49 protein-coding genes and 4 tRNA genes (1 of these 53 cut by a window edge) are annotated in these 57,009 nt (G+C 63.5%); 28 read left to right on the forward strand and 25 right to left on the reverse strand.

The genetic code is table 11. The features are described from left to right. Positions 1-81: 81 nt before the first annotated feature. Positions 82-1,650, forward strand: coding sequence for a glycoside hydrolase family 17 protein (locus JKP78_RS17040; protein WP_200627047.1), 1,569 nt, complete (start codon positions 82-84; stop codon positions 1,648-1,650). A 123-nt stretch (positions 1,651-1,773) separates the two neighbouring features. Here JKP78_RS17040 and JKP78_RS17045 read toward each other — a convergent pair whose 3' ends face one another. After that, entirely contained in the window at positions 1,774-2,151 is a 378-nt protein-coding gene (locus JKP78_RS17045) for a hypothetical protein (protein WP_186689541.1), read from the reverse strand. A gap of 190 nt (positions 2,152-2,341) precedes the next feature. Between JKP78_RS17045 and JKP78_RS17050 the strand changes: the two genes are divergently transcribed. Both JKP78_RS17050 and JKP78_RS17055 read left to right on the forward strand, forming a co-directional pair. Beyond that, positions 2,342-3,640 carry a serine/threonine protein kinase gene (locus JKP78_RS17050; protein WP_186689543.1) on the forward strand — a complete coding sequence of 433 codons (1,299 nt, stop codon included), beginning with the start codon at positions 2,342-2,344 and terminating at the stop codon, positions 3,638-3,640. A gap of 73 nt (positions 3,641-3,713) precedes the next feature. Further along, entirely contained in the window at positions 3,714-4,457 is a 744-nt protein-coding gene (locus JKP78_RS17055) for an MlaA family lipoprotein (protein ID WP_420831050.1), read from the forward strand. Between the two features lie 55 nt (positions 4,458-4,512). Here JKP78_RS17055 and JKP78_RS17060 read toward each other — a convergent pair whose 3' ends face one another. Further along, positions 4,513-5,661: a patatin-like phospholipase family protein gene (locus JKP78_RS17060; RefSeq protein ID WP_186689547.1), complete on the reverse strand. Its 1,149-nt coding sequence runs from the start codon at positions 5,659-5,661 to the stop codon at positions 4,513-4,515. A gap of 148 nt (positions 5,662-5,809) precedes the next feature. Next, complete coding sequence (locus tag JKP78_RS17065) at positions 5,810-6,745, reverse strand: lipid A biosynthesis lauroyl acyltransferase (RefSeq protein WP_186689549.1); 936 nt, start codon at positions 6,743-6,745, stop codon at positions 5,810-5,812. Positions 6,746-6,856: 111 nt separating this feature from the next. Here JKP78_RS17065 and minC point away from each other — a divergent pair, with 111 nt between their 5' ends. The 5 genes from minC to JKP78_RS17090 all read left to right on the forward strand — a co-directional run bounded on the left by minC (position 6,857) and on the right by JKP78_RS17090 (position 11,035). After that, positions 6,857-7,615 carry a septum site-determining protein MinC gene (gene minC, locus JKP78_RS17070; RefSeq protein WP_170028774.1) on the forward strand — a complete coding sequence of 253 codons (759 nt, stop codon included), beginning with the start codon at positions 6,857-6,859 and terminating at the stop codon, positions 7,613-7,615. A gap of 100 nt (positions 7,616-7,715) precedes the next feature. Then, the gene (gene minD, locus JKP78_RS17075; RefSeq protein ID WP_019097102.1) at positions 7,716-8,528 is read left to right on the forward strand and encodes a septum site-determining protein MinD; all 813 of its coding nucleotides are present in this window, start codon (positions 7,716-7,718) and stop codon (positions 8,526-8,528) included. A 3-nt stretch (positions 8,529-8,531) separates the two neighbouring features. Continuing rightward, entirely contained in the window at positions 8,532-8,786 is a 255-nt protein-coding gene (gene minE, locus JKP78_RS17080) for a cell division topological specificity factor MinE (RefSeq protein ID WP_003252572.1), read from the forward strand. A 154-nt stretch (positions 8,787-8,940) separates the two neighbouring features. Next, positions 8,941-9,576, forward strand: coding sequence for an RluA family pseudouridine synthase (locus tag JKP78_RS17085; protein WP_186689551.1), 636 nt, complete (start codon positions 8,941-8,943; stop codon positions 9,574-9,576). A gap of 169 nt (positions 9,577-9,745) precedes the next feature. Next, positions 9,746-11,035 (forward strand): M18 family aminopeptidase, encoded by a 1,290-nt coding sequence (locus JKP78_RS17090; RefSeq protein WP_170028772.1) that lies wholly within the window; start codon positions 9,746-9,748, stop codon positions 11,033-11,035. On the opposite strand, the gene JKP78_RS17095 is transcribed toward JKP78_RS17090, so the two are convergent. Beyond that, the gene (locus JKP78_RS17095) at positions 11,011-11,793 is read right to left on the reverse strand and encodes a hypothetical protein (RefSeq protein WP_200627048.1); all 783 of its coding nucleotides are present in this window, start codon (positions 11,791-11,793) and stop codon (positions 11,011-11,013) included. The two genes, JKP78_RS17090 and JKP78_RS17095, sit on opposite strands and share 25 nt — an antisense overlap. A 687-nt stretch (positions 11,794-12,480) precedes the next feature. On the opposite strand from JKP78_RS17095, the gene JKP78_RS17100 reads away from it, so the two are divergent. Both JKP78_RS17100 and JKP78_RS17105 read left to right on the forward strand, forming a co-directional pair. Further along, complete coding sequence (locus JKP78_RS17100; RefSeq protein ID WP_170028769.1) at positions 12,481-12,648, forward strand: hypothetical protein; 168 nt, start codon at positions 12,481-12,483, stop codon at positions 12,646-12,648. A gap of 44 nt (positions 12,649-12,692) precedes the next feature. Continuing rightward, positions 12,693-14,849 carry a mechanosensitive ion channel family protein gene (locus tag JKP78_RS17105; protein ID WP_170028768.1) on the forward strand — a complete coding sequence of 719 codons (2,157 nt, stop codon included), beginning with the start codon at positions 12,693-12,695 and terminating at the stop codon, positions 14,847-14,849. A 60-nt stretch (positions 14,850-14,909) separates the two neighbouring features. Here JKP78_RS17105 and JKP78_RS17110 read toward each other — a convergent pair whose 3' ends face one another. Further along, positions 14,910-15,623 (reverse strand): UTRA domain-containing protein, encoded by a 714-nt coding sequence (locus JKP78_RS17110; protein WP_170028767.1) that lies wholly within the window; start codon positions 15,621-15,623, stop codon positions 14,910-14,912. Between the two features lie 328 nt (positions 15,624-15,951). Here JKP78_RS17110 and JKP78_RS17115 point away from each other — a divergent pair, with 328 nt between their 5' ends. The 6 genes from JKP78_RS17115 to JKP78_RS17140 all read left to right on the forward strand — a co-directional run bounded on the left by JKP78_RS17115 (position 15,952) and on the right by JKP78_RS17140 (position 21,256). Continuing rightward, a complete protein-coding gene (locus tag JKP78_RS17115) occupies positions 15,952-17,016 on the forward strand; it encodes an ABC transporter substrate-binding protein (RefSeq protein WP_186689555.1) in 1,065 nt (354 codons plus the stop codon). 144 nt (positions 17,017-17,160) lie between these two features. Then, positions 17,161-17,967, forward strand: a complete 807-nt coding sequence (locus JKP78_RS17120) for an alkaline phosphatase family protein (RefSeq protein WP_186689557.1) — start codon at positions 17,161-17,163, stop codon at positions 17,965-17,967. Next, positions 17,964-18,815: an ABC transporter permease gene (locus JKP78_RS17125; RefSeq protein WP_170028764.1), complete on the forward strand. Its 852-nt coding sequence runs from the start codon at positions 17,964-17,966 to the stop codon at positions 18,813-18,815. Before JKP78_RS17120 ends, JKP78_RS17125 begins: the two co-directional genes overlap by 4 nt. Next, positions 18,805-19,599 (forward strand): ABC transporter permease, encoded by a 795-nt coding sequence (locus JKP78_RS17130; RefSeq protein WP_170028763.1) that lies wholly within the window; start codon positions 18,805-18,807, stop codon positions 19,597-19,599. Before JKP78_RS17125 ends, JKP78_RS17130 begins: the two co-directional genes overlap by 11 nt. A gap of 1 nt (position 19,600) precedes the next feature. Further along, a complete protein-coding gene (locus JKP78_RS17135; RefSeq protein WP_186689559.1) occupies positions 19,601-20,590 on the forward strand; it encodes an ABC transporter ATP-binding protein in 990 nt (329 codons plus the stop codon). A 12-nt stretch (positions 20,591-20,602) separates the two neighbouring features. Next, entirely contained in the window at positions 20,603-21,256 is a 654-nt protein-coding gene (locus JKP78_RS17140; RefSeq protein WP_200627049.1) for an HAD family hydrolase, read from the forward strand. A gap of 123 nt (positions 21,257-21,379) precedes the next feature. On the opposite strand, the gene JKP78_RS17145 is transcribed toward JKP78_RS17140, so the two are convergent. Then, positions 21,380-22,342: an NAD(P)H-quinone oxidoreductase gene (locus JKP78_RS17145; protein ID WP_200627050.1), complete on the reverse strand. Its 963-nt coding sequence runs from the start codon at positions 22,340-22,342 to the stop codon at positions 21,380-21,382. A gap of 143 nt (positions 22,343-22,485) precedes the next feature. On the opposite strand from JKP78_RS17145, the gene JKP78_RS17150 reads away from it, so the two are divergent. After that, entirely contained in the window at positions 22,486-24,567 is a 2,082-nt protein-coding gene (locus JKP78_RS17150) for a carboxy terminal-processing peptidase (RefSeq protein WP_200627051.1), read from the forward strand. A gap of 118 nt (positions 24,568-24,685) precedes the next feature. Then, complete coding sequence (locus tag JKP78_RS17155) at positions 24,686-25,669, forward strand: EAL domain-containing protein (RefSeq protein WP_200627052.1); 984 nt, start codon at positions 24,686-24,688, stop codon at positions 25,667-25,669. A gap of 48 nt (positions 25,670-25,717) precedes the next feature. On the opposite strand, the gene JKP78_RS17160 is transcribed toward JKP78_RS17155, so the two are convergent. The 8 genes from JKP78_RS17160 to JKP78_RS17195 form a co-directional block, all read right to left on the reverse strand. Next, positions 25,718-26,086, reverse strand: a complete 369-nt coding sequence (locus JKP78_RS17160) for a hypothetical protein (protein ID WP_013971408.1) — start codon at positions 26,084-26,086, stop codon at positions 25,718-25,720. Beyond that, entirely contained in the window at positions 26,083-26,421 is a 339-nt protein-coding gene (locus JKP78_RS17165; protein WP_200627053.1) for a helix-turn-helix domain-containing protein, read from the reverse strand. Before JKP78_RS17165 ends, JKP78_RS17160 begins: the two co-directional genes overlap by 4 nt. 120 nt (positions 26,422-26,541) lie before the next feature. After that, on the reverse strand, positions 26,542-26,982 hold the full coding sequence (locus tag JKP78_RS17170) for a YkvA family protein (protein WP_200627054.1): 441 nt from the start codon (positions 26,980-26,982) through the stop codon (positions 26,542-26,544). A gap of 296 nt (positions 26,983-27,278) precedes the next feature. Then, the gene (locus JKP78_RS17175; RefSeq protein WP_200627055.1) at positions 27,279-28,031 is read right to left on the reverse strand and encodes an FKBP-type peptidyl-prolyl cis-trans isomerase; all 753 of its coding nucleotides are present in this window, start codon (positions 28,029-28,031) and stop codon (positions 27,279-27,281) included. A gap of 360 nt (positions 28,032-28,391) precedes the next feature. Next, the gene (gene pcaQ / locus JKP78_RS17180; RefSeq protein ID WP_200627056.1) at positions 28,392-29,324 is read right to left on the reverse strand and encodes a pca operon transcription factor PcaQ; all 933 of its coding nucleotides are present in this window, start codon (positions 29,322-29,324) and stop codon (positions 28,392-28,394) included. A 102-nt stretch (positions 29,325-29,426) separates the two neighbouring features. Further along, positions 29,427-29,789 carry a nitrite reductase small subunit NirD gene (gene nirD / locus JKP78_RS17185; RefSeq protein WP_186689572.1) on the reverse strand — a complete coding sequence of 121 codons (363 nt, stop codon included), beginning with the start codon at positions 29,787-29,789 and terminating at the stop codon, positions 29,427-29,429. After that, positions 29,789-32,341 carry a nitrite reductase large subunit NirB gene (nirB, locus tag JKP78_RS17190; RefSeq protein WP_200627057.1) on the reverse strand — a complete coding sequence of 851 codons (2,553 nt, stop codon included), beginning with the start codon at positions 32,339-32,341 and terminating at the stop codon, positions 29,789-29,791. Before nirB ends, nirD begins: the two co-directional genes overlap by 1 nt. Before the next feature lie 303 nt (positions 32,342-32,644). Further along, a complete protein-coding gene (locus JKP78_RS17195) occupies positions 32,645-36,670 on the reverse strand; it encodes a bifunctional nitrate reductase/sulfite reductase flavoprotein subunit alpha (RefSeq protein WP_200627058.1) in 4,026 nt (1,341 codons plus the stop codon). A 310-nt stretch (positions 36,671-36,980) separates the two neighbouring features. Here JKP78_RS17195 and JKP78_RS17200 point away from each other — a divergent pair, with 310 nt between their 5' ends. Further along, complete coding sequence (locus tag JKP78_RS17200; protein WP_325166808.1) at positions 36,981-38,066, forward strand: AraC family transcriptional regulator; 1,086 nt, start codon at positions 36,981-36,983, stop codon at positions 38,064-38,066. Positions 38,067-38,148: 82 nt separating this feature from the next. Here the strand turns inward: JKP78_RS17200 and JKP78_RS17205 are convergent. From JKP78_RS17205 to JKP78_RS17220, 4 genes are all read right to left on the reverse strand, one after another. Next, positions 38,149-38,225: transfer RNA gene (locus JKP78_RS17205), tRNA-Asp, on the reverse strand. A gap of 13 nt (positions 38,226-38,238) precedes the next feature. Beyond that, a tRNA-Val gene (locus JKP78_RS17210) sits at positions 38,239-38,314 on the reverse strand. Positions 38,315-38,483: 169 nt separating this feature from the next. Beyond that, positions 38,484-38,560 (reverse strand) — tRNA-Asp (locus JKP78_RS17215). Between the two features lie 13 nt (positions 38,561-38,573). Beyond that, positions 38,574-38,649, reverse strand: a tRNA-Val gene (locus JKP78_RS17220). 216 nt (positions 38,650-38,865) lie between these two features. Here JKP78_RS17220 and rdgC point away from each other — a divergent pair. From rdgC to sugE, 3 genes are all read left to right on the forward strand, one after another. After that, positions 38,866-39,786 (forward strand): recombination-associated protein RdgC, encoded by a 921-nt coding sequence (gene rdgC, locus JKP78_RS17225; protein WP_200627059.1) that lies wholly within the window; start codon positions 38,866-38,868, stop codon positions 39,784-39,786. A 179-nt stretch (positions 39,787-39,965) separates the two neighbouring features. Further along, entirely contained in the window at positions 39,966-40,943 is a 978-nt protein-coding gene (locus JKP78_RS17230; protein WP_200627060.1) for a bile acid:sodium symporter family protein, read from the forward strand. A 170-nt stretch (positions 40,944-41,113) separates the two neighbouring features. Further along, the gene (gene sugE / locus JKP78_RS17235; RefSeq protein ID WP_170028748.1) at positions 41,114-41,431 is read left to right on the forward strand and encodes a quaternary ammonium compound efflux SMR transporter SugE; all 318 of its coding nucleotides are present in this window, start codon (positions 41,114-41,116) and stop codon (positions 41,429-41,431) included. Positions 41,432-41,440: 9 nt separating this feature from the next. Here the strand turns inward: sugE and JKP78_RS17240 are convergent, their stop codons facing one another. Further along, a complete protein-coding gene (locus tag JKP78_RS17240; protein WP_200627061.1) occupies positions 41,441-43,318 on the reverse strand; it encodes a 1-acyl-sn-glycerol-3-phosphate acyltransferase in 1,878 nt (625 codons plus the stop codon). A gap of 137 nt (positions 43,319-43,455) precedes the next feature. Between JKP78_RS17240 and JKP78_RS17245 the strand changes: the two genes are divergently transcribed. Beyond that, a complete protein-coding gene (locus JKP78_RS17245) occupies positions 43,456-44,634 on the forward strand; it encodes an MFS transporter (protein WP_200627062.1) in 1,179 nt (392 codons plus the stop codon). Positions 44,635-44,835: 201 nt separating this feature from the next. Further along, positions 44,836-48,312, forward strand: coding sequence for a hybrid sensor histidine kinase/response regulator (locus JKP78_RS17250; protein ID WP_200627063.1), 3,477 nt, complete (start codon positions 44,836-44,838; stop codon positions 48,310-48,312). On the opposite strand, the gene rmuC is transcribed toward JKP78_RS17250, so the two are convergent. After that, a complete protein-coding gene (gene rmuC, locus JKP78_RS17255) occupies positions 48,284-49,657 on the reverse strand; it encodes a DNA recombination protein RmuC (protein ID WP_186689625.1) in 1,374 nt (457 codons plus the stop codon). The two genes, JKP78_RS17250 and rmuC, sit on opposite strands and share 29 nt — an antisense overlap. A 1,103-nt stretch (positions 49,658-50,760) precedes the next feature. Between rmuC and JKP78_RS17260 the strand changes: the two genes are divergently transcribed. From JKP78_RS17260 to JKP78_RS17270, 3 genes are all read left to right on the forward strand, one after another. Then, entirely contained in the window at positions 50,761-50,985 is a 225-nt protein-coding gene (locus JKP78_RS17260; RefSeq protein ID WP_003257337.1) for a hypothetical protein, read from the forward strand. A gap of 249 nt (positions 50,986-51,234) precedes the next feature. Then, complete coding sequence (locus tag JKP78_RS17265) at positions 51,235-51,717, forward strand: hypothetical protein (RefSeq protein WP_186689593.1); 483 nt, start codon at positions 51,235-51,237, stop codon at positions 51,715-51,717. A gap of 147 nt (positions 51,718-51,864) precedes the next feature. After that, entirely contained in the window at positions 51,865-53,145 is a 1,281-nt protein-coding gene (locus JKP78_RS17270; protein WP_186689594.1) for an OmpP1/FadL family transporter, read from the forward strand. 42 nt (positions 53,146-53,187) lie between these two features. Here JKP78_RS17270 and JKP78_RS17275 read toward each other — a convergent pair whose 3' ends face one another. Continuing rightward, a complete protein-coding gene (locus JKP78_RS17275; protein WP_186689595.1) occupies positions 53,188-54,117 on the reverse strand; it encodes a LysR family transcriptional regulator in 930 nt (309 codons plus the stop codon). A gap of 115 nt (positions 54,118-54,232) precedes the next feature. Between JKP78_RS17275 and JKP78_RS17280 the strand changes: the two genes are divergently transcribed. Continuing rightward, on the forward strand, positions 54,233-54,493 hold the full coding sequence (locus JKP78_RS17280; protein WP_186689596.1) for a DUF2798 domain-containing protein: 261 nt from the start codon (positions 54,233-54,235) through the stop codon (positions 54,491-54,493). Positions 54,494-54,683: 190 nt separating this feature from the next. Here the strand turns inward: JKP78_RS17280 and JKP78_RS17285 are convergent, their stop codons facing one another. From JKP78_RS17285 to JKP78_RS17295, 4 genes are all read right to left on the reverse strand, one after another. Continuing rightward, a complete protein-coding gene (locus tag JKP78_RS17285) occupies positions 54,684-55,235 on the reverse strand; it encodes a glutathione peroxidase (protein ID WP_186689597.1) in 552 nt (183 codons plus the stop codon). 46 nt (positions 55,236-55,281) lie between these two features. Further along, complete coding sequence (locus tag JKP78_RS25235) at positions 55,282-55,404, reverse strand: hypothetical protein (RefSeq protein ID WP_264081902.1); 123 nt, start codon at positions 55,402-55,404, stop codon at positions 55,282-55,284. Next, entirely contained in the window at positions 55,401-56,603 is a 1,203-nt protein-coding gene (locus JKP78_RS17290; RefSeq protein ID WP_189665877.1) for an MFS transporter, read from the reverse strand. Before JKP78_RS17290 ends, JKP78_RS25235 begins: the two co-directional genes overlap by 4 nt. A gap of 63 nt (positions 56,604-56,666) precedes the next feature. Then, a protein-coding gene (locus JKP78_RS17295; protein WP_170028735.1) for a MarR family winged helix-turn-helix transcriptional regulator crosses the window boundary here: on the reverse strand, positions 56,667-57,009 show its 3' portion. Its footprint extends 62 nt past the window's final position; the window shows 343 of its 405 coding nt (coding positions 63-405); its start codon lies off the right edge, out of view; the stop codon is at positions 56,667-56,669.

The raw sequence follows: 57,009 nt of genomic DNA on the forward strand, positions 1-57,009 counted from the left end.
CATCCGCCAGTGCCGACCTGCGCGATCCTTGCATGCCAAAGCTTTGGCGTCAGGCTACTATCTAGCCTTTTGCACCTGACGATGGACCGCCCGATGCCCCGCTCTGCCCGCCTGCTGTTGCCGTTGTACCTGTTTGCCTGCGTGCTTGCCCTGCTGGGCCTGGGAGGGCTCTGGTACGGGCTCGGCAAGCCGGTGCAGCTGCCCGATGCCGCCAGCCCGACGCACAAGCTGCAATGCGCCTCGTACACACCGTTCGACAAGGACCAGTCGCCCTACGACCGGCCGTTCCGCCTGCGCCCGGCACGCATGGACGCCGACCTGGCATTGCTCGCCGAGCGTTTTCAGTGCATCCGCACCTATTCGATGAGCGGCCTTGAGGCAATTCCGGCGCTGGCCCGCAAACATGGGCTGAAGGTGATGCTCGGCGCCTGGGTCAACGCCCACGCGGCCGACACCGAGAAGGAAATCGAGCTGCTGATCGCCGCCGCCAACGCCAACCCCGACGTGGTCAGCGCGGTGATCGTCGGCAACGAGACGCTGCTGCGCAAGGAAGTCACCGGTACACAACTGGCCACGCTGATCGCCCGGGTGAAAAGCCAGGTAAAGGTGCCGGTGACCTACGCCGATGTGTGGGAGTTCTGGCTGCAGCACCCGCAAGTGGCACCGGCAGTGGACTTCCTCACCATCCACCTGCTGCCGTACTGGGAGGATGACCCGCGTGGCATCGATCAAGCCTTGGCCCACGTCGCCGATGTGCGCCGGGTATTCGGCACGCGCTTCGCGCCCAAGGACATATTGATCGGCGAAACCGGCTGGCCCAGCGAAGGCCGCCAGCGCGAGACCGCGGTACCGAGCCGGGTCAACGAGGCGCGCTTCATCCGCGGCTTCGTCGCCATGGCGGAAAGCAACGGCTGGCACTACAACCTGATCGAGGCGTTCGACCAGCCATGGAAGCGCGCCAACGAAGGGGCGGTCGGCGGTTACTGGGGGCTTTACGATGCCGACCGGCAGGACAAGGGCGTACTCGAAGGGCCAGTGAGCAACTTGCCGCACTGGCCGCAGTGGTTGCTGGCCAGTGCGCTGCTGGCGGCGGCCATGCTGGTGTTTGCCGGGCGCCCTGCTACACCGGCAACCGCCCTGCTGCTACCGCTGCTGGCGGCGTTTGGCGCAGGTTGCCTGGGGCTGTGGGGCGAGTTGATGCGCACCCATGCGCGGTTTGCCGGGGAATGGCTGTGGGCGCTGTTGCTGGCGGGGCTGAACCTGCTGGTTCTGGCCCATGCCGTGCTGGCCCTGGCACGGCGCGCCGGCTGGCGCGAGCGGCTGTTCGCCTGGCTGCAGGCACGCGCGGGCTGGCTGCTGCTGGCGGCGGGCTTTGCCGCGGCGGTGAGCATGCTGGCAATGGTATTCGACCCACGCTATCGCAGCTTCCCCAGCGCAGCGCTGGCCTTGCCGGCGCTGGTGTTTGCGCTGTGGCCGGTAGCGGCGCGGCGGGCGGAAGTGGCGTTGCTGGCGTTCATCGTGGGTGCCGGGGTGGCGCCGCAGTTGTTCGTGGAGGGGCTGGAGAACCAGCAGGCCTGGCTGTGGGCGCTGGTCAGTGTGCTGATGACGGCGGCGTTGTGGCGCAGCTTGCGGATTACGCGCAAGGCCTGAAAACAACTATCGCCGTAGGAGCGGCCTTGTGTCGCGATGGGCCGCAAAGCGGCCCCCGGGATCTCGACTACGACTCAAGATTGCCGGGGCTGCTGCGCAGCCCATCGCGACACAAGGCCGCTCCTACAGGGACGGCGTGGCCCCAGCGTCTCGCACCAAGCGCAGCCCCGCCAGCACCAGCGCGAACACGGCAATGCTGGCGGTATACAGCACCAGTGCCGGCACTGCGAACACCAGCGCCACCAGCGCCAGCCACCAGCCGCCGCGGCCGCCAACTACCTGCGCCAGCAGCGCCAGCCCGAGCCCGCCCCAGGCCAGCACCTGATGATGGATGCCCAACCCCAGCAACGACCGCACCTCACATTGCCAGTAAGCCGCCGGCGCCGTGCACAACCCCACCCACTGGCCATCCTCCATCAGCCCATAGCGCACGCCATAACTGGCAGCAAGCCAAAGCCCCAGAAACAGCACAAGCAGCGCAAGCGGCAGCGACCGAGACATCCAGTTCTCCAATAGCGGTAATCGATAGCATCCATGATCGCTTATGGCTTGTTGTAAGGCAAAATCACAACCCTGCAGCTATGTTGCAGATAACAAGCACACAAAAGGCCACCACGCCTGGCAACTTTGCCCGGCCCGCTGTGGTCCTAGCCTGCACACTGCTCGACCTTGCGTTCTTTTGGGGGATTACATGCTTCGATCTTTGCGCCTCGCTGCCTTGCTTGGCGGCCTGCTCCTGGCTGTGGCCGCTTCGGCGCGGGATATCGACGCCGCGAGCTATGGCTACCCCTTGACCAACCCGTTCGAGGCGACCATCGCCACCACGCCGCCGGACCAGCGCCCCAGCCTGCCTGGCGACGACGAAATCAGCCAGTCCGACTACAGCCTCAACCTGCGCCCGGACCGCGAGTTCAGCCTGCCCGACAACTTCTGGGCGGTGAAGAAGCTCAAGTACCGCCTGGCCCGCCAGGACCGTGAAGCACCGCTGATCTTCATCATTGCCGGCACTGGCGCGCCCTACACCAGCAGCATCAACGAATACCTGAAGAAGCTGTTCTACCAGGCCGGCTTCCACGTGGTGCAACTGTCCTCACCCACCAGTTACGACTTCATGAGCGCCGCTTCACGCTTCGCCACCCCTGGCGTCAGCCAGGAAGACGCCGAAGACATGTACCGGGTGATGCAGGCCGTGCGTGCCCAGCACCCGCGCCTGCCGGTCAGCGAGTTCTATCTCACCGGCTACAGCCTGGGGGCACTGGATGCCGCCTTTGTCAGCCACCTGGATGAAACCCGCCGCAGCTTCAATTTCAAGCGCGTGCTGCTGCTGAACCCACCGGTCAACCTGTACACCTCGATCAACAACCTCGACAAACTGGTGCAAACCCAGGTCAAGGGCATCGACCGCAGCACCACCTTCTACGAGTTGATGCTGGCCAAGCTGACCCGCTACTTCCAGGAAAAAGGCTACATCGACCTCAATGAAGCCCTGCTGTACGACTTCCAGCAGTCGCGCCAGCACCTGTCCAACGAACAGATGGCCATGCTGATCGGCACGTCGTTCCGCTTCTCCGCAGCCGACATCGCCTTCACCTCCGACCTGATCAACCGCCGCGGCCTGATCATTCCGCCGAAGTTCCCGATTACCGAGGGCAGCAGCCTCACGCCGTTCTTCAAGCGCGCGTTGCAGTGCGACTTCGACTGCTACATGACCGAGCAGGTGATCCCCATGTGGCGCGCCCGCACCGACGGCAACAGCATCCTGCAGCTGGTCAACCAGGTCAGCCTGTATGCCCTGGAAGACTACCTGCGCAGCAGCGACAAGATCGCCGTGATGCACAACGCCGACGATGTCATCCTCGGCCCGGGCGACATCGGTTTCCTGCGCAAGGTATTCGGCGACCGCCTGACCCTTTACCCGCACGGCGGCCATTGCGGCAACCTCAATTACCGCGTCAACAGTGACGCCATGCTGGAGTTCTTCCGTGGTTAACAAACTCCTCCTCGCCACTGCCCTGTTAGCCGCCGGCCATGCCCTGGCTGCCGAGACCGCCCCGCGGGCCAGCGTGATCGAGGCCGACCCGCAGGTGACCGCCGCGCCGCTGGCGCCGGAAGCCGATGGTTTTACCGACCCGCTGCGCGAACTGAAATTCAACCCGGGGCTGGACCAGCGAGAATTCGAGCGCTCCACCCTGGAAGCGCTGAACGTGTACGACCCGCTGGAGTCGATCAACCGGCGCATCTATCACTTCAACTACCGCCTCGACCAATGGGTCCTGCTGCCACTGGTCAGCGGTTACCAATACGTCACGCCGCGCTTCGTGCGGACCGGCGTGAGCAACTTCTTCAATAACCTGGGCGATGTGCCGAACCTGTTCAACAGCGTGTTGCAGCTCAAGGCCAAGCGTTCGGCGGAGATCACTGCACGGCTGATGTTCAACACCATCATCGGCGTCGGTGGGCTGTGGGACCCGGCGACCAAGATGGGCCTGCCGCGCCAGAGCGAGGACTTTGGCCAGACCCTGGGCTTCTACGGCGTGCCGGACGGCCCGTACCTGATGCTGCCGGTGTTGGGGCCGTCGAACCTGCGCGACACCACCGGGCTGGTGGTGGACTATGCCGGCGAGCAGGCGATCAACTACCTGAACGTGGCCGAAGCCAGCAGTGACCACCCGGAAATCTTTGCCCTGCGCGTGGTGGACAAGCGCTATACCACCAACTTCCGCTACGGCCAGCTCAACTCGCCGTTCGAGTATGAAAAGGTGCGCTATGTGTATACCCAGGCGCGCAAGCTGCAGATAGCCGAATAACAGCGCTCTCGCCCCTGTCGCCAGCTTGCCGGCGACAGGGCCTGAACAGGCAGCATCAGATACCGAGGAACTGGCACAACTCCCGCTTCTTGGCCAAGGCATCCCTGCGCCCCAGTTCGATCAGCTCGCTGCAATAGCTGGCCTCGAACAGCAGGTAACTCAACACCCCCGCGCCGCTGGTCCGGGTCGCCCCCGGCCCGCGCAGGAACACGCGCAACGCCGCCGGCAGCTCGCGCCGGTGGCGTGCGGCGATCTCGTCCAGCGGTTGGCTGGGCGCCACCACCAGCACGTCGATGGGTGCCAGCCCCAGGCGCCGGGCATCGAGGTGCGCCGGCAACAGGCGGCTGAGGTGGTTGAGGCGCTGCAGCAGTTCGATGTCGTCTTCCAGGCTGTCGATGAACGTACTGTTGAGCATGTGCCCACCAATCTGCGCCAGGCTCGGCTGCTGCCCGCTGAATATGCGCTGGGCCGGCAAGGGCGGCGCTGGCCGCTGCGGGTTGCCGCTGACCCCGACCACCAGAACGCGGCTGGCGCCCAGGTGCAGGGCCGGGCTGATCGGCGCCGACTGGCGTACTGCGCCATCACCGTAATACTCATCGCCGAGCTGTACCGGAGCGAACAGCAACGGGATGGCCGCGCTGGCCAACAGGTGGTCGATGGTCAAAGGCGCCGGCATGCCAATGCGGCGGTGGCGCAACCAGGCTTCGATGGTGCCGCGGCCCTGGTAGAAAGTCACTGCCTGGCCGGACTCATAGCCGAATGCGGTCACCGCGACGGCCCGCAATTGTTCGGCAGCCAGGGAATGCGCGATCCCGTCCAGGTTCAGGTGCGACTGCAGAAGGTTGCGCAGTGGGCTGCTGTCGAGCAACGCCACCGGCCCCGGGCGGCCCAGGCCCAGCAGGTTGTGGGCAACGAAGCGACTGGCCTGGCGGACCACGCCAGGCCAGTCGCTGCGGATGACCAGGTGGCTGCGGAAGTTCTGCCAGAACGCCGTGAGCTTTTGCACCGTGTCATGGAAGTGCGTCGCGCCACTGGCCAGGGTCACCGCGTTGATGGCGCCGGCAGAGGTGCCGACGATGACCGGGAACGGGTTATGTGCGCCGGCAGGCAACAGCTCGGCGATGCCGGCCAGCACGCCGACCTGGTAGGCGGCACGGGCGCCGCCGCCAGAAAGGATAAGACCGGTTACCGGGGGTGGGGCCATACGAGTCCTTCCTGGAGTTGATGTGCTGTCAGTGCCGGCCTATTCGCGGGTAAACCCGCTCCCACAGGTATTGCACAGCTTTCAAGGCCTGTGCAGAACCTGTGGGAGCGGGTTTACCCGCGAATAGGCCGGCACAGGCAAAGCAGGCTCAGCGGTTTTTCTTGTCATACAGCCGCGGTGCCCCTTCGGGCCGCGACTTGAAGCGCCGGTGCGCCCACAGGTACTGCTCGGGGCATTCACGCAACACGCGCTCGACCCACTGGTTGATGCGCAGGCAGTCGGCCTCCTCGCTTTCGCCGGGGAAGTCGGCCAGCGGCGGGTGTATCACCAGACGATAGCCGCTGCCATCCTCCAGGCGCTTCTGGGTGAACGGAATCACCTGCGCCTTGCCCAGGCGGGCGAACTTGGTGGTGGCGGTCACCGTCGCTGCCGGGATGCCGAACAACGGTACGAAGATGCTCTGCTTGGCACCGTAGTCCTGGTCCGGTGCGTACCAGATCGCCCGGCCCGAACGCAGCAGCTTGAGCATGCCGCGCACATCCTCGCGCTCCACTGCCAGCGAGTCGAGGTTATGCCGCTCGCGGCCGCTGCGCTGGATGAAATCGAACAACGGGTTGCCATGCTCGCGGTACATGCCGTCGATGGTGTGCTGCTGGCCGAGCAGCGCGGCGCCGATTTCCAGGGTGGTGAAGTGCACCGCCATCAGGATCGCGCCCTGCCCCGCCTGCTGGGCGGCCTGCAGGTGCTCCAGCCCCTCGACATGCGCCAGGCGCGCCAGGCGTGCCTTGGGCCACCACCAGCTCATGGCCATTTCGAAGAAGGCGATGCCGGTAGAAGCGAAATTGGCCTTGAGCAGACGCTGCCGCTCGTCGACCGACAGCTCCGGGAAACACAGCTCCAGGTTGCGCGCGGCAATGCGCCGCCGCTCACCGGCAAAGCGGTACATCACCGCCCCCAGCGCGGCACCGACCTTCAACAGCACCCGGTACGGCAGCTGGACCACCAGCCACAGCAGGCCCAGGCCCAGCCACAGGCCCCAGAAACGAGGGTGAAGGAAATAGGGACGAAAACGCGGACGTTCCATTGAAGCTTCCGGAAAGACAAAGGCCGCGCATTCTACAACGGATCAGCGCATGTTGCGGGCAACCGGTCTTATCGTTATAAGTCAGGGCACTTTTTTCGCAACAAGCCGTCTATGCAGACCATGAGCCCAAACCACACACCCGACTCCGCCTCCGTGTTCCAGCTCAAGGGCAGCATGCTTGCCATTACCGTACTGGAACTGGCGCGCAATGACCTTGAGGCCCTTGACCGCCAGCTGGCGGCCAAAGTCGCCCAGGCACCGAACTTCTTCAGCAACACGCCGCTGGTGCTGGCGCTGGACAAGCTGCCGGCCGACGTGGGCGCAATCGACCTGCCTGGCTTGATGCGGATCTGCCGCCACCACGGCCTGCGCACCCTGGCCATCCGCGCCAACCGTATCGAGGACATTGCCGCCGCCATTGCCATCGACCTGCCGGTGCTGCCGCCGTCCGGTGCCCGCGAACGGCCGCTGGAGCCCGAGCCCGAGGTGAAGAAGCCCGAGCCGGCCCCGGTGCCGCCGCCGATCCTCGAGCCCGAGGTGCGCCCGACCCGCATCATCACCGCGCCGGTGCGTGGCGGCCAGCAGATCTACGCCCAGGGCGGCGACCTGGTGGTGACTGCCTCGGTCAGCCCGGGGGCGGAACTTCTGGCCGATGGCAATATCCATGTGTACGGCGCCATGCGCGGCCGCGCCCTGGCCGGCATCAAGGGCAATACCAAGGCGCGTATCTTCTGCCAGCAGATGACCGCCGAAATGGTCTCCATCGCCGGCCAGTACAAGGTTTGCGAAGACCTGCGCCGCGACCCGCTGTGGGGCACCGGGGTGCAAGTCAGCCTGTCTGGCGACGTGTTGAACATCACCCGTCTTTAACGGATACTTGCCAGCATTTTTAGTGCAACTTTTTTGTCGTTGCCAATTATTTGTATTTTTGCAGGGACTTGCGTCCCGATTATTTTAGGGGTGAAACACCTTGGCCAAGATTCTCGTGGTTACTTCCGGCAAGGGGGGTGTGGGCAAGACCACCACCAGCGCCGCCATTGGTACCGGCCTCGCACTGCGTGGCCACAAGACTGTCATCGTCGACTTCGACGTAGGCCTGCGTAACCTCGACCTGATCATGGGCTGCGAACGCCGCGTGGTGTACGACTTCGTCAACGTGGTCAACGGCGAAGCCAACCTGCAGCAGGCCCTGATCAAGGACAAGCGCCTGGAGAACCTGTACGTGCTGGCGGCCAGCCAGACCCGTGACAAGGACGCGCTGACCCAGGAAGGCGTGGAAAAGGTGCTGATGGAGCTGAAGAAAGACTTCGAGTTCGTCATCTGCGATTCGCCAGCCGGCATCGAGAAAGGTGCGCACCTGGCCATGTACTTCGCCGACGAAGCCATCGTGGTGACCAACCCCGAGGTTTCCTCGGTACGTGACTCCGACCGCATGCTGGGCATCCTGTCGAGCAAGTCGCGCCGCTCCGAGAACGGCGAAGAGCCGATCAAGGAACACCTGCTGATCACCCGCTACCACCCGGAGCGCGTGGAAAAGGGCGAAATGTTGAGCATCGCCGACGTCGAAGAGATCCTGGCGATCAAGCTCAAGGGCGTGATCCCCGAATCCCAGGCCGTGCTGAAGGCTTCCAACCAGGGTATCCCGGTCATCCTCGACGACCAGAGCGATGCCGGCCAGGCCTATAGCGATACCGTCGACCGTCTGCTGGGCAAAGAGAAGCCCCTGCGGTTCATCGAAGTGCCGAAGCAAGGATTCTTCGCGCGCCTGTTTGGAGGCAAGTAAACCATGAACCTTTTTGACTTCTTTCGTGGCAGACAGAAACAGACCAGCGCGTCGGTAGCGAAAGAGCGTCTACAGATCATCGTGGCGCACGAGCGCGGCCAACGCAGCGAGCCGGACTACCTGCCAGCGCTGCAAAAGGAACTGCTGGAAGTGATCCGCAAGTATGTGAACATCGGCAACGATGACGTGCATATCGAACTGGAAAACCAGGGCAGCTGCTCGATTCTGGAACTGAACATCACGTTGCCGGATCGCTGATCCGCGCAATCAGCCATTGGGGCTGCTGTGCAGCCCATCGCGACGCAAGGCCACCCTGCCGGGAATGCCTACCCCGGTGCAGGAGCGGCCTTGCGTCGCGATGGGCCGCAAAGCGGCCCCAATGGCTTTCCCCCGTTTCAACAGAGACCCTGCAATGCCGCTGTCCAACATCCAGATCCTGCACGAAGACGCCGCCATCCTGGTGATCAACAAACCGACCCTGCTGCTGTCGGTACCGGGCCGTGCCGAGGACAACAAGGACTGCCTGATCACCCGCCTGCAGGAAAACGGCTATCCCGATGCGCTGATCGTGCACCGCCTGGACTGGGAAACCTCCGGCATCATCCTGCTGGCCCGCGATGCCGATAGCCACCGTGAACTGTCGCGCCAGTTCCACGATCGCGAAACCGAAAAGGCCTACACCGCACTGTGCTGGGGCCAGCCGGCGCTGGACAGCGGCAGCATCGACCTGCCACTGCGCTACGACCCGCCGACCAAGCCACGGCATGTGGTGGACCACGAACTGGGCAAGCATGCGTTGACCTTCTGGCGCATCATCGAGCGCTGTGGCGACCATTGCCGGGTCGAGCTGACGCCGATTACCGGGCGCTCGCACCAGCTGCGCGTGCACATGCTGTCGATCGGGCACCCGCTGCTGGGCGACCGCCTGTATGCCAACCCCGAGGCGCTGGCGGCCCATGAGCGGCTGTGCCTGCATGCGTCGATGCTGAGCTTTACCCACCCGGTTTCCGGGGCGCGGATGAAGTTCGAGTGCCCGGCGCCGTTCTGATCTTGTATCGCCTTTACCGGCCTCTTCGCGGCTAAAGCCGCTCCCACAGGTACTGCACGGCCCTTGAAAGCGGTGCGGTCCTTGTGGGAGCGGCTTTAGCCGCGAAGAGGCAGACACAAATTGTCGACCCAATACGCTAAACTCGCGCCACTGCTGTCTGGAGTGAGCTATGCGCGACGCACTGAATTCTGGCCTGATCGACTTCCTCAAGGCCTCCCCTACGCCCTTCCACGCCACCGCCAGCCTGGCCCAGCGCCTGGAAGCTGCCGGCTACCAGCGCCTGGACGAACGCGACAGCTGGGCCACCGTGCCTGGCGGCCGCTACTACCTCACCCGTAACGACTCGTCGATCATCGCCATCAAGCTGGGCAAGCAAGCGCCGCTGCTGAACGGCATCCGCATGGTCGGCGCGCACACCGACAGCCCGTGCCTGCGGGTCAAACCGCAGCCCGAGCTGCAGCGCCAGGGCTTCCTGCAGCTGGGCGTCGAAGTGTATGGCGGCGCGCTGCTGGCGCCATGGTTCGACCGCGACCTGTCGCTGGCTGGCCGGGTCACCTACCGCCGTGACGGCAAGGTCGAAAGCCAGTTGATCGACTTCAAGCTGCCGATCGCGATCATCCCCAACCTGGCCATTCACCTCAACCGCACCGCCAACGAAGGCTGGGCGATCAACCCGCAGAACGAACTGCCGCCGATCCTGGCCCAGGTGGCTGGTGATGAGCGCATCGACTTCCGCGCCCTGCTCACCGAGCAGCTGGCCCGCGAGCATGAACTGATCGCCGACGTGGTGCTGGATTACGAACTGAGCTTCTACGACACCCAGGATGCCGCGCTGGTCGGCCTGAACGGCGACTTCATCGCTGGCGCGCGCCTGGACAACCTGTTGTCGTGCTACGCCGGCCTGCAGGCCCTGCTCACCGCGGACAGCGATGAAACCTGCGTGCTGGTGTGCAACGACCATGAAGAAGTCGGCAGTTGCTCGGCCTGCGGCGCCGACGGCCCGATGCTGGAGCAGACCCTGCAGCGCCTGCTGCCGGATGGCGATGCCTACGTGCGCACCATCCAGCGCTCGCTGATGGTGTCGGCCGACAACGCCCACGGCGTGCACCCCAACTACGCCGACAAGCATGACGGCAACCACGGGCCCAAGCTCAATGCCGGGCCGGTGATCAAGGTCAACAACAACCAGCGCTACGCCACCAACAGCGAAACCGCCGGGTTCTTCCGGCACCTGTGCATGGCCGAAGAGGTGCCGGTGCAGAGCTTCGTGGTGCGCAGCGACATGGGCTGCGGCTCGACCATCGGCCCGATCACCGCCAGCCACCTGGGCGTACGTACGGTCGACATCGGCCTGCCGACCTTTGCCATGCACTCGATTCGCGAACTGTGCGGCAGCCATGACCTGGCGCACCTGGTGAAGGTACTGACGGCGTTCTACCGCAGCCGCGAGCTGCCGTGATCCGCGGCAGGGCCCGCCTCGAGTGCCGGGGCGGGCTCTGTTTTCGACGGATCAAGCAGGGCTTCCAGGTTGAGGCGGCCTTTGGGGTCCCAGTTGATGTATTTCCACAGCGAGAAATCTTCGGGGAGGCTGCCAGTTTCTTTCTGGGCATGTGCCAACCGTTCAGCCACGAGTTCGTGCTCGTTATCCGGATAAGCAAGACGTTCTACAGGCGTAAGGTTATCGAGGTATTCGAGATATCCTCTGAATAAAACCCGTAGATCCCTGGTACTGTCGGTGTAGGCAAAAATGCGGCCAAAGTAAGCCTGATCAAGTTCGTACTTGGCACGCCCGGCTGCCGCACGCTCCATCTCGGTAAAATTGCCTTCGTCTTCCTGTATGGCGACCAGTGTATCCCTGCCCAGACCGGCAAACGGGTTGTTTTTCGGATATTTCCCATCCGCAACGTCAACCATATACTGCACGGATTTGTAGAATAACTCGGTGCGCTCGGCAGAGTAGTTCTCTGGCAAATGCCGTTTGACATAATTCTCATACCCGACCCTGTCGTATTCTATATTCACGCGGTCATCCAGCGTAGGAGTGCCATAGATGCGCTGATAGCTGGCTCTCGTCTCATTCGAATGCGCAGCCAGATCCCGCCCTTCTTCAGACAGTCTCACACTGGTCGAGGCCGATCGTGGTAATGGCTCTGTCTTCTCGAGCGCCACGGAAGTTCGCACGGGCAAGATATTGGCAGGAATACCGGTAATTTTCATTCTGTTCTCCAGAAGGAATGTGCGCGAGCATTTGAAGCAGTATCCGTCAGGATTAATGGATGGTGAACTTGACGGTGTAATCGTAAGGTGGCTGCGCCGACACGCGCTGCAGAACTACCGAACACGTCGCTCTGGATGAGCCAATGGAGCGAGCGTCCTTGTTCCAGACAGGCGTATTACCTGTGCCAGAGGTATGTGAAGCCGAAAACCGACAAGCCTTCGCCCCGGACGTGTAGGTGAACCGCATGCCCGATACCAAGGGCGAATAACTGGTCACTTTTGCAGTGCTGGCTTGTTTTCTCTGCACAGCCGAAAACATTGGATTGGCAGTCCCCACCAGATGTTCAAACGTAAACTGGGCAGTTGAATCCGTCTGATTATCGACGGTCACGTTGCAACGTTGTTCTGTGCTTGTGTAAATCCGCTGAAGGTCAGCGTTACCATCGAAAAAACAACGAGTACTGGTAGCTTCATGAAGCGCTCCCCAAAATGACGTGAAAGACATACAACGTGTCCCTCAAGCCATCGGCGGAACCGCTAAATTCTTTGTAGGAAGTCGGTCTGATAAACATGTAGGAAAAATCCACAAACCCTACTTGAAAATTTCTGTGATTCAGATCAACCCCGCTTTAGCCCGGCGCGAACTATACTCAACGCAACCGCTCTCATCGCCGAAGGACCACTGCCATGTCCCCGTTCCTCTCCTTGTTCGTGCCGGTGTTCCTGTTCCTGTTGCTGCTGACCGTCGGCTTCAGCCTGCGCGAGCGCAACCTCGGCGTGGTAATGATGTGGGTCGGCACACTGGGCATCTTTGGCCTCACCTGCTGGAAGATCCTGGAGCAGCTGCCGTCATAAACCTCTACACTCGGTCAATCGTTTGACCTGAGGTAGTTTTACCCGTGCCCGCCTTCCTGCGTTGCCTGTTCCTGCTGCTGTTGCTGTTCCTCCCACCGGTACAAGCCGCCGGCCTGCCTGGCCTGCTTGGCGGTAGCGCGCCCGCGCAAGCGGAAGCCAGTGAACCGCTGGGCAAGTCGCTGGACGAGGTGATCAAGAACCTGGAAAACGACCAGCAGCGGGCCAAGCTGCTGGCCGACCTGAAAAAGCTGCGCGATGCCACCCAACAATCGCAACCCAACGTCGAACAAGGCGTGCTCGGCCTGATCGGCGGCGCCCTGCATGATCTCGAAAAGCAGTTCAGCGGCGATGCCAGCCCGTTCCACCGTTGGGCTGCGGAAATCGAACAGGCCCAGGCCGAACTGGCCGAGCTGGTGGTGCCGGTGCACCAGTGGCCGGCCATCCTGTTCGGCTTCGCGGCAGTCATCGCCGTATGGAGTGTGCTGGCCTATGCCTTCAACTGGGTTGGCCACCGGGTACGCCTGCGCTTTGGCTTGAGCGAGGAGTTGCCGCAGCATCCCCGCACCTGGGACCTGGTGCGCTTTGCCCTGCGCAAACTCGGCCCATGGCTGGTGGCGCTGGTGTTTACCGTATACCTGAGCTTCGTGCTGCCGCCGTCGCTGGGCAAATCGCTGGCCATGGTGCTGGCCTATGCGTTGGTGGTGGGCACCTGCTTCTCGGCGATCTGCGTGATCGCCTTTTCGCTGCTCGACGGCCCGCACCGCCACCGCGCCCTGTACATCCTGCGCCACCAGGCATTCCGCCCGCTGTGGCTGATCGGCAGTTTCGCCGCGTTCGGCGAGGCGATGAGCGACCCACGCCTGACGGTCGCCCTCGGCACCCACCTGGCGCATGCCCTGGCGACCCTGGCCAACGTGATTGCGGCGCTGTGCACGGGGCTGTTCATCCTGCGCTTTCGCCGGCCCATCGCCCACCTGATCCGCAACCAGCCGCTGTCACGGCGCCTGACCCGGCGCACCCTCAGCGACACCATCGAAATCCTCGGCAGCTTCTGGTTCGTGCCGGCGCTGATCCTGGTGGCCATCTCGCTGTTCGCGACCTTCGTTTCCGCCGGCGACACCAGCACCGCCCTGCGCCAGTCGCTGATGTGCACCGTGCTGGTGGTGGTGTGCATGGTGCTCAACGGCCTGGTGCGCCGCCATGCCGCCAACCCCAAGCGGGCCACCAAGCGCCAGGCGGTGTACGCCGAACGCCTGCGCAATTTTGCCTACCTGCTGGTGCACCTGTTCATCTGGCTGGTGTTCATCGAACTGGGCCTGCGCGTGTGGGGCCTGTCGATGATCAGCTTCGCCGAAGGCGAAGGCCACGACATAAGCCTGCGCCTGCTCGGCCTGGCCGGCACGCTGATTGTCGCCTGGCTGGTGTGGATTCTCGCCGACACCGCCGTGCACCACGCCCTGGTGCGTTCACGCCGAGGCCTGGCCAACGCCCGTGCGCAAACCATGATGCCGTTGATCCGCAACGTGATGTTCGTGGTCATTTTCATCATCGCGGTCATCGTCGCCCTGGCCAACATGGGCATGAACGTCACCCCGCTGCTGGCCGGTGCCGGGGTGATCGGCCTGGCCATCGGTTTTGGCGCGCAATCGCTGGTGGCCGACCTGATCACCGGGCTGTTCATCATTATCGAAGACTCGCTGGCCATCGATGACTACGTGGATGTCGGCGGCCACCTGGGCACGGTCGAAGGGCTGACCATCCGTACCGTGCGCCTGCGCGATATCGACGGCATCGTGCATACCATCCCGTTCAGCGAGATCAAGAGCATCAAGAACTACTCGCGCGAGTTCGGCTATGCGATCTTCCGCGTGGCGATCCCGCACAGCATGAATATCGACCAGGCGATCAGCCTGGTTCGCGAGGTGGGGCAGAAGCTGCGCAACGACCCGCTGATGCGCCGCAATATCTGGTCGCCGCTGGAGCTGCAGGGCGTGGAAAGCTTCGAGTCGGGGTCGGCGATCCTGCGGGCGCGGTTCAAGACCGCGCCGATCAAGCAGTGGGAGGTGTCGCGGGCGTTCAACCTGGCGTTGAAGCGGCAGCTGGATGAAGCGGGGCTGGACCTGGCGACACCGCGGTTGTCGGTACAGGTGGTGACGGCGGCGGGTGGCACGATGGCGGATGGCAACGCCGTATCGAACTAGCGCCGCTTCGCGCCCCATCGCGACACAAGGCCGCTCCTACAGCGGCCCCAAAAACCATGATCAACCCACCTGGGCACGAATGCGGATGGCATCATGCCGCCAATACTCCAGGTCGCAGTCGATCAGGTTTCCATGCTGGTCGCTGTTGACCCGGGTGATATGCAACCCGGGGCTGCCCGCCGACACTTTCAACGCACTGGCCGCCTCCACCGGCAACGCCGTCGGCCAGATCTCGAAGCACACCTGCCCATACTGGATGCCATACACCCGCCCATAGATCTCGGTCAGCGACTGGGCCAGGTCCTGTTCGAGGATCGCCGGGAAATACCGCGGGTTGAGGTAATGCTCGGCATACAGCACCGCCCGCCCGTCGATCCGCCGCAATCGGCAGATGCGCACCACGCTGGACAACGCCGGCAACTGCAGGCGCGCACAAATGGCGGCCGAGGCCGGCTGCAGTCGCGCGGAGAGCAATTCGGTACTGGCCACCCGCCCTTGGTCACGCACCATGGCGTGGAAGTGGCTGCGCTGGATCAGGTCGTAGGTCAGCCGCTCGGGCGCGACGAACCAGCCGCGCCGCTCTTCGCGGTAGATCAGCCCCTGGGCTTCCAGCTGCACCAACGCTTCACGCAAGGTGATGCGGGTGGTGTCGAACACCTCGCTGAGCCTGCGTTCCGCCGGCAGCTTGCCGCCCGGCGCCAACAGGCCGTGCTCGATCTGCTCCTGCAGGGCATGGCAGATGGCTGTTACCGCACGCGGAGGCATCGACTGCATCAAAGGTTACCTATCTGGACTAGTCCAGCCCCATAACGGGGCATCTGGAGAATAGTGCAAGCCTAGGCAGGGCTGATGAACATCCTGTGACAAAGCTGCACCAGACGCACTGCCAGAATCGGGCCAGCCCCGCAAAACCGGGGGCTGGCCATGGTCTACGCTGTACTGCCAGGAACCCGCTTACACCGGCGCAGGCTTTGCCCTACATCAAATTGTCACGCAAGCGGCCTACCTTGGCTCAAGGTTTGCTGACCTAGACCAAGGGGTCTCAGGCAACGGCTTTACTCATAACAACGATTCGCAAGGCACTCACCCAAAGGAGCTTCGGATGAAAAAGTTCTTCATGGCGTCACTGCTCGGTTCGGCCATCGCCCTGTGCACCACGGCCATGGCCGCCGGTACCGACCTCAAGGCCCTGGAAGACGCGGCCCGCAAGGAAGGTAACGTCAACAGCGTGGGCATGCCCGATGCCTGGGCCAACTGGAAAGGCACCTGGGAAGACCTGGCCAGCAAGTACGGGCTCAAGCACAGCGACACCGACATGAGCTCGGCCCAGGAAATTGCCAAGTTCGAAGCCGAGAAGGACAACGCCAGCGCCGACATCGGCGACGTCGGTGCCGCGTTCGGCCCGATCGCCGTGACCAAGGGCGTGAGCCAGCCCTACAAGCCCAGCACCTGGGAGCAGGTACCGGCCTGGGCCAAGGACCAGGACGGCCATTGGGCGCTGGCCTATACCGGCACCATCGCCTTCATCATCAACAAGGACCTGGTCAAGGAAAGCGAGCGCCCGAAAACCTGGCATGACCTGGAAAAAGGCAAGTACAAGGTCGCTATCGGCGATGTCGGTACCGCCGCCCAGGCCGCCAACGGCGTGCTGGCAGCGGCCATCGCCTACAATGGCGACGAGAACAACGTGGCGCCGGGCCTGCAGCTGTTCACCAAACTGGCCCAGCAGAAGCGCCTGTCGCTGGCCAACCCGACCATCCAGACCCTGGAAAAGGGCGAGGTGGAAGTTGGCGTGGTATGGGACTTCAACGGCCTCAGCTACCGCGAACAGATCGACCCCAAGCGTTTCGAAGTGCTGATCCCGTCGGACGGCTCGGTAATCTCCGGCTACACCACCATCATCAACAAGTATGCCAAGCACCCGAACGCGGCCAAGCTGACGCGCGAGTACATCTTCAGCGATGCCGGGCAGATCAACCTGGCCAAAGGGCATGCGCGGCCGATCCGTGCCGAGCACCTGAAGCTGCCGGACGATGTCCAGGCCAAGCTGCTGCCCAACGAGCAGTACCAGGCGGCGCAGCCGATCAAGAATGCCGAAGCCTGGGAGAAGACCTCCAAGGCACTGCCGCAGATGTGGCAGGAGCAAGTGATCATCGAGATGGAGTAAATGGCTAGCTTTTGCAGTGCCTGATCCGGCCTTTTCGCGGGCTCGCCCGCTCCCACAGGACCTCTACAGGTTTGAGGCTTCTGCAGTACCTGTGGGAGCGGGCGAGCCCGCGAAGAAGCCAACGCGTATATGACTGGAGCCACCATGCAACACAACGTCATCCTGGTCCTGCTCGACGGCCTCAACTACCAGGTCGCCCACCATGCCATGGGCCACCTGCATGCCTATGTCGAGGCTGACCGCGCCGCGCTGTACCGCGTGGAATGCGAGCTGCCATCGCTGTCCCGGCCGCTGTACGAGTGCATTCTCACCGGTGTGCCGCCGATCGACAGCGGCATCGTGCACAACAAGGTCAACCGCTTGTCCAGCCAGCGCAGCGTGTTCCACTACGCCCGCGAAGCCAACCTGAGCACTGCCGCGGCGGCCTACCACTGGATCAGCGAGCTGTACAACCGCTCGCCCTTCGACCCGCAGCGCGACCGCCACACCCACGCCCCCAAGCTGCCGATCCAGCATGGGCTGTTCTACTGGGACGACCGTTATCCCGATTCGCACCTGCTGGCCGATGGCGAATACCTGCGCCGCCGCCATACCCCCAACTTCCTGCTGGTACACCCGATGAGCATCGACGATGTCGGCCACCACCACGGCCTGGACAGCAGCCAGTACCGCAACGCCGCGCGCAGCGCCGATATCCTGCTGGCCGACTACCTGCCGGGCTGGCTCGCCGAGGGCTACCAGGTACTGGTCACCGCCGACCACGGCATGAACAACGACCGCTCGCATAACGGCCTGCTCGCCGAGGAGCGCGAAGTACCGCTGTTCGTCTTCGGCGATGCGTTCAGCCTGGACCCGGCAGCCAAGCCGCTGCAGACCGAGCTGTGCGGGACCATCTGCGAGCTGCTTGGCGCGCCGCATGACAAGAGCGTCTGCCGGGAGTTGCTGAAGTGATTGCGCCCAAGCGCAGCAGCAACCGTGGCCGCTACCTGGCCCTGCTCTGCCTGCTACCGTTCGCCGTGTTCTTCGTCATCTTCCAGATCGCCCCGCTGGCCTGGGTGGCGATCAACAGCCTGCAATCGGAAGCGGGCTGGGGCGTGGCCAACTTCAGCAAGGTGTTCGCCTCGAAGTTCTACCTGCAGGCCCTGCAACGCAGCCTGGAGATCAGCTTCTGGTCGAGCCTGTTCGGCATCGTCATTGCCACCCTCGGCGCCTACTCGCTACGCCAGGTGGACTCGAAGCTGCGCGACTTCGTCAGCGCCTTCGCCAACATGACCAGCAACTTCGCCGGGGTGCCGCTGGCCTTCGCCTTCATCATCCTGCTTGGCTTCAACGGCGCGTTGACCTTGCTGCTGAAGCAGGCCGGCCTGCTGGAAGACTTCAGCATCTACTCCAAGAGCGGGCTGATCCTGGTGTACACCTACTTCCAGATCCCGCTTGGCGTGCTGCTGCTGTACCCGGCATTCGACGCCCTGCGTGAAGACTGGCGCGAGTCGGCCGCGCTGCTGGGTGCCAGCCATTGGCAGTTCTGGCGGCACATCGGCCTGCCGGTGCTGACCCCGGCACTGCTGGGCACCTTCGTCATCCTGCTGGCCAATGCCCTCGGTGCCTACGCCACCGTGTACGCGTTGACCACCGGTAATTTCAACGTACTACCGATCCGCATCGCTGGCCTGGTGGCCGGTGACATCAGCCTCGACCCCAACCTGGCCAGCGCCCTGGCCATGGTCCTGGTGGGGCTGATGACGCTGGTCACGGTGGTGCATCAATGGCTGCTGAAAAGGAGCTACCATGCACGCTGACACGCGCTCCGGCGGCTGGTACCACCGCGCCGTGGTCTACCTGCTGTTCCTCATCCTGCTGTTGCCTCTGGCCGGCACCCTGCTCTACTCGCTGGCCACCAGCTGGTCGGCCAGCCTGCTACCCAGCGGGCTGACCTTCAAGTGGTACCTGGCGCTGTGGAGCGAGCCGCGCTTTCTGGCCGCCTTTGCCCAGTCATTGCTGGTGTGCGTGGGTGCACTGCTGCTGTCGGTGGTGCTGATCCTGCCGCTGCTGTTCGTGGTGCACTACCACTTCCCCAGGCTCGACGCGCTGATGAACATCCTCATCCTGCTGCCGTTCGCGGTACCGCCGGTGGTGTCCTCGGTGGGGCTGCTGCAGCTGTACGGCAGCGGGCCCATGGCGATGGTCGGCACGCCCTGGATCCTGATCGGCTGCTATTTCACCATCGCCCTGCCGTTCATGTACCGGGCCATCACCAACAACCTGCAGGCGATCAACCTGCGCGACCTGATGGACGCCGCCCAACTGCTCGGTGCCAGTACCTGGCAGGCGGCGCTGCTGGTGGTGCTGCCCAACCTGCGCAAGGGCCTGATGGTAGCCCTGCTGCTGTCGTTCTCGTTCCTGTTCGGCGAATTCGTGTTTGCCAACCTGCTGGTCGGCACCCGCTACGAGACCTTGCAGGTGTACCTGAACAACATGCGCAACAGCAGCGGCCATTTCAACAGCGCGCTGGTGATCTCGTACTTCGCCTTCGTGCTGGTACTGACCTGGGTCGCCAACCGCCTGAACAAGGACAAGACCTGACATGAGCTTCGTCAGCGTACAGAAACTGCACAAGAGCTACGCCGGCAGCCCGGTGTTCGAAAACATCGACTGCCACATCCAACGCGGCGAGTTCGTCACCCTGCTCGGCCCGTCCGGCTGCGGCAAGTCGACGCTGCTGCGCTGCATCGCCGGGCTGACCCCGGTGGACAGCGGGCAGATCCTGCTCGACGGCCACGACATCGTGCCGCTGAGCCCGCAGAAACGCGGCATCGGCATGGTGTTCCAGAGCTACGCGCTGTTCCCCAACATGACCGTGGAGCAGAACGTGGCCTTCGGCCTGCGCATGCAGAAGGTCAAGGCCGATGAAAGCCAGCAGCGTGTGCGTGAAGCACTGGAGCTGGTGGAGCTGGGCAACTTCTCCGGGCGCTACCCGCACCAGCTGTCCGGTGGCCAGTGCCAGCGCGTGGCCCTGGCCCGTTCGCTGGTCACCCGCCCGCGCCTGCTGCTGCTCGACGAGCCGCTGTCGGCGCTGGATGCGCGCATTCGCAAGCACCTGCGCGAGCAGATTCGCGCCATCCAGCGTGAACTGGGCCTGACCACCATCTTTGTCACCCACGACCAGGAAGAAGCGCTGACCATGTCCGACCGCATCTTCCTGATGAACCAGGGGCGCATCGTCCAGAGCGGCGATGCCGAAACCCTCTACACCGCGCCGGTGGACCTGTTTGCCGCCGGCTTCATCGGCAACTACAACCTGCTCGACGCCGACAGCGCCAGCCGCCTGCTGCAGCGCCCGGTGGCCAGCCGCCTGGCAATCCGCCCGGAATCGATCACCCTGGGCCGCGACGGCGCACTGGACGCGGAAGTGCGCAGCCACAGCCTGCTGGGCAATGTGATTCGCTACCGGGTCCGGGTGCGCGAGGTCGAGCTGGTGGTCGACGTGCTCAACCGCTCGGCGGCCGACCTGCACGCAGACGGGCAGCGGGTAAGCCTGTCGATCGACCCCACGGCACTACGGGAAGTGGCCTAAGGAGAGTTACCCATGGCACTGGCAATTTTCGATCTGGACGAAACCCTGATCCACGGCGACTGCGCGTCGCTGTGGAGCGAGCAGATGGCCCGGCTGGGCTGGGTCGACGGCAAGGCCTTCCTGCGCCGTGACCATGAACTGATGGAGGCCTATGGCAGAGGCCACCTGAGGATGGAGGAGTACATGGCCTTCAGCCTGGAACCGATTGCCGGGCGCACCCTGGAAGAGGTCCAGCACTTGGTCGAGCCGTGGGTCGAGGAAGTGATCGAGCCAATCATCTATGGCGATGCCTGCCGCTGCATTGCCGAGCACCGCCAGCGCGGGGACCGGATCCTGATCATTTCCGCTTCGGGCACGCACCTGGTCGGGCCGATTGCAGCGCGGCTGGGCGTGGACGAGCACCTGGCGATCGAGCTGGAGGCGGTGAACGGGGTGTATACCGGCCAGACCCATGGGGTGCTGACCTACCGCGAGGGCAAGATCACCCGGCTGCTGGAGTGGCTGGATCAGGAACAGGAGAACCTGGAAGGGGCGAGTTTCTATTCTGATTCGCGGAACGATTTGCCGTTGTTGTTGAAGGTGGATCATCCGCATGTGGTGAACCCCGATGCGGTATTGCGGGAGCATGCCGAGATCAACAAGTGGCCGATCCTGAGCTGGGCCTGAGGTAATCGCATCGCCTGCACCGGCCCTTTCGCGGGTAAACCCGCTCCCACAGGGACCCCACAGTTTTCAAGCCTGTGGTAATCCCTGGGGGAGCGGGTTCACCCGCGGAGAGGCCGCGCCTGCTTACGCCAGGCTAGGGTCGATCACCATCACCAGCTTGCCCGACACCTGGTTGGTCTCAAGCTCGGCATACGCCGCCTGGGCGAACTCCACCGGGTAGGTATCCACAAGCTGCGGCGACAGGCGCCCTTCGGCAAACAGCGGCCAAACCTGCAGCTGCAAATCGCGCAGCAGCTCGGCCTTGAAGCCGTCATCGCGGTTGCGCAGCGTGGAGCCGGTAATCTCCAGGCGCTTGCCCAATACCTGTGCCAGGTCCAGCTCGAACTTGCGCCCGCCCATCAGGCCGATGATCACCCAGCGCCCGTCACGCGCCAGCAACTTGAGGTTGAGCTCGCCGTAACTGGCACCCACCGGGTCGAGAATCACATCGAACGGGCCGAAACCTTCCAGCGCTTCCAGGTTTTCGTTACGTACCACACCACCGGCGGCGCCCAGCGCCTCGCAATAGGCCAGGCGGTCCTGCGAACCGACGCTGACCCACACCGGGCTACCGAATGCCTTGCACAGCTGGATGGCGGCCGAGCCAACGCCGCTGGCGCCAGCATGTACCAACACCTTCTCGCCAGCTTTCACGCCACCCAGCTGGAAGATGTTCAGCCAGGCAGTGGCATACACCTCCGGCAACCCCGCCGCCTCGTGCAGGCTCACGCCTTCGGGCACAGGCAGCACGTGGCGGGCATCCACCACCACTTCCTCGGCCATGGCGCCGCTGGCCAGCAGCGCGCAAACACGGTCACCCACCCGCCAGTCGGCACCGGCACCCACTTCTTCGACCACGCCGGAACACTCCAGGCCCATGTAGGGGCTGGCGCCTGGTGGTGGTGGGTACAAACCTTTCATCTGCAGCAGATCGGCGCGGTTCAGCCCCGCAGCAGCCACGCGAATGCGCACTTGGCCCGCGTCGCAGGCCGGGCGTTCGGCCTCCACCCAGGCCACATGTCCGTCAACGCCTTGCAATGCCTTCACAGTGCCTCCATAGTTGAATCATATGACCGAGCCTGGGAATGCTATGTCCCAGGCTTTTTGCAGTATGCGTCCGGTTTTTTGCAACCGGCGAACGGAAAAGACGGCCTACTATGCGTGATCAATTGCCTCCACGTCGAATCAGCATGAAGCATTTCCTCCCAAGCACCGCCCTGGCGCTGATGATCGGCCTGGGCAGCCTCACGCTCGGCGGCAATGCGGCGGCCGCCAACAAGTGGGACAGCCTGCAGCCGGACCGTGACGAGATCGTCGCCAGCCTCAACGTGGTGGAATTGCTCAAGCGCCATCACTACAGCAAGCCGCCGCTGGACGATGCCCGTTCGGCCATCATCTATGACAGCTACATCAAGCTGCTGGACCCGGCGCGCAGCTACTTCACCGCCGCCGACATCGCCGAATTCGACAAGTGGAAAACGCAATTCGACGATTTCCTCAAGAGCGGCAACCTGGACCCGGGCTTCACCATCTACAAACGCTACCTCGACCGCGTCAAGCAACGCCTGGACTTCGCCCTGGCCGAGCTGGACAAGGGCGTGGACAAGATCGACTTCAGCGCCAAAGAGACCTTGCTGATCGACCGCAAGGACGCCCCATGGCTGAAGGACCAGGCCGCGCTCGACGAGCTGTGGCGCAAGCGGGTGAAAGACGAGGTGCTGCGCCAGAAGATCGCCGGCAAGGAACCCAAGCAGATCCAGGAAACCCTGACCAAGCGCTACAAGAACCAGCTGGCGCGCCTGGACCAGACCCGTGCCGAGGATATCTTCCAGGCCTATATCAACACCTTCGCCCAGTCCTACGACCCGCACACCAACTACCTGTCGCCTGACAACGCGGAAAACTTCGACATCAACATGAGCCTGTCGCTCGAAGGCATCGGCGCGGTACTGCAAAGCGACAACGACCAGGTCAAGATCGTGCGCCTGGTGCCGGCAGGCCCGGCGGCCAAGACCAAGCAGGTGGCCCCGGCCGACAAGATCATCGGCGTGGCCCAGGGCAACAAGGAGATGGTCGACGTGGTCGGCTGGCGCCTGGACGAAGTGGTCAAGCTGATCCGTGGCCCGAAAGGTTCGGTGGTGCGCCTGGAAATCATCCCGGCCAGCAACGCACCTAGCGACCAGACCAGCAAGATCGTCTCGATCACCCGCGAAGCGGTGAAGCTCGAAGAGCAGGCGGCGAAGAAGTCGGTGCTCAAGCTCAAGCAGGACGGGCGTGACTACAAGCTCGGCATCATCGAGATCCCGGCCTTCTACCTGGACTTCAAGGCCTACCGCGCCGGTGATCCGGAGTACAAGAGCACCACGCGTGACGTGAAGAAGCTGCTCACCGAACTGCAGAAGGAAAAAGTCGACGGCGTGGTCATCGACCTGCGCAACAACGGCGGCGGCTCGTTGCAGGAAGCCACCGAACTGACCAGCCTGTTCATCGAGAAAGGCCCCACCGTGCTGGTGCGCAACAGCGACGGCCGTGTCGACGTGCTGGAAGATGAAAACCCCGGCGCCTTCTACAAGGGCCCCCTGGCGCTACTGGTCAACCGCCTGTCGGCCTCGGCGTCGGAGATCTTCGCCGGCGCCATGCAGGACTATCACCGGGCCCTGATCATCGGTGGCCAGACCTTCGGCAAAGGCACCGTGCAGACCATCCAGCCGCTCAACCATGGCGAGCTGAAGCTGACCCTGGCCAAGTTCTACCGGGTGTCCGGGCAGAGCACCCAGCATCAGGGTGTGCTGCCGGATATCGGCTACCCGTCGATCATCGACACCAAGGAAATCGGCGAGAGTGCACTGCCCGAAGCCATGCCGTGGGACACCATCCGCCCGGTGGTCAAGCCGGCGGCCGACCCGTTCAAGCCGTTCCTGGCCCAGCTCAAGGCGCAGCATGAAGCGCGCAGCGACAAGGACGCGGAATTTACCTATATCCGCGACCGCCTGGCCCTGACCCAGAAGCTGCTGAACGAGAAAACCGTCAGCCTCAACGAGCAGGAGCGCCGCGCGCGCCATGATGAAATCGAGGCCAAGCAGCTGGCGTTGGAAAACATCCGCCGCAAGGCCAAGGGTGAAGAGCCGCTGAAAGAGCTGAAAAAAGAGGACGAAGACGCCTTGCCGACCGAGGATGAAAACACCAAGCCGGAAGACGACGCCTACCTGGCGGAAACCGGCCGCATCCTGATCGACTACCTCAGTGCAAGCACCAAGGTGGCCAAGAAGTAAGCAACGGCAGCAATGATGGCAAATTAATGTGACCTGTCATCAAACAGTCATCGCGCTGTCGTGAAATAGAGGGGCCGGACGTGCAAGCGTCCGGCCCTTTCATTTTCAGGAATCCATCATGACCGTCGCCGAACAGCTCAGTGCCTTGAGTGCCATCCTGGCTCAACGCAGCATTCACAGCCTGTTCCAGCCGATCATGCGCCTGAGCGAGCAACGGGTGTTCGGCCACGAAGCGCTGAGCCGCGGCCCGTCCAACAGCCCGCTGCACGCTCCGCTGAACCTGTTTACCATCGCCCGCCAGGCCGGGCGCCTGACCGAGCTGGAGGCCGCCTGCCGGGAGTCGGCCTGTCGCCGGTTCAGCGAACAGCAGTTGCAAGGCCAGCTGTTTCTCAATGTCTCGCCGGAGTCGCTGCTGGAGCCGGACTACCCGTCCGGCCAGACCCTGAAACTGCTCGAGCAGGTCGGCCTGGCGCCCAGCCGGGTGGTGATCGAGCTGACCGAACATACCCCGACCGACGACTTCCAGCTGCTCTCCAATGCCCTGCACCACTACCGTGACATGGGCTTTTCGATCGCCCTCGACGACCTCGGGGCAGGCTATTCCAGCTTGCGCCTGTGGTCGGAACTGCGCCCGGAATACGTGAAGATCGACCGCCACTTCATCGACGGCATTCACCGCGACCCGCTCAAGCGCGAGTTCGTCGGTTCGATCCTGCAAATTGCCAGGGCGTCGAAGGCGCAGGTAATTGCCGAAGGGATCGAGCTGGCAGAGGAGCTGGCGGTGCTGGTCGAGATGGGTGTGGACCTGGTCCAGGGCTATCTGCTGGGGCGCCCGCAGGCGTTGGGCGTGCGCGAAAGCCGGCCGCTACTGGCGCTGATGAACGTTCCGCAGGCCGAACAGCCGACGGTGCGGCTCAATGCGACGATTGGGCAGTTGCTGGAGTTGTTTGGCCGGCACCGGCACCTGGAGGTATTGGAGGTGGTGGATGCCGATGGCAAGGCTTGCGGGATGATCCACAGGGATGCTTTGCCCGTTGTTCCGGCCTCTTCGCGGGTAAACCCGCTCCCACAGATAGAACACAAGGCTCAAGACCTGTGGTGAACCTGTGGGAGCGGGTTTACCCGCGAAGAGGCCGGAACAGGCAACGAATCAGGCTGTTTCAGGGTAGCTGTACTCGAACACCCGGACGACTTCGGAGGCATGCCACGACGCCGCCTCCATGCCATCCACCGGCCCGGAGAAACGCCCCAGGCGCTCCACGCACTCAAAAAAACCGGTACGCGGCAAGCGGCTGGCGCCCTGGCTGATGACCAGCGAACTGCGCAAGGGCTGTTCGGCGCGGGCATCCAGTACTGCCAGGTACTCCAGCGCTGCGGTCAGTGTCTGCATGGCCGGGCTGGGCAGTTGCAAGCGCTCGATCAGCGCACGGTAGGTCAACAAGTGACGTTGACGGCGGGCCAGGTCAAGCTCACCCAGCAGGTTATCCCAGTGCTGACGGCTGATCCTGACCTGGCTCATGATGGCTCGCTCCAGCCAGCCACGCCCAGGTGCCAGGCCAGGGCGCGGCGGATGGCCGCGTCCGGTTGGCGTTCGCCCGCTTCGATCATGGCCAGGTACGCCGGGCTTACACCGACATTGCGCGCCAGTTGCTCAGGGGCAATGCCCTTGGCCTGGCGAATCTGCGCCACCTCACTGAATGCCGGCAATGGCGCGCTGGCAGCGGCGCTGCCCGGGTCACTCGCAGCCGCCTCGGCAGGCGCCTGCCCCGCTGCCTTGAGCAGCGCCTGGTATTGCTCCCAGGGAACCACGGCGTACTCGGGTTGACCGTCCCGGCAGATGACCTGAATACCCATACAACCCCCTCAGTAAGGATTACTGCATGTAATCCGTAGGCATAACCCTTATGCCAATTATATTACCAACTCTGGGGTCTGTGCAGTCGCGCTGCAACCGAGGTGTCGTTCAGGCCGGTTTCACTGCGTCTTGCGCTCCAGCTGCAAGGCTTGCGCCGTGGCCGGCAGGCGCTCGACCACGCGCAACCGCTCCGGCGCCTGGCTGTCGCGCCAGGCCTTGAAACGCGCCAGCTCGTCAGCTACGGTCTTCAGTACCCAGCCCAGCACGGCGATGTCGTCGAGCAAGCCCACTCCCAGCAGCCAGTCCGGTATGGCATCGATAGGGCTGACGAAATACAGCAGGCCGGCGACGATGGTGACCAGGGCCTTGGCGCTGATGGCGCGGTACTCGCCACGCCACCAGGCCAGGCACAGCGACTGCAACAGCTTTACATCTTCCCGCAACTGGCCGAGGCGCGGGCCTTTGCGGGCCACCGCGAACAGCAGGGCCGGTAACCGGCCACGGCTGAGCAGGCGTTCGGCCAAGGGCAGGAAACGGGCGAAATTCCAAGGTGCGCTCATGGAGCCTCCAGGCGGATAAGGTTATCCACATTTATTGTGGATAACCTTGTGAACAGGGCGACGTTTCCGACCGCAGGTGCCTGCCAGGCAAGGGCCCCGGTCAGATCGGGCGTTTTTTACACAGTGGTTTCAAACCCTGTGTACGGTGCACCGCAAACGATTTACGCCAAAGGCATATTACGTCTTCGCGCTGCATTTCCTCGGACAGTATCAGCAGGTGCAGGTTCGTCCAACCATCCCGGCACAAACGAAAACGCCCCGTCGGGACGGGGCGTTTTGCACAGAACCAGCCAGTATTACTTGGCAGGTGCTTCGGCAGGGGCTTCGCCGCCCGGCTCGGCGCCTTGCAGCTGGGCCGGGTCCTTGATGGCGATCAGTTCCAGGTCGAACACCAGCACCGAGTTGGCCGGAATCAGCGGGCTTGGGCTTTGTGCACCGTAGGCCAGTTCCGCCGGGATGAACAGCTTGTATTTCTCGCCAACGTGCATCAGTTGCAGGGCTTCGACCCAACCCGGGATCACGCCGCTGACCGGCAGGTCGATCGGGCTGCCGCGCTCGACGGAGCTGTCGAACACCTTGCCATCGATCAGTTTGCCTTCATAGTGCACGGTGACCACGTCGGTCGGCTTGGGCTGCGGGCCGTCAGCCTTCTTGACCACTTCATACTGCAAGCCCGAGGCAGTGGTGACCACACCTGGTTTCTTGGCGTTTTCCTCGAGGAATTTCTTGCCGGCAGAGGCGGCTTCTTCGCTGGCCTTGGCCAGACGTTCCTCTGCGCGTTTCTGCAACGCGGTGAAAGCCTCTACCAGCTCTTCATCCTTGATGCGCTGTTCTTTCTTGCCGACGGCGTCTTCGATGCCGAGGGCAACAGCTTTCGAATCAAGGTCTTCCATGCCTTCCTGAGCAAGGCTCTTGCCCATGTTCAGGCCGATACCGTAGGAGGCTTTCTGCGCCGGAGTCTTCAGCTCGGGGCTGCTGGTCTGTTGATCACAGCCAGCCAGTACCAGGCCTACCAGGGCAACCGCAGCCGCCAAACGATGCTGTTTCATGTGATTTCCTTGTTCATGCGCCATAAGGGCAATCAGGGTAGAAGCCGCGAGCTTATCAGGCGTCCCCAACCGATGGCTACCGGCATAAGAGCGGGCAGACATGGATTAGTTCCACAGCCTTGCGCGCGGCAGAAAGGCCTTGATTGGATGCGAAAGATGCTTCGTTACGTTTCGCTCGACCAAGATATACCATAACGCCATTATCCGCCGCTGCGGGGATACTGATCCGCGCATGGCCAGGCTATCGGAAACAGGCTTCAGGGACGCCTGATGAGAGAATCAGGGCAATGAGCGTTGCTGATTACTGACAGGGCTCCACCGGCCAGACGGCCACGCAACCCGGGTCGCCTGCCCTGCTGTTCAAGGGTAGGCGCCCTCGCGGTACTGCCCGGCCACCTCGCGCAGCACTTCGCATACCCACTGCCCGGGGAGGCTCTGGGGCAAGGCCGCATTGCGGCAGATGCCAACCGAACCGCCTGGCTCGCGCACGCCCAGGTCGAGTTCGGCCAGCTCGCCGCGCCGCAGGTCGAGCAGCACCGCGTCGCGCGGTGCCACCCACAGCGCATCGCTGCCCAGCAGGTAACGCCGGCTGAGGGCCAGCGACAGGGTTTCCAGGCGCTGTGCCGGCATCTGGATGCCGCATTGCACGAACAGGCTGTCGGCATGCTGGCGGATGGTTGTGCCGGCTGGCGGCAACACCAGTGGGTAACGCCCGACCTGGGCCCGCTCGACCGGCATGCTGGCCAGCAGCGGGTGGCCCGGGCGCACCACCAGGCTCATCGACTCGCTGTACAGGTGCTCGAACGACAGGCCCTGGATCTGTGGGCTGTCGGTCATGCGCCCGACCACCAGCTCCAGCTCGCCCAGGCGCAGTTGGCCGAGCAACTGCGCACTGACCCCGGTAACCACATTGATCACCAGCGCATCATGGCGCTGGTGCAGGCGGCACAACACCTCGGGCATGAGCAGGCCTTCGACCGTGGACAGCACGCCGATGCGGACCTGCGAAGGTGCCCGCGCTTCGCCACGCAGGCTGCTGACGCCATCGCGCAGGGCTTGCACGCTGGGCCCGGCATAGCGCATGAAGCGAGTCCCGTCTGCAGTCAGCTCGACGCCCTGGCGGCTGCGCGCGAACAGCCGCGTTTCCAGCAGCGCTTCGAGTTCCTTGAGGGTCTTGGAGATGGCCGGCTGGCTGATCGCAAGCACGTCGGCAGCCCTGGCCAGGCTGCCCTGCCGGGCAATCTCCAGGAAGCACAGCAGGTGGCGGTACTTGATGCGGGTGTCGAGGTTCATGGGCGCAAGCTTAACCCATTGCGCTGGTCGCGGTATTTTCGCCGTATTGGCGATCGAGCGCCGCCCGTGCGGCGCTCGATCTCACAGGCGACAACACCCCCATCAATCCACCGCCAACTCCACCGCACGCCCCCTCAAGCGCACCGGCCAAACCCGCAAGCGCTGCGCCGAATCCTCCAGGCATTCCCCGCTGTGCAGGCTGAAATGCTGCTTGTACAACGGCGCCGCTACCACCAACTCGCCCTGCAGCGTGCCCACCAGCCCACGGCCGATGACATTGGCCCCGGAACGCGGATCGCGGTTGTCCACCGCGTACAGCGGTTGGGCCTGCTCCGGCAGGTAGAACAACGCCACCTGGGCGCCATCGAGCCATACCACCACCCCGGAATCGGCTATCAGGTCGTCGGCCTGGCATACCGTTTGCCAGTTCACCTGGGTTTTCACTGCAGCATTGGACAGGTTCATCACACAGCCTCCTCGGCGGTTGGGATCAGATGCAGCGCTGCCACAGGCCGACGCTGTTCGCGTTCGCGCACGAAGTACACGTCCGGGTCAGCGCGGCGATCGTTGACGAAGGTGCGGAAGCGCTTGAGTTTCTCGGGGTCGTTGAGGGCGTTGGCCCACTCGCATTGGTACTGGTCGACCACATGCTGCATCTGCGCCTCCAGCTCGCCAGCCAGGCCCAGGCTGTCGTCGATGACCACCTGTTTCAGGTAGTCCAGGCCGCCCTCCAGGTTCTCGCGCCACACCGAGGTGCGCTGCAGCTTGTCGGCGGTGCGGATGTAGAACATCAGCACTCGGTCAATCAGGCGCACCAGGGTTTCGTCGTCGAGGTCGGTGGCGAACAGTTCGGCGTGCCGCGGGCGCATGCCGCCGTTGCCGCACACGTACAGGTTCCAGCCTTTCTCGGTAGCGATCACACCGATGTCCTTGCTTTGCGCCTCGGCGCATTCACGGGTGCAGCCGGACACTGCGAACTTGAGCTTGTGCGGGCTGCGCAGGCCCTTGTAGCGGTCTTCCAGGCGCAGGGCCATGGCGACACTGTCCTGCACCCCGTAGCGGCACCAGGTGCTACCCACGCAGGACTTCACCGTGCGGGTCGACTTGCCATAGGCGTGACCGGTTTCGAAACCGGCCTCGATCAACTCGCCCCAGATCAGCGGCAGTTCGTGCAACTGGGCGCCAAACAGGTCGATGCGCTGGCCACCGGTGATCTTGGTGTACAGGTCGTACTTCTTCGCCACCTGGCCGATCACGATGAGTTTGTCGGGGGTGATTTCCCCGCCGGGGATGCGTGGCACCACCGAGTAGGTACCATTCTTCTGCATGTTGGCCATGAAGGTGTCGTTGGTGTCCTGCAGCGGCACCAGCGCCGGGTCCATGATCGGCTGGTTCCAGCACGAGGCGAGAATATTGCCCACCGCCGGCTTGCAGATGTCGCAGCCAACCTGCCCCTTGCCATGGCGTGCGAGCAGCTCGTTGAAGGTGCGGATGCCCCCTACCCGCACCAGCCCGTACAGTTCCTGGCGGGTGTAGGCAAAGTGCTCGCACAGGCTCTTGTCCACCACCACGCCACGGGCGCCCAGCTCGTGCTCGACCACCTGCTTGAGCAGGGCCGCGCAACCACCACAGCCAGTCGCGGCCTTGGTGCAGCCCTTGACCGCGGCAAGGTCGCCACAGCCACTGTCGATGGCGGCACACACCGCGCCCTTGCTGACGTTGTGGCAGGAGCAGATGGTTGCACTGTCGGGCAGCGCATCGGCGCCCAGGGCCGGCGCGGCGCCGCCTTGCGGCAGGATCAGCGTCGCCGGGTCGGCCGGCAGGACGATGCCGTTCTGGGCGTACTGCAGCAGGGTATCGTAGTAACTGTTGTCGCCAACCAGCACCGCGCCGAGCACGCGCTTGCCGCTGGCGTCCACCACCAGCCGGCGGTAGGCGCTGTTGGCTTCGTCGATGAAGCGGTAGCTGCGCGAGCCTGGCGTGGCGCCGTGGGCATCGCCGATCGAGCCGACATCCACACCCAGCAGCTTGAGCTTGGTCGACATGTCGGCACCGGTGAATTCGCCAGCGGCTTCCCCCATCAGCAACCCGGCCACATTGCGAGCCATGCTGTAGCCCGGGGCGACCAGGCCGAATACGCTGCCGTTCCACGAGGCGCACTCGCCAATGGCAAAGATGCGAGGGTCACTGCTGCGGCAGTGGTTATCGATCACCACCCCGCCACGCGCCGCGATGTCCAGGCCGCAGGCTCGGCCCAGGGCATCCTGCGGGCGGATACCGGCAGAAAACACGATCAGGTCGGTTTCCAGGTGTTCGCCGCCATCGAAGTTCATGCGGTAGCGGTAGTCTTCACCGGCACTGATCGACTGGGTGGCGCGCGACAGGTGCACACTCACCCCCAGGGCTTCGATCTGGGCCTTGAGCGCGGCACCACCCTCGCCGTCCAGTTGCACCGGCATCAGCCGTGGGGCGAATTCCACCACGTGGGCTTCCAGGCCCAGCGACTTGAGGGCGTTGGCCGCTTCCAGGCCGAGCAGGCCACCGCCAACCACCACGCCACGGCGGGCATTGGCGGCGGCAGCGCGAATGGCGTCGAGGTCATCGAGGGTGCGATAGACCAGGCGTGCGTTGCCGCTGGAGCCTTCGATCGGCGGTACGAAGGGGTACGAGCCGGTGGCCAGCACCAGCTGGTCATAGCCGTAGCGCCCCTCGGCGGTGACCACTTCGCCGCGCGCGCGATCGATTTCCAGCACTGCTTCACCGAGGTGCAGATGCACGCCGCTGGCGCTGTAGAAGTCCTGCCCGCACAGGGCCAGGGTTTCGGCGCAGCTGCCACCGAAGTACTCGGACAGGTGCACGCGGTCATAGGCGCGTTGCCGCTCGTCGCCAAACACGTGCAGCTCGAAGCGCTGCAGGGCGCCACGGCTGACCAGTTGTTCGACGCAATGATGGCCGACCATGCCGTTGCCGACGATGACCAGTCGCTGTCGTTGCCCGCTGCTCGCTGTTGCCTTCATAAGCCGATCCTCGATCAAAAAAAAAGCGCCTGGAGCCGAAGCTCCAGGCGCCTTTGCCTGTATTCATCACGGTAGGGGGCCCGGGTTGATCGCCGTTGATCAGTGGGCGTTGTTGTAACCGGGTTAAAGCAGGGACTGTGCCAAAGCTGTTGCCACGACTTGCCCTATCGCCGCCAAGCCAGCGTCTACAAGGCCTGGCACAGCTTCACAGGCGGTGAGATAGCTGTGGAAACTGGCTTGCCGGTGATAGCGCCAGCGCAGTAAACGCACATTCCAAGTGCATCACTCCCCATCTTGGCGCATTCAATACACATCCCGCCGATACCGCTTGGCCTTGCCCAGCGCCTCGACATAAGCCGCAGCTGCCGCCGCATCCATGCCCCCATGCTCGGCCACGATCACCCGCAACGCCGCCTCCACATCCCTGGCCATGCGCTGCGCATCACCGCACACATAGAAGTAAGCCCCCGCCTGCAGCCACTGCCAGAGCTCCGCGCCGCGCTCCAGCATGCGCTGCTGCACATAGATTTTCTGCGCCTGGTCCCGCGAGAAGGCCGTGTCCAGGCGCAAGTGCCCTGTGGTCTGCCAGGCCAGCAACTGCTCCCGGTAATAGAAATCGGTGGCCGCGTACTGTTCACCGAAGAACAGCCAGTTGGCGCCTTTGGCTCCGCGCGCCTCACGGTCCTCGAGGAAGGCCCGGAACGGCGCAATGCCGGTGCCGGGGCCGACCATGATCAGCGGCACACTGTCGTCCTCGGGCAACCGGAAGTGCTTCGACACCTGCGGGAAGATCGCCACCTTCAGTGACTGCGCGCGGTCGGCAAGGAAGCTTGAGCACACGCCTTTGCGTGAGCCATAGCGCACCGTGGACACGGTCAGGTGCACTTGCCCAGGGTGCGCCAGCGGGCTGGAGCTGATCGAGTACAACCGCGGCTGCAGCGGTTTGAGCAGCTCGAGCCAGCTGGCCAGCGGCAGTTGCTGCGGGAAGGCATGCAACACATCGACCAGTTGCCGGCCCCACAGCCAGTCCTGCAGCTCGGCCTTGCACTCGGGCTGCAGCAGCCGCTGCAGGTCCGGGGCATTGCCGGCAAAGGCCTGCAACTGTTGCGGGGTGACCTTGGCGATTTCCAGGTGCGCTTGCAGGGCTTCTGTCAACGGCATGGGAGGCTGGTTTTTCAGCTCGATCATGGCCTGGCCATCGAGCTGCATCAGCGCCAGCAGTTCGTCGACCAGTGCCGGGCAGTTGCGCGGCCACACCCCCAGGGCATCACCCGGGGCATAGCTCAAGCCGGTACCGCTCAGGTCGAACACCAGCTGACGGGTTTCCTTGCTGGCGCCCGCGCCGTTGAGCAGGCGGTTCTCCAGCACGCTAGCAGCCCAGGGTTGCTGCTTGCTGCAGGCCACCGCCGGTGCGGCTTCGCTGCGCGGCTGCGGCGCAGCGACACTGCCCAGGGTTGGCAGCAGCGCATCGAGCCAGGCAGCGAAGGCATCGTCGAAATCTGGCTCGCAATCGACCCGTGGCAGCAGGCGTCGCCCACCCAGCTCGGCCAGGCGCTGGTCGAGCTTGCGGCCAAAACCGCAGAACTGCTGGTAACTGGAATCGCCCAAGGCCAGCACGGCATAGGGCAGTTCGGCACAATGGGCGCCCTCCTCGCCTTGCAAGGCACGCCAGAACGCCGCTGCGCTATCCGGCGCATCGCCATCGCCGAAGGTACTGGCAATCAACACCACGCTGGCAGCGCCTTGCAGTTGATGTGGGCTGACCGCATCCATGCAATCGAGCTGCACAGCGAGGCCAGCAGCGCGCAGGCGCTCGGCACAACGCTCGGCCAGCCGCTCGCCATTGCCGGTCTGCGAGGCCCAGAGTACCTGGTGGCGAGGGGCTGCCGGCGCGGCTTGGTGCCTTGGTGCAGGCTCGGCGAACAACCCGGCCAGCAAGCCATCGACGAACAGCCGACTGTTGCCGGCCAGCGGTGCACTGGCTGGCAGGCACGGCACAGCCTCGCTAGCGGCCTGCTCCAGGCCCAGCAGGAAGCCTTGCAGATAGTGGCGTTGTTCCTCGGCCAGCACCGGCACTGGCAGCGTGTCCAGGCCAAGCACACGGGCCAGGACGGCGGTCGGCCTGCCGGCTGGCTGCGCAATGGCAGTGTCCAGTTCAAGCGCCTCGATGCGTTCACCAGCGACCCGCTCCAGCAGCACGGCACAATGCTTGAACGCCGGCTGCAACGACAGTGGATCGACCGCATCGCAGGTGACGGCATTGATCGCCAACTGATCGCCAACCAGGTCGTTCCAATGGAACGGCGCAAAGCAGTTGCCCGGCATCACCCGGTCGCTGATACGCGCAGGCAGCACGGCTTGCCCCCGGCGCGAGCGGATGGCGACCTGGTCGTTTTCGGTGATGCCCAGCCGCGCGGCATCTTCGCGGTGGAGCTCGACGAAAGGGCCAGGCTCGAGTTTGTTCAGCGCCGGCACCTTGCCAGTCTTGGTCAGGGTGTGCCACTGATGCTGCACACGGCCGGTATTCAGTACCATGGGGTAATCAGCATCGGGCAATTCCGCCGCTGGCAGCCAGGGCCGGGCGAAGAAGCGCGCCTTGCCGCTGCTGGTGGCAAAGGCCAGTGCCGGGCGTTCGCCGTGGGCATCGTGCACCAGCGCCTGGCTGCTGCCATCGTTGCAGTAGCGTAACGGGCTGCGCGGGTTGTCGCGGCCTGGCGCGCAGGGCCACTGGCGCGGTTGCTCGCGCAGTTCGGCATAACCGATGCCACGCAGGTCGTAGCCGGTTGCGGGGTTGTGGAAGCGGCGGATCTCTTCGTACACCGCTTCGGCATCGGGGTAGTCGAAGGCCTCGGCGTAGCCCATGGCGCAGGCGACCCGGGCAATGATCTGCCAATCCGCCAGGCTCTGCCCAGGTGGCGCGACAGCGCGCGGCATCAGGGTCAGGTTGCGCTCGCTGTTGATCATCACGCCCTCGCCTTCGGCCCACAGCGCAGCTGGCAGGAGAATGTCGGCATAGCGGTTGGTTTCAGTGTCGAGAAAGGCGTCCTGGGCGATCACCAGCTCGGCCTGGCGCAAGCCCTCGATCACTTGCTGGCGATTGGCGACGCTGGCCACCGGGTTGCTGCAGATGATCCAGCAGGCTTTGACTTCACCCGCCTTCATCTGCTGGTACAGGGCGATGGTGCCCTCGCCTTCCTCTACCCGCAGGCTGCCAGGCGCCAGGCCCCATTGCCGCTCGACGAAGGCCCGGTCTGCCGCTACCAGCGCCGAGCGCTGGCCCGGTAGCCCGGCGCCCATGTAGCCCATCTCGCGGCCACCCATGGCATTCGGCTGGCCGGTCAGCGAGAACGGCCCGCTGCCGAGGCGGCAGATGGCACCGGTGGCCAGGTGCAGGTTGCACAGCGCGTTGCTGTGCCAGGTGCCGTGAATGCTCTGGTTCAGGCCCATGGTCCAGCAACTCATCCAGTTGTTGGCGGTACCGATCCATTCGGCAGCCTTGATGAGGTCGGCCTCGGCCAGGCCGGTGATGGCGGCCACGCGTTGCGGGGTGTAGTCGTCGAGAAAGCCGACCAGTTCGTCCCAGCCTTCGGTATGGCGGGCGATGAAATCGGGGTCGGTATGGCCGTTGCGCTGCAGCAGGTGCAGCAGCCCGTTGAGCAAGGCCAGGTCAGTGCCAGGGCGCACCTGCAGGAACAGGTCGGCCTTGTCGGCGGTGGCACTGCGCCGCGGGTCGACGACAATCAGCTTGGCGCCCGCCTTGACCCGGTCGAGCAGGCGCAGGAACAGGATCGGGTGGCAGTCAGCCATGTTGGCGCCGATCACCAGGAACACATCAGCGTGGTCGAAATCCTGGTAGCTGCCGGGCGGGCCATCGGCGCCGAGCGAGAGCTTGTAGCCACTGCTGGCGCTGGCCATGCACAGGCGTGAGTTGGACTCGATGTGACGGGTGCGGATGAAGCCCTTGGCCAGCTTGTTGGCCAGGTATTGGGCCTCCAGTGACATTTGCCCGGACACGTACAGCGCCACGGCGTCAGGGCCGTGCCGGTCGAGGATGCGGCGCAGGCGTGCGGCGGCCTCGGCAATGGCCTGGTCGATGCCGGTACGTGCCGGCTGCTGGTTGCGCTGCTGGCGTACATAGGCGTCGGCCAGGCGCCCGGCGGCGCTCAGCGGCAGGTGTGCGGTAAGGCCTTTGGTGCACAGGCGGCCGAAATTGCTGGGGTGCTGCTTGTCGCCGCTGATCTTGGCGACCTTGCCATCGACAACGCTCATGACGATGCCGCAACCAACGCCGCAATAGGGACAGACGCTGCGTACTTCACTGTTGGCCATGGGGCGGGCTCCTGTTGGAACGCAAAAAGGCGCCGGCTGCCCGGCTTGCTTGGCAAGCGGGGCAACACGGCGCCTTTGTCGTGAAATGTTGCGGGCTGTCGACGTTGATAGCCCAGGATGGAGGGGAAACAGCAATTTGTGGGCCAGCTGTGCCGCCCTTTCGTGGGCATGCCAGCGCGCCCCAGGATTTCGCAAGGCCTGGGGGCGCAGCAGCACTGTGGGGGTGGGCTGGGCGGCGAAGATGCCGGCACTGGTGGCGCACCATGCAATGGCACGCGCGGGCATCCTGGCGCCATGCTGGAGCACATTCATGCTGATGGCAGCGGGTAGACTAGCTTTTGCAACGCTGGAAGCGTTCTACTGCGCTGCAACCCGTGAGCCGCTACTTTTCCATTCCGAGGCTAGTGTCTGCACCATGACGACCGCCCCCGCCGCTCAGGCATCACGCGCTGAGTACACGCGACGTATGAATCGCGTGCTCAACTATATCGATGCTCACCTGGAGCAACCTTTGGATGGCGCAGCACTCGCCGACGTCGCCAATTTTTCACGTTTTCATTTTCATCGGCTCTTCGCTGCCTGGATGGGCGAGACCCTGGGCAACTACATCCGGCGCAGACGGCTGGAGAAAGCAGCCCTGCGCCTTTCCGCCAGCAGCCATGAAACAGTGCTGGAGACCGCCCTGGCTTCTGGCTTCAATTCGGCTGAGGCATTCGCACGGGCCTTCAAGCTCAGGTTTGGCTGTACGCCATCGGACTGGCGGGCCAATGCTCCGCAGCGAACGGCAGCGCTGGTTGCAGCCATTGGCCAGCATCGCGCTGATGGAGAAAGCAATCCTGATCAGGTTGCGAGCAATGTGGATCAGGCACACCAGGGTGCATTCGCTGATGCTGTCGTCTCCTGTCCATTGGCAAAGGATCCCGCCATGAATGTACGCATCATCGATTTACCGGCAACGCGCGTGGCCTACCAACGTTTGATCGGCCCCTACGGCCCCGCTATCGGCGAGTTCTGGCGCAACAAGATGACGCCCTGGATGTACTCGCACGGTTTCAGCGAAGGCGTTTGCTACGGTATCGGTCATGACGACCCGTCCATCACGCCCGCCGACAAGTGCCGTTATGACGCTTGCGTCGAGGTGCCAGCCGATTTCGTCAGCAGCGGTCAGGCAGACATCCAGACCCTGCCGGGAGGGCGCTATGCGCTGTCGAGCTTCAAAGGGAGGGTGGAAAACATCGCTGACGCCTGGACGCGGCTGCTTCGCGAGTGGATGCCGTCCAACGGCCTGCAGTGTGACGACCGCCCGTGCTTTGAAAGATTTTACGCCGCTACGGCATTCAACCCGCAAACCGGTGAGTTCAGCTGCGACATCTGCATTCCGGTAAAGGCGCTGTAGAAGCGCAGAAACAAAAAAAAGCGACCCGAAGGTCGCTTTCTTTGTGACTTCCGGGTGTTCAGTAGGCCCTGGAAGTGGAATATGGCGCAGCGGACGGGACTCGAACCCGCGACCCCCGGCGTGACAGGCCGGTATTCTAACCGACTGAACTACCGCTGCGCTAAACATCGAGTGGTGGGTGATGACGGGATCGAACCGCCGACCCTCTGCTTGTAAGGCAGATGCTCTCCCGGCTGAGCTAATCACCCATGTGTCTCGGTGTGGCGCGCATTCTACGGACGACTTCGCGCTGTGGCAAGCACTTATCGATTTTTTTGCAAATTTCGATAAACACCAAAAAACAGACACAAAAAAAGCGACCCTAAGGTCGCTTTCTCTGTTGCTTCCGGGTGTTCAGTAGGCCCTGGAAGCGGAATATGGCGCAGCGGACGGGACTCGAACCCGCGACCCCCGGCGTGACAGGCCGGTATTCTAACCGACTGAACTACCGCTGCGCTAAACATCGAGTGGTGGGTGATGACGGGATCGAACCGCCGACCCTCTGCTTGTAAGGCAGATGCTCTCCCGGCTGAGCTAATCACCCTTCGTCTCGGTGTGGCGCGCATTCTACGGACGGCTTGCTACCCTGGCAAGCGTTTTTTGAACTTTTTTCAAAAAAAATTCCAGATCTTTCAAAGACCTAGCGCTGCCGGGCATTTTCCTGGCATGCAGATAGCTGCTGGCCCTCTGACAGGGTTGGCCTCGGAGCACCGCTCGGAGAATAATGCCCGCCTTATGCATTAAGGAGAGATTGCCCCTCATGTGGTTCAAGAACCTGCTGACCTACCGCCTGACCCAGGAAGTCCCGCTCGAGCCTGAAGCGCTGGAAGCGGCCCTGGCCAGCAAGCCGGCCCGCCCCTGCGCCAGCCAGGAGCTGACCACCTATGGTTTCGTCGCGCCATTCGGCAAGGGCGAAGACGCTCCCCTGGTGCATGTCAGCGGCGAGTACCTGCTGATTGCCGCGCGCAAGGAAGAACGCATCCTGCCCAGCAGCGTGGTCAATGACGCGGTCAAGGAAAAGGTCGAAGAGATCGAGACCGAGCAGATGCGCAAGGTCTACAAGAAGGAACGCGACCAGATCAAGGACGAGATCATCCAGGCCTTCCTGCCGCGCGCATTCATCCGCCGCTCGATGATCTTCGCCGCCATCGCCCCGCGCCTGGGGCTGATCCTGGTCAACTCGGCCAGCGCCAAGCGTGCCGAAGACCTGCTGTCGACCCTGCGCGAAGTGATGGGCTCGCTGCCCGTGCGCCCGGCCACGGTGAAGATCGCGCCAACCGCCACCATGACCGACTGGGTCAAGTCGCAGCAGGCCGCCGAAGGCTTCTACGTGCTGGACGAATGCGAACTGCGCGACACCGCCGAAGACGGTGGCATCGTGCGCTGCAAGCGCCAGGACCTGACCGGCGAGGAAATCCAGCTGCACCTGAGCACCGGCAAGGTGGTCACCCAATTGGCCCTGGCCTGGCAGGACAAGCTGTCGTTCGTGCTGGACGACAAGATGGTGATCAAGCGCGTGAAGTTCGAGGAGCTGCTGCAGGAGCAGGCCGAACAGGATGGCGGCGATGAAGCTGCACAGCAGTTCGACGCCAGCTTCCAGCTGATGATGATGACCTTTGCCGAGTTCCTGCCGACGCTGTTCGAGGCGCTGGGTGGCGAGGAGATTCCGCAAGGGGTCTGACGGCCATGGAATGCCGGTGCTGGCATGGGGAAGATCCTCGGACAGCACCGGCCCAAGCGCCGGCAAGCCAGCTGCCACAGGTACGGCACAGGTCTGATATTGGGCCGTACCTGTGGCAGCTGGCTTGCCGGCGATTGGGCCCTTGAAATTACAAAGCCATAACAAAAAGGACTTGCCCCATGCGTGCCCTCGCCGCCCTCAGCCGCTTCGTCGGCAACACCTTCGCCCTGTGGGTACTGGTATTCGCCGTGCTGGCCTTCCTGCAACCACAATGGTTCGTCGCCCTCAAGGTGGCCATCGTGCCGCTGCTGGGCCTGGTGATGTTCGGCATGGGCCTCACCCTCAAGCTCGACGATTTTGCCGCCCTCGCCCGTCAGCCCTGGCGGGTGATGCTGGGCGTGGTCGCGCACTTCGTGATCATGCCGGGCATGGCCTGGCTCCTGTGCCAGCTGTTCCAGCTGCCGCCGGAAATCGCCGTAGGCGTGATCCTGGTCGGCTGCTGCCCGAGCGGCACGGCGTCGAACGTGATGGTCTGGCTGTCACGGGGTGACCTGGCGTTGGCGGTGGCGATTGCCGGAGTGACTACCCTGCTCGCGCCGCTGCTGACCCCGGCACTGATCTGGTTCCTCGCCTCGGCCTGGCTGCCGGTATCCTTCATGGACATGTTCTGGTCGATCCTGCAGCTGGTGATGCTGCCGATCGTGCTCGGCGTGCTGGCCCAGCGCCTGCTCGGCAGCAAGGTGCAAGCAGCGGTGCAGGTGCTGCCGCTGGTGTCGGTGGTCAGCATCGTGATGATCGTCTGCGCAGTGGTGGCGGCCAGCCAGGCGAAAATCGCCGAGTCCGGGTTGCTGATCATGGCCGTGGTAATGCTGCACAACAGCTTCGGTTATTTGCTCGGTTACCTGACCGGCAAGCTGTGCAAGCTGCCGCTGGCCCAGCGCAAGGCGCTGGCGCTGGAGGTGGGCATGCAGAACTCCGGCTTGGGCGCGGCCCTGGCAGCGGCGCATTTCTCGCCATTGGCGGCGGTGCCGAGCGCGTTGTTCAGTGTTTGGCACAATATTTCCGGGGCGCTGCTGTCGACCTGGTTCCGGCGCATGGGTGAGCCTGTGGTTGAAGCTGAAGCTGAAGCTGAAGCTGGGGAGCCTGCCAGGCATTGATGTTACCCGCGCTGGGCCGCTTCGCAGGTATCCCGGCGAAGAGGCCCAGCGCAGGCTTGCCCAGAGAACTGTCTGCGTGCACCATGGTGCCCACTGTGAGGACGACCTCACGACGCAGCGCGTGATCATCCCGGGGACGGCCCCATCCTTCGCAACGATGGAGACGCACCATGTCCTGGATCATCCTGTTCTTCGCCGGCCTGTTCGAGGTTGGTTGGGCGGTCGGCCTGAAATACACCGATGGCTTCAGCAAGCCGCTTCCCACCGTACTCACCGTCGCCGCCATGGCCATCAGCCTGGGCTTGCTGGGCCTGGCCATGAAGGAACTGCCGCTGGGCACCGCCTACGCCATCTGGACCGGCGTCGGCGCGGTCGGCACGGTGATCGCCGGCATCCTCCTGTTCGGCGAGTCGATGGCCCTGGTACGCCTGGTCAGCGTGGCGCTGATCATTGCCGGCCTGGTCGGCCTGAAAGTCAGCGCCAGCTGACACCCGCCACTAGCGCAGGTCGCCGCGCAGGCGGCTGACCTGCTCACGCAACGCTTCTGGTTGCGCGGCCTCCACCGGGATGGCGGCGCCTGCCACGATGGTTACCCGTGACCACAGGCGCTTGAAAAAGCCCTTGCCCGGGTCACGGCTGAAGAAGCTGCCCCACAGCCCCTGCAAGGCCAGCGGAATCACCGGTACCGGTGTTTCGGCGAGGATGCGGTTGACGCCGCCCTTGAACACATCGATTTCACCATCCCCGGTCAGCTTGCCCTCCGGGAAGATGCACACCAGCTCGCCATCCGCCAGGTACTCGGCAATCCGGCTGAAGGCGCGCTCGTAGGTGGCCAGGTCTTCGTTGCGCCCGGCAATCGGGATGGCACCTGCGGTGCGGAACACGAAGTTGAGCACTGGCAGGTTGTAGATCTTGTAGTACATGACAAAGCGGATCGGCCGACGGATCGCCCCACCGAGCAGCAGCGCGTCGACGAACGACACGTGGTTGCACACCAGCAATGCCGCGCCTTGCTCGGGAATGCGCTCGAGGCCGCGGTGCTGCACGCGGTACATCGAATGGCTGAGCAGCCAGATCAGGAAGCGCATGGTGAACTCGGGCACGATCCTGAAGATGTACACGTTCACCGCGATATTGAGCAGCGACACCACCAGAAACAGCTGCGGGATGGTCAGCTTGGCCAGGCCCAGCAGGGCAATGGTGAGCAGCGCCGATACCACCATGAACAAGGCATTGAGGATGTTGTTGGCGGCGATCACCCGGGCACGCTGGTCCTCGGCAGTGCGCGCCTGGATCAGCGCATACAGCGGCACGATATAGAAGCCACCGAACACGCCAAGGCCGACGATCGACAGCAGGATCCACCAGGCCTGGCCCATGCCCAGCAGCGCCAGCCAGTCGTGCGCTGCCGCGGCGGCCGGCACATCGCCGGAGTGCCACCACCACAGCAGGCCGAACAGGCTCAGGCCGAACGAGCCGAACGGCACCAGGCCGACTTCCACCTTGCGTCCGCTCAGCCGCTCGCACAGCAGCGAGCCCAGGGCGATGCCGACCGAGAACAGCGTCAGCACCAGGGTCACCACCGTACCGTCACCGTGCAGCCAGTCCTTGGCATAGGCCGGGATCTGGGTAAGGTAGATGGCCCCGACGAACCAGAACCACGAGTTGCCGACGATCGACCGCGACACCGCCGGCGGCTGGCCCAGGCCCATGCGCAGGATCGCCCAGGACTGCCTGAAGATGTTCCAGTCCAGCGGCATTTGCGGCGAAGCGGCGGCAGCCCGCGGGATCCAGCGGCTGGCCAGGTAGCCCAGCAGCGCCGTGCCGACCACGCCGCCGGCCACCACCGTGGCATAGCTGTCGGCCGACATCATCACCCCGGCGCCGATGGTGCCGGCGAGGATGGCCAGGAAGGTACCGGTTTCCACCAGCCCGTTGCCGCCGACCAGTTCTTCTTCGCGCAAGGCTTGCGGCAGGATCGAGTATTTCACCGGGCCGAACAGCGCCGAATGCGTGCCCATGCCGAACAGCGCCACCAGCATCAGCGCCAGGTGGTTGGTGATGAAGCCGAGCGCGCCGACGGCCATGATGGCGATCTCGGCCAGCTTGATCGCGCGGATCAGCGCGTCCTTGGCGAACTTCTCGCCAAACTGCCCGCCCAGCGCCGAGAACAGGAAGAACGGCAGGATGAACAGCAAGGCGCACAGGTTGACCCAGATCGAACGGTCGCCGTCGCCCAGGCTGAGCTTGAACAGGATCGCCAGGATCAGCGACTGCTTGAACAGGTTGTCGTTGAACGCACCCAGCGACTGGGTGATGAAGAACGGCAGGAAACGCCGCTTGCCGAGCAAGGTGAATTGCGAGGAATGACTCATCGTCCTTGGTCCTGGGGGCTTTTAGCATTGGAGGCGCGCCGGGCGCGACAAGCCACAAATCTGCACGGTAAATGCGCGACCTGGCAAGCGCTGGCTTATGCTGGTGCCTGGCAACCCAAGACAACAAGGACGTGGCAATGCTCGCCGCCATCAAAGGCTACCCTCACACCGTTCGCCTGCTGCTGCTCACTACCTTCACGCTCACCGTCGCCCGCGCCCTCACCTTGCCCTACCTGGTGGTGTATCTGGCCGACAGCTTCCAGCTGCCGATCAGCCAGATCGGCCTGCTGGTCGGCGGTGCACTGATCATCGCCTCGCTGCTGAGCCTGTATGGCGGGCACCTGGTGGACACCTTGCACAACCACACGCTGGTCAGCACCAGTACCCTGCTGTTCGCCCTGGCTTTCGTCGGTGCGGTCGCCAGCCGCTCGGCGCTGTCGTTCTTCGTTTGCCTGGTCCTGGTCAACCTCGCCCTGGCAGTGGTCGACATCGCCGCCAAGGCGGGCTTCTGCGCGTTGCTGCCAGTGGAAGAGCGGGCCGAGGTGTTCGCCATCAAGTACACCCTCAGCAACATCGGCTACGCCGCCGGGCCGCTGCTGGGCGTGGCCCTGCTGGAGCTGGACGGCCACCTGCCATTCATCGCCTCGGCCCTGCTTGGCCTGGGCATGAGCCTGGCCTACTGGCGCCTGGGCGACCGCGGTTTGCAGGCCAGCGCAGCGGACCAGCCCGGCGCCGGCTTCGGCCAGGTGGCTCTGGGCCTGGCCAGTGACCGTCGGCTGGTGTGCTTTACCCTCGGCGGGGTGCTGAGCGCGGTGGTGTTCGGCCAGTTCACTGCCTACCTGTCGCAGTACCTGGTGGTGACCAGCAGCCCGGGCGAGGCGGCACGCCTGGTCGGTTACCTGGTGACCACCAACGCTGTGACGGTGATTGCCTTGCAGTACCTGATCGGCCGACGCATCAGCCGCCAGCGCCTGATGCCCTGGCTGCTGGCCGGGATGGGCCTGTTCATCGCCGGGCTGCTGGGCTTTGCCCTGGCTGGGTCGACGCTGATGTGGTGCCTGGCGATGCTGGTGTTCACCCTCGGCGAAATCATTGTCATCCCCGCTGAATACATGTTCATCGACCTGATCGCACCGGAGCACTTGCGCGGGGTGTATTACGGCGCGCAGAACCTGTCCAACCTGGGCGCGGCGCTGGGGCCGGTGATGGTGGGATTTGCCCTGGTGCAGCTGTGGCCAGGGGCGATCTTCTACCTGCTGGTGTTGTCGGTGATACTGGCGGGGGTGTTCTATTGGCTGGGTACCCGCCGAGGGTGACGATGCCTGTGCCGGCTGCCACTCGGGTACCCTCGAGCAGGAGCAGGAGCAGGAGCAGGCGCAGGCGCAGGCGCCGGCACAGGTTGCAGCTGCACCCTGCGACCACCTGCCACTGCGACCATGGTCTGCGCTGACGAAGCGGCACCTGCGTGCCAGACTGGTTGATCGGGACCGCGTTATCTTTTTTGCTTCGGAGTCTTCATGTCGTTGTCCAGCGGGCTGATCGCCGTGGTCGCCCTGGCCTATATGGCCATCATGTTCGCCATCGCCTTCTATGGCGACCGCCGCAGCACGCCGTTGCCGCCGAAACTGCGTGCCTGGGTCTACAGCCTGTCGCTGGCGGTGTACTGCACCAGCTGGACCTTCTTCGGCGCGGTCGGCCAGGCCGCCGAGCAGCTCTGGGCGTTCCTGCCGATCTACCTGGGCCCGGTGCTGCTGTTGATCTTCGCCCCATGGGTGCTGCAGAAGATGGTGCTGATCAGCAAACAGCAGAACATCACCTCGATCGCCGACTTCATCGCCGCACGCTACGGCAAGTCGCAGACCCTGGCGGTGGTGGTGGCATTGATCTGCCTGGTCGGCGTGTTGCCCTATATCGCCTTGCAACTGAAAGGCATCGTGCTGGGCGTGAACCTGCTGATCGGCGCCAGCGCCGACGCCACCGGCACCCGCGTGCAGGACACCGCGCTGGTGGTATCGCTGGTGCTCGCACTGTTCGCCATCGTTTTCGGTACCCGCAGCCTGGACGTGACCGAGCACCACCGTGGCATGGTCCTGGCGATTGCCTTCGAATCGCTGATCAAGCTGCTGGCCTTCCTTGCCGTGGGCGTGTTCGTGGTGTTCAACCTGTACGACGGCTTCGATGACTTGTTCAGCCAGGCCCGCCAGTCAGTCCACCTGCAGGACTACTGGCAGGAGACCATCAACTGGCCGTCGATGGTGGTGCAGACCGCCGTGGCGATGATGGCGATCATCTGCCTGCCACGGCAGTTCCACGTCACCGTGGTGGAGAACATCGAACCCCAGGACATGCGCCTGGCGCGCTGGGTATTCCCGATGTACCTGGCGTTGGCCGCGCTATTCGTGGTGCCCATCGCCCTGGCCGGGCAGATGCTGCTGCCGGGCACGGTGATTTCCGACTCGTTCGTCATCAGCCTGCCACTGGCCGAGGCCCACCCTAGCCTGGCCCTGCTGGCGTTCATCGGCGGCGCCTCGGCCGCCACCGGCATGGTCATCGTCGAGGCCGTGGCGCTGTCGACCATGGTTTCCAACGACATGCTGCTGCCCTGGCTGCTGCGCCGGACCAACGCCGAACGGCCATTCGAGGCGTTCCGCCACTGGATGCTGTCGGTACGCCGGGTGACCATCGTGGTGATCCTGCTGCTGGCCTACGTCAGCTACCGCCTGCTGGGCTCCACGGCCAGCCTGGCGACCATCGGCCAGATCGCCTTCGCTGCCGTGACCCAACTGACCCCGGCCATGCTCGGCGCGCTGTACTGGAAGCAGGCCAACCGCCGCGGCGTGTTCGCCGGCCTGGCGGCCGGCATCTTCCTGTGGTTCTACACCTTGGTGCTGCCGATTGCCGCGCACAGCGTGGGCTGGTCACTGCAGCTGTTTCCGGGGCTGGCGTGGCTGCATGGCAACCCGCTGAACCTGCCGATCAGCCCGCTGACCCAAGGCGTGGTGCTGTCGCTGGCGGGCAACTTCACGCTGTTCGGCTGGGTCTCGCTGTTATCGCGCACGCGGGTGTCCGAGCACTGGCAAGCCGGCCGCTTCATCGGCCAGCAGACCAGTGCCCGCCCCAGCAGCAAGCCGCTGCTGGCGGTGCAGATCGACGACCTGCTGACCCTGGCCTCGCGCTTTGTCGGCGAAGAGCGCGCGCGGCAGAGCTTCATCCGCTTCGCCTATCGCCAGGGCAAGGGCTTCAACCCCAACCAGAACGCCGACGGTGACTGGATCGAACACACCGAACGCCTGCTCGCCGGGGTGCTCGGCACCTCATCGACACGCGCCGTGGTCAAGGCCGCCATCGAAGGCCGCGACATGCAGCTGGAAGACGTGGTGCGCATCGCCGACGAAGCCAGCGAGGTGCTGCAGTTCAACCGCGCCCTGCTGCAAGGCGCCATCGAGAACATCAACCAGGGCATCAGCGTGGTTGACCAGAACCTGCACCTGGTGGCCTGGAACCGTCGCTACCTGGAGCTGTTCAACTATCCCGACGGGCTGATCAGCGTCGGCCGGCCGATTGCCGATATCATCCGCTACAACGCCGAACGCGGCCTGTGCGGCCCCGGCGAAGCCCAGGTGCACGTGGCCCGCCGCCTGCACTGGATGCGCCAGGGCCGCGCGCATTCATCGGAACGCCTGTTCCCCAATGGCCGAGTGATTGAACTGATCGGCAACCCGATGCCGGGCGGCGGCTTCGTCATGAGCTTCACCGACATCACCCCGTTCCGCGAGGCCGAGCAGGCCCTGCGTGAAGCCAATGAAAGCCTGGAGCAGCGGGTTGCCGAACGTACCTTCGAGCTGTCGCAACTGAACCAGGCATTGTCCGAAGCCAAGAGCCATGCCGAAGCCGTGAGCCAGTCGAAGACCCGCTTCCTGGCGGCGGTCAGCCATGACCTGATGCAACCGCTGAACGCTGCACGGCTGTTCTCCGCAGCCCTGTCGCAGCAGGCCGAAGGCATGAACGAAGAGGCCCGGCAACTGGTGCAGCACATGGACAGCTCGCTGCGCTCGGCCGAAGAGCTGATCAGCGACCTGCTGGACATCTCGCGCCTGGAAAACGGCAAGATCACCCCGGACCCCAAGCCCTTCGCCCTCAACGAACTGTTCGACACCCTCGGCGCCGAGTTCAAGGTGCTGGCCGCCGAAAAAGGCCTGGAATTCCGCCTGCGCGGCAGTCGCCTGCGGGTGGAGAGCGACATGAAGCTGCTGCGGCGGGTGCTGCAGAACTTCCTGACCAATGCCCTGCGCTACGGCAAGAGCCCGATCCTGCTGGGCGTACGGCGCCAGGGTGAACGCTTGTGGCTGGAAGTGTGGGACCGTGGCCCGGGTATCGCCGACGACAAGCTGCAGGTGATTTTCCAGGAGTTCAAGCGTCTGGACAGTCACCAGACCCGCGCCGAGAAAGGCCTGGGCCTAGGCCTGGCGATCGCCGACGGCCTGTGCCGGGTACTCGGCCACACGCTGGAAGTGCGCTCATGGCCGGGCAAAGGCACGGTATTCCGCGTCAGCGTGCCGATTGCCCGCCAGGCTGCACCAGTTGCCAGTGCCCCGGCGGAACAGGCCGGTCAGCCGCTGGCCGGGCTGCACGTGCTGTGCGTGGACAACGAAGACAGCATCCTCATCGGCATGAACAGCCTGCTCAGCCGCTGGGGTTGCCAGGTGTGGACCGCACGCAACCAGGCCGAATGCGAAGCCTTGCTGGCCAAGGGCATGCGCCCGCACCTGGCGCTGGTGGACTACCACCTGGACGATGGCGAGACCGGCATCGGGCTGATGGGCTGGTTACGCGCGCGCCTGGGCGAACCGGTGCCGGGTGTGGTGATCAGCGCCGACGGCAGCAAGGAAACCCTCGCCATGGTCCACGCTTCGGGGCTGGATTACCTGGCCAAGCCGGTCAAGCCAGCGGCCCTGCGTGCCCTGCTCAATCGCCATCTGAGCCTGGTTCAGTAAGCACTTCTTCGGGCAATGCTTCGTCGGACAGCGCCCGCTCCAGCAAATCGGCCGGCAGGCTCTTGCTGGCGCGCGCCCCGAGCATTTTCAGCTGTTCGCTGCGGCTGACCAGGTTGCCGCGCCCTTCGCACAGTTTGTTGCGCGCGGCGGCATAGGCCTTGTCGACCTGCTGCAGGCGGCTGCCCAGCTCATCCAGGTCCTGGATGAACAGCACGAACTTGTCATACAGCCAGCCGGCGCGCTCGGCGATCTCGCGGGCGTTCTGGCCCTGGCGCTCCTGCTTCCACAGGCTGTCGATCACCCGCAGGGTAGCGAGCAAGGTGGTCGGGCTGACGATCACAATCTGCCGGTCGAAGGCTTCCTGGAACAGGTTCGGCTCGGCCTGCAGGGCGGCCGAGAAAGCCGCCTCGATCGGCACGAACAGCAGCACGAAATCCAGGCTGTGCAGGCCTTCGAGGCGGTTGTAGTCCTTGCTCGACAGGCCTTTGACGTGGCTGCGCAGCGACTGCACATGCTGCTTCAGCGCAGCGTCGTCGTTGCTGGCGACGAACTGCTGGTAGGCAGTGAGGCTGACCTTTGCATCCACCACCACTTGCTTGTCGCCGGGCAGCATGATCAGCACATCGGGCTGGAAACGCTCGCCGTCGCTGCTCTTCAGGCTGACCTGGGTCTGGTATTCGCGGCCCTTTTCCAGGCCGGCATGCTCCAGCACCCGCTCGAGGATCAGCTCACCCCAGTTGCCCTGGGTCTTCTGCCCCTTCAGGGCCTGGGTCAGGTTGGTGGCTTCGTCGGACAGGCGCAGGTTGAGCTGCTGCAGGCGCTCCAGTTCCTTGCCCAGCGAAAAGCGTTCGCGGGCTTCCTGCTGGTAGCTTTCCTCCACACGCTTTTCGAACGCCTGGATGCGCTCCTTCAGCGGGTCGAGCAACTGGCCGAGGTGCTGCTGGCTGGTCTGGGCGAAACGCTGCTCTCGCTCGTCGAAGATTTTCGTGGCCAGGTCGGCGAACTGCGCACGCAAGGTGTCCCGGGCTTCCTGCAGGTCTTCCAGACGCTGCTGGTGACTTTCCTGCTGTTCACGCAATTCGGCGTCCAGGCGCGCAGTCTGGGCTTCCAGGCGGCGCAGTTCGGCTTCGCGGTTGGCGCGCTCAAGGCTCCAGGCGTGGGCGGCATCACGGGCGTTGTCACGGTCGATCTGGAGCAATTCCAGCTCACGGCCTTGGGCGGCCAGCTGGGCCTGCTTGACCGTGTTGGCTTCGCTGAGGTCACTGATCTCATCGCGGCTGGCCTCCAGCTGCGCCTGCAGGCCAGCCTGGGCCAACAGAGCGGCATTGAGGCGTTCTTCAAGCAACGCCTGTTCGGCCTGCCGCGCGCCTTGGCGGCGCTGTAACTGCATGATCCACCCCAGACAGGGCAAAGCCCCTGCCACCAAGCCCAGCAGAATGCTGGCCAGATCCACTGTCATGCCTACCCCGAATGATGCTGGATGATTGCTGCGCAGCTTATCAGCAATCGTTAACGGCGCGGGTTTGGCGCAGCCACTCGATTTCTTGCATTCCGGCAAGGCGTTTGCGGCAAAATCCAAAAAATTTTCAGCGATCTTTTCTTGACGTTATCAAGTGAATGACTTGAGGGCCCATTGGAACCTGTCGATTGTCGGACAGTTCATTATATTGCTGGCACGCCCGTCCTAGAGCAAGCGCTTGGGACAATCCACAGTTCCTGTGGATAACTCGGTGGACAACCCCCTACTATCCCCCGCAAACCCGCGTAGATCGGGGCTTTGGCTCAAACTGACGATTTTTTCACCAGCTGAAAATAGTGTTTTTTTTCATTGACTTAACCGCCCAGTCAAGGCATTGGCGAGTCCGTCACAGCGTGTTGCCAAGTCGTTACAAGCGCCGCACCGACTGTGAACAAGTGCACCCTGAACCCTCATTTGAGTGCACGAAAACGGAACATCCAGCCGATTGCAGACCGTTTGGCCCCTCTTCCCAGCACGCTCATTACGCGCGATACTGTTCGGCTCGCCGGAGCAAAGCGGTAAAGCTTGCCAAGCGTTGGCATTTCCGGTAAGGTGCGCCTCGTTAGTACCAAGCTGAAAGTCAATTCTGGCCTCAAGCGTCCTTGCAGACCCGCTCCCCCCAAGAGTGGCACTGCTGAAACCAGGACGGGCCCATTCGATGATTCACTCGCCAGCCTTGCGCTGTTCAGGCACGAATCACGTGACAGATTGATCAGGATCCCACCCCGACGGCCTAGAACCTTGGCCCCGGCGTGCTGCCTGCCTTCCGAAGTACCTACCAGTCAGCCCAAGCGCCCACTTTTGATTGCGCCCCCTCTGGCTGCCCTGTTCCAGTCAGGTTCGTTCGTCCCTTAATAAAGGCGTCACTGGAACGTTTCTATCATGCACGGATCCTAACTCCGTGTTTAAAGCAGGAACCTCCAAACAATATGCAAACTCATCATCAGATTCAGGCTGCCATTGGCACCCTTTCCCAGGCCTTTTCGCCGTTGAAGTGCCTGATCGTCGCCCCACGCAAGGGCAGCTTCAGCTTCACCCTGGTGGACGAACATGGCGTCGCCTGCCACACCGAGCGCCTGTATCCGGAGCAATACAGCCGCAGCGAACCGCTGCAAGCGGTTATCGCCCGTACCCGTCAGTCGCTCACCGCGTGAACCCTGAATGGTGCGGCATTCAAGCACTGAATGGCTCCATCGCAAGCCTGCCTGAACCGGCCTGGCGTAATTGCCTTAAGGCATATAGTCCGGCACGTCAGGCAGCAATCGATTTAAAAACAGCCTTTTACATCATCATTATCACACTACACTTCAACACGAGCGGCACCTGCCGCTTCCGGCGGGCCTGATCCTTCACCAGCTGCCAAGCTCCAGCGCCCGTCCGGCCCTTAACTGCTCGAGGGCATCATGGGTATCGCGGCGAATGAATTGTGTCAGTATGTGATCCGACCCACCCTGGTCTACCTGAACCGTCACAGTGCCAGCGCCGAAGCCTTGTTGCTGGGTATCGCCGCTAGCCAGTCGGCCTTGGGCGCGGCCTTGCATGACCGACGCGGGCATGGCCTGTACCGCATCGGCGAGCATCGTCACCAGGCACTGTGGGACGATTACCTGGCCCGCGACCCCGACCTGGCCAGCCTGGTCCGCGGCCTGGCCAGCCAGCACGCCTTCCTCGGCGGTCCGCACCTGGAACTCACGGTCAACCTGCGCTATTCCACCGCCATTGCCTGGATGCTCGTCGAAGAGCAGGCCACCCCCTTGCCCGCCGCCGACGACCTGCTGGCATTGGCGCGCATCTGGCGACAGATTTTCAACCCGCAAGGCCGTCTGCGCGACTTCACCCACGCCTGGCACACCTGCATAGACCGGAAATTGCCGCAAGCATCTTAAGAGGGGTCCTACAAAATACCCGGAAAAAAAGGAATTTTGGTCGGATTGTCCTACAAAACCGCGCTATCTCCGGCGATCGAGGCTATAGCGCGGCGCGTGATTTGTTGGTAGCGTTTCGCCCCGGAGATCCCAAGGAGTTTTCTAATAATGAAAAAAGTAATGCTCAAAACCTCCCTCGGCATTGCCGTTGCTCTTGCATCCAGCCAGCTGCTCGCCGCCGGGTTCGCGCTGAACGAACAAAGCATCAGCGGCATGGGAACCGGTTTTGCGGGGCGTTCGTCTTCTGCCGAAGATGCCAGCACGGTGTATGGCAACCCTGCCGGCATGTCACGCCTGAAGCGTGAACAGGTCACCGTGGGTGGCGCAGCCGTCATTGCCAAGACTGATATTTCGGGCCGTGGTAGCAATTTCGGGGGGGAAACCGATGGCGACATGGTCCCGGTCGTGGGCGTACCCATGGGTTACTACGTCAAGCCGATCGATGATCACTGGAGCGTGGGCTTCGGCGTCTACGTGCCGTTTGGCCTGATCACCGACTACGGTAGCGATGACGCGGCACGCTACTGGGGCAAGAAGAGCAAGGTCGAGGTCGTCACCTTCCAGCCAACCATCAGCTATGCCTTCAACGACAAGGTGTCGATCGGCTTTGGCCCGACCATCAACCGTATCAAGGGTGAGCTGGGCTCGAACCTGAGCAGCAAGGCGCTCCTGGGCCCCGGCGGCCCGGATGGCGAGATCAAGATCAAGGGCGACGACACCGCCATCGGTTACAACATCGGTGTTCTGGTACAAGCTACAGACCGTACCCGTCTGGGTCTGACCTATCACTCGATGGTCGACTACAAGCTTGAAGGCGATACCCGTGTTTCCTATCCGATTCCTCAGCTTGGCCTGAACGGCAAGTTCGACGCCAGCCTGAAGATCAAGACGCCGGAGTCGGTGGACTTCTCGATCACTCATGAGCTGGATGACCACTGGACACTGTACGCGGGCAGTACCTGGACGCGCTGGAGCCGCCTGGAAAGCATCGTTGTGAAGAACGAAGCACCGGCGGGTTACCCGCTGCAGACCATCACCGAAGAGCAGAACTGGCATGACACCTGGGCCCACGCCATTGGCGCGGCCTACAAGGTCAACAAGGAGTGGACCCTGCGTGCAGGCTTCTCGGTCGACCAGTCGCCCACCAACAACCACGATCGCTCGCCACGCATTCCGACTGGCGATCGTAAAGCGGTCAGCTTTGGTGCCGGCTGGAGCCCGAACGATGACATGACCATCGATGTGGCCTACTCGTACCTGTGGGAAGAGGATACCAAGGTCAACAATGTGTCGGGCTCTCCGTCCCAACAGCTGTTGAAAGGTACCTACCAAGCCAAGTATGAGAACAGCGCTCACGGTATTGGTGCTTCCCTCACCTACCGTTTCTGATTCGTACGCGTTACATGAAAAACCGCCCGCGTGGCGGTTTTTTCATGCCTGCAATTGCCAGCTGTCACCCAGGCATTCGCGCAGGTAGTCCATGAACACACGCACTTTCGCGGTCATGGCAAAACGGTCGGCCAGGCACAGGTAGATATCCATTGGTTCAGTCTGGGCATAGGCCTGGCCCTTGTCGCTGTATTCGAACAACGGCACCAGCGCGCCGGAGGCCAGGTGCGGCTGCACGATGAACTCGGCCAAGCGGGTGATGCCACCATCGTGCAGTGCCATCTGGGTCAGGGCATCGATGTCATCGCTGATCAATACGCTACCGAACTCGGCCTCGAAACGCAGCCCGTCACGCATGAATCCCCAGCGCAGGAAGCGCCCATCCACGGGGTAGCGAAACACCAGGCAACGGTGATCACGCAAGGCTTCGGGCGTGCCTGGCACGCCGGCGCTGCGCAGGTAACCGGGTGAGGCACAGCAAATGAACGGTATACGGGCAATGTGGCGGGCCAGCAGTTGGTCTTCCAGCTGTGGAGCAATGCGCAGGCTTACATCCACGTCTTCCCGCGCATGGTTGACCCGGCGATCAGTCGTTACCAGTTCTATCGACAGCATGGGGTAGCGGGCACTGAACGCGGGTATCAGCGGTGCCAGCACGTGGCGGCCGAAGGCGGAGGTCGAGGCAATGCACAAACGCCCCTGGGGCTCGCTGTCGGGGGTAGTAATGGCTTGTTCGGCCAGGGCCAGGTCGCGTTCGATGTGCCTGACACGCTCGTAGTACTGGGCGCCGGCGGGGGTCAGCGCCATGCTGCGGGTGGTGCGGCTGAGCAGGCGTACCTGAAGGTGGCCTTCCAGGCGTGCCAGGTTCTGGCTGACTGCAGCCGGGCTCAGGCCCAAGTTGCGGGCGCCGGCGGCGATGCTGCCGGCTTCGACCACCTTGATGAAGCTGCGGATGGCATTGAGCAGGTCCATGCGTGGCCCTTGGATTCGTAAGAGTCTCTTTATAAAGAACTCAATACGGCTGGTCTACAGCGGCTGACAGGTACGTTGCTAACCTGCGCCTCCCACCCAACCTTGAGGAGTTCACATGAGCAACCTGTCGCAGGCGCGCGGCCGACGCAAACTACATCCGGGTGCCACGCCCTATGTTTTTGCCTTCTACATGTCGTCGATCATGGCGCTGTTGATGTGCTTCGTGATTACTGCGGCGAATGCGGGGGTCAACCCGGAGTACCTGGGTAATGTGCTTAAGGCCTATCGATTGGCGATGCCGGTGGCGTTCGTTTGCGTATTGATGGTCAGGCCGTTGGTAGTGCGGTTGGTGGCGATGACGGTGCAGGCGAAGTAACACGCCACCCGGGCACATAACCCGCTTTTGACTTTGCTCTTGCTCTTGCTCTTGATCTTGATTCTGATCTTGATCCTGATCTTGATCTTCGCGACTTCAGGAGGCCGAACGAAGGGCTCCTGAAGTCGCATTCGGCGGCGCCTGGACTACTGCGCGCTTAGAAGCAAGAGCAAGAGCAAGAGCAGTTACATTACTGTTGCGAAGCGATGGCCTTTTCAATGGCAGCGCGGAATTCTGGGTCATCCGGTTTGGTCAGGCTGGAAAAGTTGCCGATCACCTTGCCCTTGCGATCGATAACGTACTTGTAGAAATTCCACTTCGGCGCACTGCTCTGGCTGGCCAGTTCGACGAACAGCGGAATCGCATCCTTGCCCCGCACCGGCTGCGCCTTGGTCATGGTGAAGGTGACACCATAGTTGGCATAACAGACCTTGGCCGTCTTCTCGCTATCGGCATCTTCCTGCTTGAAGTCGTTGGAGGGCACACCAAGCATTTCCAGGCCCTGTTGGTGATACGCCTTGTATGTCGCCTCCAGCCCCTCGAACTGCGGTGCAAAGCCACAATAGCTGGCCGTATTGACCACCACCAGCGGCTTGCCGGCAAAGCGCTGGCACAGGTCGACCTGCCCCTTGCCCCGCAACTCCGGCAGGCTGCCTTGCAACAAGGCCGGGCAATCGGCAGCCCAGCTCGAAGCGCTGCCAAGCAGGGCCAGCACCAACACCGTCAACCAATGTGCACGCATGGTTCGTTTCTCCTGCAAAACAATCCTTGAGCTTGCAGGGTAGCGCCTAACAAACACTCATGCCCAGTTGCATCAACGCCATCCCGCCCTGGTGCCAGCCCCACCAGACCAACACCAGCAGCAACAACGCGGCAACGGCCAGCAGCCCGCGGCCCAGGTAGCGGTTCATGCGGCCTGGGCCTGCAGGCGGGCGACCGGCCGCTCACGCACAGGCCAGCTCAGGGCGGCGGCCAGCAGGCTGAGCAGGATGGAAATCTGCCAGACCAGGTCGTAGCTCCCGGTACGGTCATACACCACCCCACCCAACCAGCCCCCCAGAAACGCACCCAGCTGGTGGAATAGGAAGACGATACCGCCAAGCATGGACAGGTTGCGCACGCCGAACAGCGTGGCCACGGTACCGTTGGTAAGCGGCACCGTGGACAGCCACAACAGGCCCATGGCAATGCCGAACAGGTAGGCGCTGAACGCACTCACCGGCGCCCAGAGGAACAGCACGATGACCACCGCACGCAGCAGATACAACCCGGTCAGCAAGCGCGGCTTGGACATGCGCCCGCCCAGCCAGCCCGCGGTGAACGTACCGACGATGTTGAACAGGCCGACCAGCGCCAGCACCGTGGTCCCGGTGGTCGCGGGCAGATGCTGGTCAACCAGGTAGGCCGGCAGGTGCACGCCAATGAACACCACCTGGAAACCGCAGACGAAGAAGCCCAGGGCCAGCAGCCAGAAGCCGGAATGCGAACACGCTTCGTGCAAGGCCTGGCCCAGGGTCTGTTCCGTGCCATGGCTGGGCAGCGGGCGGTCGCGCAGCATGCCGACGAAAGGCACGATCAGTGCAACCAGCAGGCCCAGCACCAGCAGTGCAGCGGACCAGCCCAGCCACTGGATCAGGCCAAGGGTCCCCGGCAGCATGGCGAACTGGCCGAAAGAGCCGGCGGCGCTGGCAATCCCCATGGCCATGCTGCGCTTGTCTGCCGGCACGGCACGCCCGACGACACCGAGAATGACCGAGAACGAAGTGCCGGACAGGCCGATGCCGATCAGCAAGCCAGCACTCAGCGACAGCGACCAGGCCGAGTCGGCCATACCCATCAGGACCAAGCCGGTGGCGTAGAGAATACCGCCGATGATCACCACCCGCGCCGCACCAAGGCGGTCGGCCAGCGCACCGGCAAAGGGTTGTGCCAAGCCCCAGATCAGGTTCTGCAAGGCGATGGCAAAGGCGAACACCTCACGCCCCCAACCGAAGTCGGCGCTCATCGGCGCCAGGAACAGGCCGAAGCCATGCCGCACACCCAAGGACAGTGCCAGGATCAACGCTGCCCCCAACAGTACCCACCCGCTGGTTCGCCACACCGAAGTCATTGTCGTTATCTCCAGCACATCGCAAGGTTTTACGGGTATATACCCGCTTAAGGTCGTATCAATTCAAGCCAGTAGGCCCAGCAAGCGCACCAGTTCATCCCGCTGCCCTGCTCCCAGGCGTTCCACCAGTTCGGCCTGGGCTCGCTCCCAGGCCGGATAGGCGGCGCGCAGCAGCTGCGTAGCGGCGTCGGTCAATAACACGACGCGGTTGCGCTGGTCATCACCATCGGCCAAGGCCACCAACCCTTCAGCCTCCAGCACCCGCAAGTTGCGGCCCAGGGTACTGCGTTCCAGGCCCATGGCTTCGGCCAGGGTGGTAATACTAGGCCGGTCGAGCCGCTGCAGATGACGTAGCAGGGAAAACTGCGCGACATTGATCCCGAAGCCGGCAAGGGCCTCGTCGTAA

Source organism: Pseudomonas sp. LAM2023 (assembly GCF_016620375.1).
Lineage (GTDB): Bacteria > Pseudomonadota > Gammaproteobacteria > Pseudomonadales > Pseudomonadaceae > Aquipseudomonas > Aquipseudomonas anuradhapurensis.

Coding starts and splice junctions, on each gene's coding strand:
- JKP78_RS17250 (WP_200627063.1), top strand. CDS start 44,836: ATGTCGTTGTCCAGCGGGCTGATCGCCGTGGTCGCCCTGGCCTATATG.
- JKP78_RS17040 (WP_200627047.1), top strand. CDS start 82: ATGGACCGCCCGATGCCCCGCTCTGCCCGCCTGCTGTTGCCGTTGTAC.
- JKP78_RS17045 (WP_186689541.1), bottom strand. CDS start 2,151: ATGTCTCGGTCGCTGCCGCTTGCGCTGCTTGTGCTGTTTCTGGGGCTT.
- JKP78_RS17230 (WP_200627060.1), top strand. CDS start 39,966: ATGCGTGCCCTCGCCGCCCTCAGCCGCTTCGTCGGCAACACCTTCGCC.
- JKP78_RS17120 (WP_186689557.1), top strand. CDS start 17,161: ATGCAACACAACGTCATCCTGGTCCTGCTCGACGGCCTCAACTACCAG.
- JKP78_RS17270 (WP_186689594.1), top strand. CDS start 51,865: ATGAAAAAAGTAATGCTCAAAACCTCCCTCGGCATTGCCGTTGCTCTT.
- JKP78_RS17260 (WP_003257337.1), top strand. CDS start 50,761: ATGCAAACTCATCATCAGATTCAGGCTGCCATTGGCACCCTTTCCCAG.
- JKP78_RS17165 (WP_200627053.1), bottom strand. CDS start 26,421: ATGGGTATTCAGGTCATCTGCCGGGACGGTCAACCCGAGTACGCCGTG.
- JKP78_RS17155 (WP_200627052.1), top strand. CDS start 24,686: ATGACCGTCGCCGAACAGCTCAGTGCCTTGAGTGCCATCCTGGCTCAA.
- JKP78_RS17240 (WP_200627061.1), bottom strand. CDS start 43,318: ATGAGTCATTCCTCGCAATTCACCTTGCTCGGCAAGCGGCGTTTCCTG.
- JKP78_RS17060 (WP_186689547.1), bottom strand. CDS start 5,661: ATGGCCCCACCCCCGGTAACCGGTCTTATCCTTTCTGGCGGCGGCGCC.
- JKP78_RS17090 (WP_170028772.1), top strand. CDS start 9,746: ATGCGCGACGCACTGAATTCTGGCCTGATCGACTTCCTCAAGGCCTCC.
- sugE (WP_170028748.1), top strand. CDS start 41,114: ATGTCCTGGATCATCCTGTTCTTCGCCGGCCTGTTCGAGGTTGGTTGG.
- nirD (WP_186689572.1), bottom strand. CDS start 29,789: ATGAACCTGTCCAATGCTGCAGTGAAAACCCAGGTGAACTGGCAAACG.
- JKP78_RS17050 (WP_186689543.1), top strand. CDS start 2,342: ATGCTTCGATCTTTGCGCCTCGCTGCCTTGCTTGGCGGCCTGCTCCTG.
- JKP78_RS17170 (WP_200627054.1), bottom strand. CDS start 26,982: ATGAGCGCACCTTGGAATTTCGCCCGTTTCCTGCCCTTGGCCGAACGC.
- JKP78_RS17290 (WP_189665877.1), bottom strand. CDS start 56,603: ATGACTTCGGTGTGGCGAACCAGCGGGTGGGTACTGTTGGGGGCAGCG.
- JKP78_RS17175 (WP_200627055.1), bottom strand. CDS start 28,031: ATGAAACAGCATCGTTTGGCGGCTGCGGTTGCCCTGGTAGGCCTGGTA.
- minC (WP_170028774.1), top strand. CDS start 6,857: ATGCAGACCATGAGCCCAAACCACACACCCGACTCCGCCTCCGTGTTC.
- JKP78_RS17115 (WP_186689555.1), top strand. CDS start 15,952: ATGAAAAAGTTCTTCATGGCGTCACTGCTCGGTTCGGCCATCGCCCTG.
- nirB (WP_200627057.1), bottom strand. CDS start 32,341: ATGAAGGCAACAGCGAGCAGCGGGCAACGACAGCGACTGGTCATCGTC.
- JKP78_RS17200 (WP_325166808.1), top strand. CDS start 36,981: ATGCTGATGGCAGCGGGTAGACTAGCTTTTGCAACGCTGGAAGCGTTC.
- JKP78_RS17195 (WP_200627058.1), bottom strand. CDS start 36,670: ATGGCCAACAGTGAAGTACGCAGCGTCTGTCCCTATTGCGGCGTTGGT.
- JKP78_RS17085 (WP_186689551.1), top strand. CDS start 8,941: ATGCCGCTGTCCAACATCCAGATCCTGCACGAAGACGCCGCCATCCTG.
- JKP78_RS25235 (WP_264081902.1), bottom strand. CDS start 55,404: ATGAACCGCTACCTGGGCCGCGGGCTGCTGGCCGTTGCCGCGTTGTTG.
- JKP78_RS17275 (WP_186689595.1), bottom strand. CDS start 54,117: ATGGACCTGCTCAATGCCATCCGCAGCTTCATCAAGGTGGTCGAAGCC.
- JKP78_RS17285 (WP_186689597.1), bottom strand. CDS start 55,235: ATGCGTGCACATTGGTTGACGGTGTTGGTGCTGGCCCTGCTTGGCAGC.
- JKP78_RS17265 (WP_186689593.1), top strand. CDS start 51,235: ATGGGTATCGCGGCGAATGAATTGTGTCAGTATGTGATCCGACCCACC.
- JKP78_RS17095 (WP_200627048.1), bottom strand. CDS start 11,793: ATGAAAATTACCGGTATTCCTGCCAATATCTTGCCCGTGCGAACTTCC.
- rdgC (WP_200627059.1), top strand. CDS start 38,866: ATGTGGTTCAAGAACCTGCTGACCTACCGCCTGACCCAGGAAGTCCCG.
- JKP78_RS17150 (WP_200627051.1), top strand. CDS start 22,486: ATGAAGCATTTCCTCCCAAGCACCGCCCTGGCGCTGATGATCGGCCTG.
- JKP78_RS17245 (WP_200627062.1), top strand. CDS start 43,456: ATGCTCGCCGCCATCAAAGGCTACCCTCACACCGTTCGCCTGCTGCTG.
- JKP78_RS17160 (WP_013971408.1), bottom strand. CDS start 26,086: ATGAGCCAGGTCAGGATCAGCCGTCAGCACTGGGATAACCTGCTGGGT.
- JKP78_RS17100 (WP_170028769.1), top strand. CDS start 12,481: ATGTCCCCGTTCCTCTCCTTGTTCGTGCCGGTGTTCCTGTTCCTGTTG.
- JKP78_RS17065 (WP_186689549.1), bottom strand. CDS start 6,745: ATGGAACGTCCGCGTTTTCGTCCCTATTTCCTTCACCCTCGTTTCTGG.
- JKP78_RS17110 (WP_170028767.1), bottom strand. CDS start 15,623: ATGCAGTCGATGCCTCCGCGTGCGGTAACAGCCATCTGCCATGCCCTG.
- JKP78_RS17280 (WP_186689596.1), top strand. CDS start 54,233: ATGAGCAACCTGTCGCAGGCGCGCGGCCGACGCAAACTACATCCGGGT.
- JKP78_RS17140 (WP_200627049.1), top strand. CDS start 20,603: ATGGCACTGGCAATTTTCGATCTGGACGAAACCCTGATCCACGGCGAC.
- minE (WP_003252572.1), top strand. CDS start 8,532: ATGAACCTTTTTGACTTCTTTCGTGGCAGACAGAAACAGACCAGCGCG.
- JKP78_RS17130 (WP_170028763.1), top strand. CDS start 18,805: ATGCACGCTGACACGCGCTCCGGCGGCTGGTACCACCGCGCCGTGGTC.
- JKP78_RS17135 (WP_186689559.1), top strand. CDS start 19,601: ATGAGCTTCGTCAGCGTACAGAAACTGCACAAGAGCTACGCCGGCAGC.
- pcaQ (WP_200627056.1), bottom strand. CDS start 29,324: ATGAACCTCGACACCCGCATCAAGTACCGCCACCTGCTGTGCTTCCTG.